Annotated in this window: 43 protein-coding genes and 1 other RNA gene (1 of these 44 running past the window's edge); 13 read left to right on the plus strand and 31 right to left on the minus strand. The window is 65.9% G+C overall.

Annotated features, from left to right (window positions below):
* From carA to rpsB, 17 genes are all read right to left on the minus strand, one after another.
* Nucleotides 1-530 carry the 5' portion of a glutamine-hydrolyzing carbamoyl-phosphate synthase small subunit gene (gene carA / locus BN2503_RS03885; RefSeq protein ID WP_054255373.1) on the minus strand. 634 nt of this gene lie to the left of the window's left edge, so the window shows 530 of its 1,164 coding nt (coding positions 1-530); its start codon is at nucleotides 528-530; the stop codon falls past the left edge of the window.
* Nucleotides 531-755: 225 nt separating this feature from the next.
* Nucleotides 756-1,532 (minus strand): TrmH family RNA methyltransferase, encoded by a 777-nt coding sequence (locus tag BN2503_RS03890; RefSeq protein WP_054255337.1) that lies wholly within the window; start codon nucleotides 1,530-1,532, stop codon nucleotides 756-758.
* 1 nt (nucleotide 1,533) lies between these two features.
* Entirely contained in the window at nucleotides 1,534-2,154 is a 621-nt protein-coding gene (gene rnhB, locus BN2503_RS03895; RefSeq protein WP_054255338.1) for a ribonuclease HII, read from the minus strand.
* Nucleotides 2,126-3,289, minus strand: coding sequence for a lipid-A-disaccharide synthase (lpxB, locus tag BN2503_RS03900; RefSeq protein WP_054255339.1), 1,164 nt, complete (start codon nucleotides 3,287-3,289; stop codon nucleotides 2,126-2,128). Before lpxB ends, rnhB begins: the two co-directional genes overlap by 29 nt.
* Nucleotides 3,290-3,294: 5 nt before the next feature.
* Nucleotides 3,295-4,083 carry an acyl-ACP--UDP-N-acetylglucosamine O-acyltransferase gene (lpxA, locus tag BN2503_RS03905; RefSeq protein ID WP_054255340.1) on the minus strand — a complete coding sequence of 263 codons (789 nt, stop codon included), beginning with the start codon at nucleotides 4,081-4,083 and terminating at the stop codon, nucleotides 3,295-3,297.
* A 25-nt stretch (nucleotides 4,084-4,108) separates the two neighbouring features.
* Nucleotides 4,109-4,549 (minus strand): 3-hydroxyacyl-ACP dehydratase FabZ, encoded by a 441-nt coding sequence (gene fabZ / locus BN2503_RS03910; protein WP_054255341.1) that lies wholly within the window; start codon nucleotides 4,547-4,549, stop codon nucleotides 4,109-4,111.
* Between the two features lie 16 nt (nucleotides 4,550-4,565).
* The gene (gene lpxD / locus BN2503_RS03915) at nucleotides 4,566-5,546 is read right to left on the minus strand and encodes a UDP-3-O-(3-hydroxymyristoyl)glucosamine N-acyltransferase (RefSeq protein ID WP_054255342.1); all 981 of its coding nucleotides are present in this window, start codon (nucleotides 5,544-5,546) and stop codon (nucleotides 4,566-4,568) included.
* Between the two features lie 22 nt (nucleotides 5,547-5,568).
* Nucleotides 5,569-6,090: an OmpH/Skp family outer membrane protein gene (locus BN2503_RS03920; RefSeq protein WP_054255343.1), complete on the minus strand. Its 522-nt coding sequence runs from the start codon at nucleotides 6,088-6,090 to the stop codon at nucleotides 5,569-5,571.
* Entirely contained in the window at nucleotides 6,090-8,387 is a 2,298-nt protein-coding gene (gene bamA / locus BN2503_RS03925; RefSeq protein ID WP_054255344.1) for an outer membrane protein assembly factor BamA, read from the minus strand. The genes BN2503_RS03920 and bamA overlap by 1 nt, the downstream gene beginning before the upstream one ends.
* Nucleotides 8,388-8,430: 43 nt before the next feature.
* Complete coding sequence (gene rseP / locus BN2503_RS03930; RefSeq protein WP_054255345.1) at nucleotides 8,431-9,798, minus strand: RIP metalloprotease RseP; 1,368 nt, start codon at nucleotides 9,796-9,798, stop codon at nucleotides 8,431-8,433.
* A 13-nt stretch (nucleotides 9,799-9,811) separates the two neighbouring features.
* On the minus strand, nucleotides 9,812-10,990 hold the full coding sequence (ispC, locus tag BN2503_RS03935) for a 1-deoxy-D-xylulose-5-phosphate reductoisomerase (RefSeq protein ID WP_054255346.1): 1,179 nt from the start codon (nucleotides 10,988-10,990) through the stop codon (nucleotides 9,812-9,814).
* Entirely contained in the window at nucleotides 10,987-11,841 is an 855-nt protein-coding gene (locus BN2503_RS03940) for a phosphatidate cytidylyltransferase (protein WP_054255347.1), read from the minus strand. The genes ispC and BN2503_RS03940 overlap by 4 nt, the downstream gene beginning before the upstream one ends.
* A gap of 22 nt (nucleotides 11,842-11,863) precedes the next feature.
* Nucleotides 11,864-12,583: a polyprenyl diphosphate synthase gene (gene uppS / locus BN2503_RS03945; RefSeq protein WP_054255348.1), complete on the minus strand. Its 720-nt coding sequence runs from the start codon at nucleotides 12,581-12,583 to the stop codon at nucleotides 11,864-11,866.
* Between the two features lie 32 nt (nucleotides 12,584-12,615).
* Nucleotides 12,616-13,176 (minus strand): ribosome recycling factor, encoded by a 561-nt coding sequence (gene frr / locus BN2503_RS03950; RefSeq protein ID WP_054255374.1) that lies wholly within the window; start codon nucleotides 13,174-13,176, stop codon nucleotides 12,616-12,618.
* A gap of 34 nt (nucleotides 13,177-13,210) precedes the next feature.
* Nucleotides 13,211-13,933 (minus strand): UMP kinase, encoded by a 723-nt coding sequence (pyrH, locus tag BN2503_RS03955; RefSeq protein WP_054255349.1) that lies wholly within the window; start codon nucleotides 13,931-13,933, stop codon nucleotides 13,211-13,213.
* Between the two features lie 71 nt (nucleotides 13,934-14,004).
* Nucleotides 14,005-14,934, minus strand: coding sequence for a translation elongation factor Ts (tsf, locus tag BN2503_RS03960; protein WP_054255350.1), 930 nt, complete (start codon nucleotides 14,932-14,934; stop codon nucleotides 14,005-14,007).
* Nucleotides 14,935-15,035: 101 nt separating this feature from the next.
* The gene (gene rpsB / locus BN2503_RS03965; RefSeq protein ID WP_054255351.1) at nucleotides 15,036-15,788 is read right to left on the minus strand and encodes a 30S ribosomal protein S2; all 753 of its coding nucleotides are present in this window, start codon (nucleotides 15,786-15,788) and stop codon (nucleotides 15,036-15,038) included.
* 375 nt (nucleotides 15,789-16,163) lie between these two features.
* On the opposite strand from rpsB, the gene BN2503_RS03970 reads away from it, so the two are divergent.
* A complete protein-coding gene (locus BN2503_RS03970; RefSeq protein ID WP_054255352.1) occupies nucleotides 16,164-17,414 on the plus strand; it encodes an FAD-dependent oxidoreductase in 1,251 nt (416 codons plus the stop codon).
* Nucleotides 17,415-17,437: 23 nt separating this feature from the next.
* Nucleotides 17,438-18,955 carry an NAD(P)H-hydrate dehydratase gene (locus BN2503_RS03975; RefSeq protein WP_054255375.1) on the plus strand — a complete coding sequence of 506 codons (1,518 nt, stop codon included), beginning with the start codon at nucleotides 17,438-17,440 and terminating at the stop codon, nucleotides 18,953-18,955.
* Between the two features lie 142 nt (nucleotides 18,956-19,097).
* Here the strand turns inward: BN2503_RS03975 and phaR are convergent, their stop codons facing one another.
* From phaR to BN2503_RS03995, 4 genes are all read right to left on the minus strand, one after another.
* Nucleotides 19,098-19,631, minus strand: a complete 534-nt coding sequence (gene phaR / locus BN2503_RS03980; RefSeq protein ID WP_054255353.1) for a polyhydroxyalkanoate synthesis repressor PhaR — start codon at nucleotides 19,629-19,631, stop codon at nucleotides 19,098-19,100.
* A gap of 131 nt (nucleotides 19,632-19,762) precedes the next feature.
* Nucleotides 19,763-20,227, minus strand: coding sequence for a SixA phosphatase family protein (locus BN2503_RS03985; RefSeq protein WP_054255354.1), 465 nt, complete (start codon nucleotides 20,225-20,227; stop codon nucleotides 19,763-19,765).
* Nucleotides 20,224-22,371: a polyphosphate kinase 1 gene (gene ppk1, locus BN2503_RS03990; RefSeq protein WP_054255376.1), complete on the minus strand. Its 2,148-nt coding sequence runs from the start codon at nucleotides 22,369-22,371 to the stop codon at nucleotides 20,224-20,226. The genes BN2503_RS03985 and ppk1 overlap by 4 nt, the downstream gene beginning before the upstream one ends.
* A gap of 101 nt (nucleotides 22,372-22,472) precedes the next feature.
* A complete protein-coding gene (locus BN2503_RS03995; protein ID WP_054255355.1) occupies nucleotides 22,473-23,294 on the minus strand; it encodes a GNAT family N-acetyltransferase in 822 nt (273 codons plus the stop codon).
* Between the two features lie 134 nt (nucleotides 23,295-23,428).
* Here BN2503_RS03995 and BN2503_RS04000 point away from each other — a divergent pair, with 134 nt between their 5' ends.
* Nucleotides 23,429-25,636, plus strand: a complete 2,208-nt coding sequence (locus BN2503_RS04000) for a sensor domain-containing protein (protein ID WP_054255356.1) — start codon at nucleotides 23,429-23,431, stop codon at nucleotides 25,634-25,636.
* Nucleotides 25,637-25,686: 50 nt separating this feature from the next.
* Here the strand turns inward: BN2503_RS04000 and BN2503_RS19915 are convergent, their stop codons facing one another.
* Nucleotides 25,687-26,058, minus strand: a complete 372-nt coding sequence (locus BN2503_RS19915; protein ID WP_139235380.1) for a hypothetical protein — start codon at nucleotides 26,056-26,058, stop codon at nucleotides 25,687-25,689.
* Here BN2503_RS19915 and BN2503_RS04005 point away from each other — a divergent pair.
* On the plus strand, nucleotides 26,036-27,070 hold the full coding sequence (locus tag BN2503_RS04005; RefSeq protein WP_054255357.1) for a porin: 1,035 nt from the start codon (nucleotides 26,036-26,038) through the stop codon (nucleotides 27,068-27,070). The genes BN2503_RS19915 and BN2503_RS04005 overlap by 23 nt on opposite strands.
* Before the next feature lie 133 nt (nucleotides 27,071-27,203).
* Here the strand turns inward: BN2503_RS04005 and BN2503_RS04010 are convergent, their stop codons facing one another.
* From BN2503_RS04010 to ppa, 3 genes are all read right to left on the minus strand, one after another.
* A complete protein-coding gene (locus BN2503_RS04010) occupies nucleotides 27,204-28,970 on the minus strand; it encodes a methyl-accepting chemotaxis protein (RefSeq protein WP_054255358.1) in 1,767 nt (588 codons plus the stop codon).
* A gap of 67 nt (nucleotides 28,971-29,037) precedes the next feature.
* On the minus strand, nucleotides 29,038-29,544 hold the full coding sequence (locus BN2503_RS04015; RefSeq protein ID WP_054255377.1) for a chemotaxis protein CheW: 507 nt from the start codon (nucleotides 29,542-29,544) through the stop codon (nucleotides 29,038-29,040).
* 239 nt (nucleotides 29,545-29,783) lie between these two features.
* Nucleotides 29,784-30,320, minus strand: coding sequence for an inorganic diphosphatase (ppa, locus tag BN2503_RS04020; RefSeq protein WP_054255359.1), 537 nt, complete (start codon nucleotides 30,318-30,320; stop codon nucleotides 29,784-29,786).
* 259 nt (nucleotides 30,321-30,579) lie between these two features.
* Here ppa and BN2503_RS04025 point away from each other — a divergent pair, with 259 nt between their 5' ends.
* The 5 genes from BN2503_RS04025 to BN2503_RS04040 all read left to right on the plus strand — a co-directional run bounded on the left by BN2503_RS04025 (nucleotide 30,580) and on the right by BN2503_RS04040 (nucleotide 37,365).
* A complete protein-coding gene (locus BN2503_RS04025; protein WP_054255360.1) occupies nucleotides 30,580-32,655 on the plus strand; it encodes a sodium-translocating pyrophosphatase in 2,076 nt (691 codons plus the stop codon).
* Nucleotides 32,656-32,788: 133 nt separating this feature from the next.
* Entirely contained in the window at nucleotides 32,789-35,104 is a 2,316-nt protein-coding gene (locus BN2503_RS04030; RefSeq protein WP_054255378.1) for a DUF1631 family protein, read from the plus strand.
* A gap of 105 nt (nucleotides 35,105-35,209) precedes the next feature.
* Nucleotides 35,210-36,463 (plus strand): GNAT family N-acetyltransferase, encoded by a 1,254-nt coding sequence (locus BN2503_RS04035; RefSeq protein ID WP_054255361.1) that lies wholly within the window; start codon nucleotides 35,210-35,212, stop codon nucleotides 36,461-36,463.
* A gap of 34 nt (nucleotides 36,464-36,497) precedes the next feature.
* An RNA gene (gene ffs, locus BN2503_RS19260) (signal recognition particle sRNA small type) lies at nucleotides 36,498-36,594 on the plus strand.
* 162 nt (nucleotides 36,595-36,756) lie between these two features.
* Nucleotides 36,757-37,365 (plus strand): hypothetical protein, encoded by a 609-nt coding sequence (locus tag BN2503_RS04040; protein WP_139235381.1) that lies wholly within the window; start codon nucleotides 36,757-36,759, stop codon nucleotides 37,363-37,365.
* Nucleotides 37,366-37,406: 41 nt separating this feature from the next.
* On the opposite strand, the gene BN2503_RS04045 is transcribed toward BN2503_RS04040, so the two are convergent.
* The 3 genes from BN2503_RS04045 to BN2503_RS04055 all read right to left on the minus strand — a co-directional run bounded on the left by BN2503_RS04045 (nucleotide 37,407) and on the right by BN2503_RS04055 (nucleotide 44,753).
* Entirely contained in the window at nucleotides 37,407-38,765 is a 1,359-nt protein-coding gene (locus tag BN2503_RS04045) for a TIGR03862 family flavoprotein (protein WP_054255363.1), read from the minus strand.
* 98 nt (nucleotides 38,766-38,863) lie between these two features.
* Entirely contained in the window at nucleotides 38,864-42,217 is a 3,354-nt protein-coding gene (locus BN2503_RS04050) for a UvrD-helicase domain-containing protein (RefSeq protein ID WP_054255364.1), read from the minus strand.
* A complete protein-coding gene (locus BN2503_RS04055) occupies nucleotides 42,210-44,753 on the minus strand; it encodes a PD-(D/E)XK nuclease family protein (protein ID WP_054255365.1) in 2,544 nt (847 codons plus the stop codon). The genes BN2503_RS04050 and BN2503_RS04055 overlap by 8 nt, the downstream gene beginning before the upstream one ends.
* A 103-nt stretch (nucleotides 44,754-44,856) precedes the next feature.
* Between BN2503_RS04055 and trxA the strand changes: the two genes are divergently transcribed.
* Nucleotides 44,857-45,189 carry a thioredoxin TrxA gene (gene trxA / locus BN2503_RS04060; protein WP_054255366.1) on the plus strand — a complete coding sequence of 111 codons (333 nt, stop codon included), beginning with the start codon at nucleotides 44,857-44,859 and terminating at the stop codon, nucleotides 45,187-45,189.
* A gap of 230 nt (nucleotides 45,190-45,419) precedes the next feature.
* Entirely contained in the window at nucleotides 45,420-46,682 is a 1,263-nt protein-coding gene (gene rho, locus BN2503_RS04065) for a transcription termination factor Rho (protein WP_054255367.1), read from the plus strand.
* Nucleotides 46,683-46,749: 67 nt separating this feature from the next.
* On the opposite strand, the gene BN2503_RS04070 is transcribed toward rho, so the two are convergent.
* From BN2503_RS04070 to BN2503_RS04080, 3 genes are all read right to left on the minus strand, one after another.
* Entirely contained in the window at nucleotides 46,750-46,962 is a 213-nt protein-coding gene (locus tag BN2503_RS04070) for a hypothetical protein (protein WP_054255368.1), read from the minus strand.
* Nucleotides 46,963-47,102: 140 nt separating this feature from the next.
* Complete coding sequence (locus BN2503_RS04075) at nucleotides 47,103-47,924, minus strand: crotonase/enoyl-CoA hydratase family protein (protein ID WP_175537933.1); 822 nt, start codon at nucleotides 47,922-47,924, stop codon at nucleotides 47,103-47,105.
* A gap of 78 nt (nucleotides 47,925-48,002) precedes the next feature.
* Nucleotides 48,003-50,489 (minus strand): NADPH-dependent 2,4-dienoyl-CoA reductase, encoded by a 2,487-nt coding sequence (locus BN2503_RS04080; protein WP_054255369.1) that lies wholly within the window; start codon nucleotides 50,487-50,489, stop codon nucleotides 48,003-48,005.
* 140 nt (nucleotides 50,490-50,629) lie between these two features.
* Between BN2503_RS04080 and BN2503_RS04085 the strand changes: the two genes are divergently transcribed.
* Nucleotides 50,630-51,175, plus strand: coding sequence for a PadR family transcriptional regulator (locus BN2503_RS04085; RefSeq protein WP_054255370.1), 546 nt, complete (start codon nucleotides 50,630-50,632; stop codon nucleotides 51,173-51,175).
* Between the two features lie 30 nt (nucleotides 51,176-51,205).
* Nucleotides 51,206-52,528, plus strand: coding sequence for an EAL and HDOD domain-containing protein (locus BN2503_RS04090; protein WP_054255371.1), 1,323 nt, complete (start codon nucleotides 51,206-51,208; stop codon nucleotides 52,526-52,528).
* The last annotated feature ends 87 nt before the right edge of the window (nucleotides 52,529-52,615 follow it).

Below are 52,615 nucleotides of genomic sequence, written 5' to 3' on the forward strand. Positions count from 1 at the left end.
GTGGAAACCACCTTGGCCAGATCCAGCCCATTCATGTCGGGCGCGGCCTTGGCGGCAGCCACAGCCGCAGCGATGCGCTCGGGTGTGACAGCCTCGCCCGCAGCCAAGCCGACGATGGCGCCATTCTGCGCGCCCTTGTCGCGCAGCAGGCGCGTCAGGCGGCGCGTGTCAATGTTGGCGATGGCCACGGTGTTCTCGCGCACCAGGTACTGCGAGAGGGTTTCGGTCTGGCGGAAGTTGCTCGCCAGCAGAGGCAGGTTCTTGATGATCAGGCCCGCGGCATGGATCTTCTCGGCCTCGACATCCTCGGGATTGACGCCGTAGTTGCCAATGTGCGGATACGTGAGCGTCACGATCTGCTGGCAGTAGCTGGGGTCGGTGAGGATTTCCTGGTAGCCGGTGATGGAAGTGTTGAACACCACTTCACCGACGGTGGTGCCGGTGGCACCGATCGAGTTACCGATAAAGACCGTGCCGTCTGCGAGCGCCAGGATGGCGGGTGGGAAAGCTCCCTGTAGAGACAAAAGCACTGGGTTCTCCGGATGGTTGCGGTCGCCCGGCGCCTGAAGGCCACTCGTGCGCGCGGCCATGCGCGCGCAGTACACAAGTGCCCGTGGCTGCTCTCAGATAGGTTGTTGCTTTGGGGTGCGATCGGGCGACGCTATTGCGAGAAAAGCCCCCGATTATACCAAGCGCCTCTTTCCCAAGCGCTGCTGCCAGGATAACCGCAGGCCCGCGCCAGGAAACGCCCCTCGTCAGCGTGCCGCACCACTCGCGTGCAGGCAAATAGCCGCGGCAGCCGCCACGTTGAGCGACTCTTCCCCCCCTGGCTGGGCAATGCGGATGCGCTGTGTCGCCTGCGCCTCCAGCGCCGGTGCCACCCCCTGGCCCTCATGGCCGAGCACCCAGGCGCACGGCCACGGCAGTGCGGCCCGGTGCAGGTAGTCACCCTGGTGCGAACTCGTAACCAACAAAGGCAACCCCAGCGCCTGCACCTGCGCCAGCCCGCCGCCCTCGACCAAGCGCAAGGCGAAATGTGCGCCCATACCGGCGCGCAGCACCTTTGGCGACCACAGCGCCGCACACCCTTTGAGGGCGAGCACCTGCACAAACCCGAACGCCGAGGCGCTGCGCAAGATTGAGCCGACGTTGCCCGCGTCCTGCAGGCGGTCCAGCACCACGGTGGCCAGGCCTGGCTGCAACGCAGGCGCGGCGGCGAGGTCCAGCACAAACCCCATGCCCTGCGGCGCGGGTGATTCCAACCCGCTGATTTCCGCCCAAAGTGCATCCGCCAGAACTATGTTTTTCATAGCTGCTTGCGCGTACTGCGATTGGGCTAGAGGCCAAAAAGACTCTGAAAAAACGGCCACCGCGGGGCGCTGGCCTCGCGCCAGCAGGGCCCGGCACAGGTGGTCGCCCTCCAACCAGACACGGCCCTGCTTGCGGTAGGCCGTGCTGTCCTGCGCCAGGCGGCGCAGATCCTTGACGAAAGCGTTGTCGCGGGAATGAACGAAAGTGGTGGTGGATGGCATGTCAGAGAAGCTGCGCGACGGGCGCGAAAGTACGCCGGTGCTCGGGGCACGCGCCATGGGCGCGCAGTGCCGCCATGTGGGCCGCCGTGCCATAGCCCTTGTGCCCAGCAAAGCCATATTGCGGGTAGCGCTCGTGCAGTTGCGCGCACCAGCGGTCACGATGCACCTTGGCCAGGATGGATGCCGCCGAGATGGCTTGCACGCGTGCATCGCCCTTGACGATGGCCTCTGCGGGCACATCCAGCACAGGCAGGCGGTTGCCATCGACCAGCACCATCACCGGCTTCAGGCGCAGCCCCTGGACTGCCCGGCGCATGGCCAGTAGTGTGGCCTGCAAAATGTTCAGGCGGTCGATTTCCTCGACACTGGCCTCGGCAATGCTGAAGCACAGCGCATGGGCGCGAATTTCGTCAAACAGGGCCTCGCGCCGCGCCGGGCTGAGCTTCTTGGAGTCGGCCAGCCCGGCGATCGGCCGCTGGTCGTCCAGGATCACCGCGGCTGCGACCACGGGCCCGGCCAACGGGCCACGCCCGGCTTCGTCCACGCCAGCGACCAGGCCAGGCGGATGCCAAGGCAGGGGCACTTGCAGCGGCTCAGGCGCCAAGGACTTTCTGGATCGCATCGGCAGCCAATCGGGGGGTATCGCGCAGCAATTCATGGTGCAGCGCCGTAAAGCGCTGCTCCAGGGCTGCCAGGGTGTCGGGTGCATCGGCACGGGCTCGCAGCCAGCGCAAGGTGGCGGCCGCCAGCGCCTCGGGCGTGGCGGCATCCTGAATCAGCTCTGGCACCACAAAGTCACCACACAGGATGTTGGGCAGCCCCACCCAGGGCTGCAGCTGCTTGCGCCGCATCAGGCGCCAGCTCCAGCCCTGCATGCGGTAGCCAATCACCATGGGGCGCTTGAACAGCGCCGCCTCCAGCGTGGCGGTGCCGCTGGCGATCAGCGTGGCATCGCAGGCGGCCAGCACGGTATGCGACTGGCCCGTGACGATCTGCAGCCGATGCGCCACGCCGCAGTCACGCGCCACCTCGGCAATGCGCTGCTGCAGCGCCGGCACAGCGGGGACTACTAATTTGATAGCTGGTAGCGCCTGCTGGATAAGCGCTGCAGCCTGAAAGAATGCCGGAGCAATGTACTGAACCTCCGCCGAACGGCTACCCGGCAGAACCGCCAACACGGTGTCGTCGGGCGCCAGGCCGAGCTGGGAGCGGGCGGCGGCGCGGTCTGGCACCAGGGGGATGACGCTGGCCAGCGGATGGCCCACGTAGCTGGCGGAAATGCCATGGCGCGCAAGCAATTCCGGCTCGAACGGGAAGATGCACAACACATGGTCGGCCGCGCGCCGTATTTTCTCCACACGGCCCGCACGCCAGGCCCAGATCGAGGGACAAACGAAATGCACGGTCTTGATGCCGGCAGCACGCAGGTCGGCCTCCAGGCCCAGGTTGAAATCGGGGGCATCGACACCGATGAACACGTCGGGCCGGTTCTTCAATAAATCTGCACGCAGCGTCTTGCGGATGCGCAGCAGCTCACGCAGGCGGCGCAATACCTCCATGCTGTAGCCGTGCACGGCCAGTCGGTCGCTGGGCCACTGGGCGTCAAAGCCACGGCGCACCATCTGTGGACCGCCAATGCCATGTGCCATCAACGCTGGCCAACGGGCCTGCATACCGTCGAGCAGCAGGCCTGCCAGCAAATCGCCAGAAGTCTCGCCCGCCACCATCGCGATGCGGGGCGCATGCCGTTCACTCATGGACTCTAGCGGGCTATGCCCTGGGCCGCTGCAGCCAGGAAGGTGTCCATCATCGCCACATCCTGCGCCGCGTCAGGCACCTGTGCAGCCAGCGCCTGGATGGCGCTGCGCGCCTGCTCCAGCGTTAACCCCTGGCGGTACAACAGCTTGTGCATCTCGCGGATGGCCGCAATGCGTTGCGCAGAGAAATCGCGGCGGCGCAGACCCACCAGGTTCACACCACGCACGGCCAGCGGGTTGCCGTCCACCACCATGAACGGAGGAACATCCTTGCCGATGTGGCTGGCAAAACCCACCATGGTATGCGCGCCAATGCGCATGCGCTGCAACACACCGGTAAGGCCGCCTACGGTGGCCCAATCGCCAACCTCGACGTGGCCCGCCAAGGTAGTGTTGTTGGCCATCGTGGTGTGATGCCCCACCACGCAGTCATGCGCGATGTGCACATAGGCCATGATCCAGTTGTCATCGCCGATGGTGGTCACGCCTTTGTCCTGCGCCGTGCCCGTATTGAAGGTACAGAACTCACGGATGGTGTTACGGTCACCAATGACGAGGCGCGTGTCCTCGCCCGCGTACTTCTTGTCCTGCGGCACCGCGCCGAGCGACGCAAACTGGAAAATACGATTGTCCCGGCCGATGGTGGTACGCCCCTCGATCACGCAATGCGCCCCCACTACAGTGCCCGCACCGATACGCACGTGCGGGCCAATGACGGCGTAAGGGCCAATGGTCACGCTCGGGTCGATCTCGGCCCCGGCATCGACAATGGCGGTCTGGTGGATGTTGCTCACGGTGCGGATGGCACTCGGCCCCAGGTCAGCCCACTTGGCGCATGGTGCACATCAGCTGCGCCTCACAAGCGACCTCATCGCCCACGCGGCCCACGCCGTTGAACTTCCAGATGCCGCCGCGCACGCGGTCGATGGTGATGTCCAGGATGAGCTGGTCGCCCGGCTCCACGGGACGCTTGAAACGCGCGCCGTCGATACCGACGAAGTAATAGATGTTGTTCTCATCGGGCACCTGGCCCATGGCGTCGAACGCCAACAGCCCTGCCGCCTGGGCCAGCGCTTCAAGAATCAGCACGCCGGGCATGACCGGGCGGCCGGGGAAATGGCCCATGAAATACGGCTCGTTGAACGTGACGTTCTTGATGGCCCGGATGCGCTGGTTGCGCTCAAGCTCAACCACCTTGTCCACCAGCAGGAAGGGGTAGCGGTGGGGCAGTTGCTTGAGGATTGCGTGAATATCCATCATCTGGTTTTCCGTTTTTCTATGTGGCTTTCAGTGCCTGTTCCAGTGCCTTGATGCGTTCGCGCAAGGCGTGCAATTGCTTGAGTGTGGCGGCGTTTTTTTCCCACTTGGCGTTTTCATCGGCGGGAAACATGCCGGTGTACAGGCCGGGCTGGCTGATCGAGCGCGTCACCGTCGTGGCGGCGGACACGTGCACATGGTCGGCCAGCGCCAGGTGGCCCAGCACGATACCGCCGCCGCCCACGGTGCAATGCGCGCCAATGCGCGCACTGCCCGCCACGCCCGCGCAGCCGGCCATGGCCGCATGGCGCCCGACATGCACGTTGTGGCCAATCTGCACCAGGTTGTCGAGCTTGACGCCGTCCTCGATGACCGTGTCGTCCAGCGCACCACGATCCACGCAGGTGTTGGCACCAAGCTCCACGTCGTCGCCGATGCGCACCGCGCCCAGCTGCTCGATCTTGACCCAGGCACCGTCCTCAGGCGCAAAACCAAAGCCGTCGGCACCGACCACCACGCCCGAATGCAGGATGCAGCGCGCACCCACCTGGCAGTCCTCGCCCACGGTGACGCGCGACTTGAGCCAGGTACCGGCTCCGATACGCGCCCCACGCTCGACCACACACAGCGGGCCGATGATGGCACTGGCATCGACCTGCGCGTCCGGATGCACCACGGCACTCGGGTGCACGCCTGGTACCGGCCCGCGGCCCTGCGCCTGGCGCCACAACTGGGTGGCACGCGCGAAGTAGGCATAAGGGTTGGCAGCAACGATGCAGGCGCCGCGCTGGCGGGCCTGCTCTCGCAACGCGGGTGCCACAATGACGCAGGCCGCCTGGGAGGCGGCCAGCTGCTGTTGGTAACGGGGGTTGCTGAGAAAGCTCAGATCGCCCGGGCCGGCGGATTCCAGGGGAGCGATGCGTGCAATACGTGTTTCGCGCGTCGCCCCCTCGAGTTCGCCACCAAGCGCATCGACGATCTGCCCTAACAGCAAACTCACACTCGATCCTGCGAACGTCGCATCACTTGGCGCCAGCGTTGAGCGCCTTGAGCACCTTGTCGGTGATGTCGTGCTTGGGATTGATGTAGACGGCTTCCTGCAGGATCACGTCGTACTTCTCCTGCTCGGCCACTTGCTTGACGACCTTGTTGGCGCGCTCCAGCACCTGGGCCAGCTCTTCATTCTTACGCGCGCTCAGGTCCTCCTGGAACTCGCGACGCTTGCGCTGAAACTCGCGGTCCTGATCGACGAGCTGGCGCTGACGCGTCTGGCGCTGACTCTCCGCCATGGTGGGCGCATCGCGTTCGAACTTTTCCGACGCAGACTTGAGGGTGTTGCCCATGTCTACGAGCTCCTTCTCACGCTTGGAGAATTCCTGCTCCAGCTTGGACTGCGCAGCCTTGGCAGCATTAGCTTCGCGGAACAGGCGGTCGGTATTGACGAAACCCGCCTTGAATTCTTCGGCATGCACGGCCAACGGAGCCGCCAGAGCCATGGAACCCAGCAACACGGCCAGGGAGAAATGACGAGAGAAGGTTTTCATTAGAAGGACGTTCCAATTTGGAATTGCAGTTTCTGGATTTTATCGCCTGCCTGCTTGCGCACAGGCTGCGCATAGGCGATACGCAGCGGCCCCAGCGGCGAAATCCAACTCAGGCCCAGGCCCGCGGAAGCGCGCATTTCACCAAAGCTGATTTTTTCATTGTCGCCAAAAACGTTGCCTGCATCGACAAAGCCGAAGACGCGTAGCGTGCGATCGTTACCCGCGCCGGGGAATGGTGCCACCAACTCGGCGTTGAGTGTGACCTTCTTCGGACCGCCCAGGGATGCGCCCGTGATGTCACGCGGGCCGAGCGTGCCCTGGTCAAAGCCACGCACTGAACCAAGGCCGCCTGAGTAGAAGTTCTTAAACACGGGGAATGGACGCCCGCCGATGCCTTTGCCCAAGCCCAACTCACCATTGAACGCCAGCGTGAATTTCTTGTTCAACGGCACATACTGCTGGTATTGGTAGTTAGCACGTACGTAGCGTGCATCCCCGGCGACAGACCACTCAGAATTCAGGCGCTGATAGCGGCCAGAGTTGGGCGCCAATGCACTGTCGCGGTCATCGCGCGACCAACCAATCGTGAGAGGTACACCATTGCTGCTGTAACCGTAGGCATCTGCATAGGCGAGGTAAGCCGCCGGAATATTGGTGCCGGCCTTGATGCGCGTGTGCTCCAACCCACCGCCAAAGAACACCGTATCCACCTCGCTAAAAGGCACGCCGAAGCGCACGCTGGTACCTGTGGTAACAATCTCGTAATTACCGCCCTGATCCTGGTAGGGCTTGTCGGTGCGGTAGTAAAGATCGAAGGTGCGCGAAATGCCGCTCTGGGTGAAGTACGGATCGGTGGTGGAGAACACCAGGGTACGGCGGTACTTGCTGGTGTTCACGTCCACGCCCAGGTAATTGCCCGAGCCGAACACGTTGTCTTGCTTGATGCTAAACGAGAGCGCGATCTTTTCGGCGCTGGAAAAGCCTGCACCAAGCTGCAGCGAACCTGTGGGCTTTTCCGCCACATTGATCACCAGATCCACTTGGTCAGGCGACCCTGGCACATCCTGCGTCTCCACGTTGACCTCGGTGAAATACCCAAGGCGGTCCACCCGGTCGCGCGATAGCTTGATCTTGTCGCCGTCGTACCAGGATGCCTCGTACTGACGGAACTCACGGCGGATCACTTCATCGCGCGTGCGGTTGTTGCCACTGACCTGGATGCGGCGCACATAGGCGCGGCGCGAGGGTTCGGCACGCAACACGATAGCCACGCGATTGGTTTCACGGTCGATCTCGGGCACTGCTTCGACACGCGCGAACGCGAAACCGAAGTTGCCGAAGTGCTCCGTGAAGGCCTTGGTCGTTTCCGTCACCTTGTCGGCGTTGTATGGCTCACCCGGCTGGATGCTGACGAGCGACTTGAACTCGTCATCACGGTCGAGGAAGTTGCCTTCGAGCTTGACACCAGAGACGACAAAACGCTCGCCCTCCGTCACGTTGATGGTGATGGCAATGTCCTGCTTGTCGGGCGAAATAGCCACCTGCGTGGAATCAATGCGGAACTCCAGGTAACCGCGCTGCAGGTAATACGAACGCAAGGTTTCCAAGTCAGCATTGAGCTTGGCGCGCGCATAGCGGTCGCTCTTGGTGTACCAGCTGAGCCAGCCACCAGTGTCCAGATCGAACAGGCCCTTGAGCGTGGATTCGCTGAAGGCCTTGTTGCCGGTGATGTGGATTTCCTTGATGCGCGCAGGCTCGCCCTCAGACACCGTGAAGGTCAGGTTAACGCGATTGCGCTCCACCGGGGTAACAGTAGTCACCACCTCGGCGCCGTACAGGCTCTTGTTGATGTACTGGCGCTTGAGCTCCTGCTCTGCACGGTCGGCCAGTGCCTTGTCGAACGGGCGCCCCTCGGCCAAGCCCACATCGCGCATCGCCTTCTGCAGTGCGTCCTTGTCGAATTCCTTGGTGCCGGCGAACTCCACGTTGGCAATCGTGGGCCGCTCTTCGACTACCACCACAAGCACGTTGCCATTGGCCTCTAAGCGCACGTCCTTGAACAAACCGAGCGCAAACAACGCACGGATGGCTGCGGAGCCTTTTTCGTCGCTGTACTCGTCGCCCACACGCAGGGGCAGCGAAGCGAAGATGGTGCCCGGCTCGACCCGCTGCAACCCCTCGACCCGGATATCCTGCACTTTGAAAGGCGCCAGGGCCCAGGCAGCCTGGGAAGCAAAAACCATGGCGGCGATGGCCGAAGCGGTGCGCACACCCCAGCGATTGATGTGTTTTGTCATGAGTGAAGCAGGTGTTGCCCGCGCGGGCCAGGCAGCAAAAAGATTAGCCAAAGAGCCGGGTGACATCATTGAACAGGGCGATAGACATCATCAGAATCAGGACCGCAACGCCCGCGCGTTGCAATCGCTCCATCCAGGCGTCGGACACAGCCCTGCCGGCCACGGCCTCCCAAAGATAATACAACAGGTGGCCGCCGTCCAAGACCGGCAGCGGCAACAGGTTGAGCACCCCCAGGCTGACGCTGATCAGCGCCAGAAAACCCAGGTAGTACGCCAGCCCCATGGCCGCCGATTTGCCGGCGTAGTCCGCAATCGTCAGGGGGCCGCTGAGGTTTTTGAGCGATGCCTCGCCAATTACCATACGCCCCATGGTACGCAGCGTGAGACTCGAAACCTCCCAGGTTCGCACCACGCCGCTCCAGAGCCCTTCAAGCAGACCGTAGCGCACGGTAACCATCTCGGGTGCGACGCCCACATAAGCACCAATGCGACCAATGGGCGCCTCGGAGGACTCCCGGTACAGCGCGGGCGTCACGTCCAGCGTCAACACCTGCCCACCGCGCTCGATACGCCAAGCCTGTGTGAGCGCTTTGCCATCGCGCACCGAAGCACGGATCAGCTCATGCAGTTGCGCGCCATCCGTCACATCCACGGCACCCACCTTCAACACCAGGTCACCAGCACGCAATCCGGCGCTCTCGGCGGCACCGCCTGCCATCACCTCGCCGAGGACCGGCCGCCGCCATGGCCCCTGAATGCCAATCTTGCGCAGCAACTGGGCATCGGCGTCCCCAGCCTCCAGCCGCGATGTCTCCAGCACAACCTCGCGCTGCACAGCGCCAGGACGCGCCTGCACGGCCAGGCGCACGTTGTCGCCTTCCAGCGCCGCACGCGCCAGCGTCCAGCGCAAATCCTCGAAGGAGCGCACGGGCTCAATGTCTTGTGCCCCAACACCAACCCCCAGAACCAGTTCCCCGCCACGCAAGCCTGCCTGCTGGGCGATGGAACCTGCGGCTGGGCTGGCAAGGTATGCCTTTGGCTCCTCGACGCCACTCCAATTGACCACGGCGTACAGCAACACCGCCAGCAGCAGGTTCGCCAACGGCCCGGCTGCAACAATCGCGGCGCGGGAACGCAACGGCTGGTTATTGAAAGCCAGATGGCGCTCGTTCTCATCCACAGGCGCCTCGCGCTCGTCGAGCATGCGCACATAGCCGCCCAGAGGAAATGCAGCAATGACGAACTCGGTGGGCGAACCCTGCCGCCGCCAGCGCAGCAAAGGCATGCCAAAGCCGATGGAAAAGCGCAGCACCTTGACACCGCAGGCAACCGCCACGCGGTAATGGCCGTACTCATGCACAGCGATCAAAATGGCCAGCGCCACGAAGAAAGCAACCACGGTCAGCAGCACGGCTCGTACCTCCTCACGCAGCCATACGTGCCACGGCGCTTTGCGCGACGCTACGGGCCTCGGCGTCTAGCGCCAGCAGGTCATGCAGGCTGGCCGTGTGCGTTGGTGTGAGGCGCTCGAGCGTCGCAAGGTTCACGCGGTGGATATGGTCGAAACGCAGGCGCCGCGAAAGAAATGCGTCCACCGCCACCTCGTTCGCCGCGTTGAGGACAGCCGTCGTCCCCTCCGCAGCACGCAAGGCTTGCCACGACAGGTGCAGCCCGGGAAAGCGCTGCGCATCAGCCTCTTCAAACGTCAGCGCGGCCAGCGTCGCAAAGTCAAGCAAAGCCGCGCCACTCTCGATGCGCTCGGGCCACGCCAGACCGCAGGCGATGGGAACGCGCATGTCTGGCGTACCCAACTGCGCCAGGATGGATGCATCCTTGAACTGCACCATGGAGTGAATGATCTGCTGCGGGTGGATCACCACCTTGATTTGCTCGGGCGCCATGTCGAACAACCAACGCGCCTCGATCACCTCCAGCGCCTTGTTCATCATGGTGGCGGAATCGACCGAGATCTTCCGCCCCATGGCGAAATTGGGGTGTGCACACGCCTGCTCGGGCGTGATTGCCGCGAGCGTGGCCGGGTCACGCTGCCGGAACGGACCACCAGACGCCGTCAGCAGAATGCTATCCACACGCTGCGCCCACGTGCCGCGATCCTCTGGCAAGCACTGAAAAATGGCGGAATGCTCACTGTCGATCGGCAGCAGCGTGCAACCGTGCGTGCGCACCGTGTGCATGAACAGCGCACCGCCCACCACCAACGCCTCCTTGTTGGCCAGGAGCAGGCGCTTGCCCGCACGCGCCGCCGCCAGGCAGGGGGCGAGGCCAGCGGCGCCCACAATGGCGCCCATGACGGCGTCGACATCCGGGTGCGACGCTATTACTTCAAGAGCATCTGGCGCTTGAAGCACCTGCGTTGGAAGGCTATTTGCCTGAATTTTTTCAGCCAGCACCCGCGCATGCTCGGCGCTTGCCATGACGGCATAGCGAGGCAGGAATTCGGCGCACTGGGCCAGCAAGGCATCGACCTGCGTGGCAGCGCTCAAAGCCAGCACCTGGAAACGGCCAGGATGGCGCCGCACCACATCCAAGGTACTGGTGCCAATCGAGCCCGTGGAGCCCAAAACCGTCAATCGTTGCGTCATCCGTATACCCAAGAGGAAAGCATCATGGCCAGCGGCAAGGTCGGCAGCAGCGCATCCACGCGGTCAAGCACGCCGCCATGTCCCGGCAACAGGCTGCTGCTGTCCTTAGCGCCGGCGCTGCGCTTGACCAGCGACTCCACCAAATCCCCCACCACGCTCATGGCTGCCATGAAAATAGCCCCCAGCAAAAGCAGCCACCACCCCTGCCGAGCCAGCCGTGTGTAGAAACTCGGCACTGCGGGCTGCAATGCTTGGTCCGCCCAAACCCATAGCAGTGCCAGCAGCAGCACCCCCGCCATTCCGCCCCATACGCCTTCCCAGCTCTTGCCAGGGCTGATCGAAGGTGCCAGCTTGTTGCGCGTAAAGCGCTGACCGAAGGCACGCCCGGCAAAGTAGGCGCCGATATCAGCCACCCATACCAGAGACAACACCGACAGCAAGAAGTTCACGCCCAACATCCGCGCCTGCACCACGGCCAGCCACGCCAGCCACAGGGCCAGCAGGCCGCCAACGACGCGCAAGGCCTTCGGAATCTGCGGCCACCCCACCACGCCAGCGCGCAACAATCCCGCGCCGCCAAGTACCCACAGCCCTCCCCCTGCGACCCAAGCCCAGGACATGGAGGACTGCAGTCCACCCGCGGCCCACGACAGACCGCACAGCCCGACACACAAAGCACCCAGGCCCAGGGCTGCGGCCTGGCCGAAGCCGTTGAGTCGCCCCCACTCCCAGGCACCAGCGGCCATCAGCGCCAGCACCACCAACGTGAATGGCCCGGGATCGGGGTAGAACAAGGTCGGCAACAGGATGGCCAGCAAGACCAGGGCGGTGATGACGCGCTGTAAGAGCATGGAGTGTGAACGGCCCCCCGCACTAGGCGGAACGCGCCGCCTGGATTTGTTCGGAGGTCTTGCCAAAGCGGCGCTCGCGCGCGCCGTAGGCGCTAATCGCTTCATCAAGCGCCGCTTCGTCGAAATCGGGCCATAGGCGGTCGCTGAAGTACAGCTCGGAATAGGCTGCCTGCCAGAGCAGGAAATTGCTGATGCGCATCTCGCCCCCCGTGCGTATCAGCAGGTCCGGATCCGCGACATGCGCCATGCCCATGGCGGCATGAAGGCTGGCTTCGGTGATCGGCTCGCCACGCTGGGCCAAAGCCGCCGCAGCCTGGGCGATGTCCCAGCGGCCACCATAGTTGAAGCAGACATTGAGCACCAGTGCCGTGTTGTGCGCGGTGGCATCCTCAGACTGCGCCAGACCGGCACGCACTTTGTCGGACAAGCCGGCGCGCTCGCCAACGAAATGCAGGCGCACGCCCTCTTTCGCCAGCTGTGGAACCTCGCGCGCCAACGCCATGGCCATTAATTCCATGAGGCCGGAGACTTCATCCTGCGGACGGTTCCAGTTTTCGGAGGAAAACGCAAATACGGTGAGCACGCGCACACCGCGCTCGCGGCACGCACGCACGCAGCGGCGCAACGATTCGACCCCCTGCTTGTGGCCCACGAGGCGCGGCAACAAGCGGCGCGAAGCCCAGCGGCCGTTGCCATCCATGACGATGGCAATGTGGTGCGGCACCACGGTAGAGTCAGCCATGACCGAGACAGCCCGCGGTGTTGTGCAGGCCGTCAAATTGCCATGATCTCTTGTTCCTTGGCCGCCACCAGCGCGTCAATCTCGGCGATACGCTTGTCGGTGGATTTCTGCACGTCGGCTTCGGCACGCTTCTGGTCGTCCTCGGAGGCGAGCTTGTCCTTGACCAGCTTTTTCACGGCATCGTTGGCGTCGCGGCGCAGGTTGCGCACGGCCACCTTGGCCCCTTCCGCCTCGTTGCGCGCGAGCTTGGTCATTTCCTTGCGGCGCTCTTCGCTCATCGGCGGCATGGGCACGCGGATCAGGTCGCCCAGCGAGGCCGGGTTCAAACCCAAATCGCTCTCACGGATGGCCTTTTCGATCTTCGCGCCCATGTTCTTTTCCCAGGGCTGCACACTGATCGTACGCGCATCCAGCAGCGATACGTTGGCTACCTGGGACAACGGCACCATCGAGCCGTAGTACTCGACATGGATGGTGTCGAGCAGCGCAGGATTGGCACGGCCGGTGCGAATCTTAGCCAGGTTGTTCTTGAACGCCAGGATGGACTGGTCCATCTTGGCTTCGGTATTCTTCTTGATATCGGCAATGGTCATGTTCTGTTCCTTCGTGAGCGCAAAGGCCAAGCGATCAAGCGTACACCAGCGTGCCTTCGTCCTCGCCCATCACCACGCGTTGCAGTGCGCCATGCTTGACGATGGAAAACACACGGATCGGCAACTTCTGGTCGCGGCACAACGCGAACGCCGTGGCGTCCATGATGCCCAGGTTGCGCGTGATGGCCTCGTCGAACGAGAGCTTGGAATAGCGCGTGGCCGAAGGATCCTTGTTGGGGTCGGCCGTGTAAACGCCATCCACCTTGGTGGCCTTCAGCACCACCTCGGCGCCGATCTCGGCACCACGCAATGCCGCAGCCGTGTCCGTGGTGAAGAAGGGATTACCGGTCCCCGCAGCGAACACAACCACCTTGCCCTCTTCGAGGTACTGCAGGGCCTTGGGACGCACGTAAGGCTCCACCACCTGGTCAATGGCGATGGCGGACATCACGCGCGCCGTCAGCCCCTGCTTGTCCATGGCATCGGCCAGGGCCAGGGCGTTCATCACCGTAGCCAGCATGCCCATGTAGTCGGCCGTGGCCCGGTCCATGCCGACGGCGCCACCTGCGACGCCGCGGAAAATATTCCCCCCACCGATCACCACCGCCACCTGTACGCCCAGGCGGGTCACACCGACCACCTCCTCGACCATACGTTCAATGGTGGCGCGGTTGATGCCAAAAGCATCGTCACCCATCAGGGCCTCGCCAGACAACTTGAGCAGAATGCGCTTGTGGGCTGGCGTGGCGTTGGACATGGGCGGACTCTCCAGAGGCAAAAACGGTGGCAAACGGATATGAGGTATTTCAGGCAGGAAGTAACTGCGGATTAAGCAGCCGCAGCCTTGGCGGCAGCCACTTGCGCAGCCACTTCGGCAGCGAAGTCGTCGGCCTTTTTCTCAATGCCTTCGCCCACCACGTACAGGGTGAAACCCTTCACGGTCGTGTTGGCGGCCTTGAGCATCTGCGCCACGGTTTGCTTGCCATCGGCAGCCTTCACGAACACCTGGTCGGCGAGCGAGACTTCCTTGAGGTACTTTTGCACGGCGCCGTCGATGCGCTTGGCCGTGATTTCGGCGCTTTGCGCGGGCTTGCCGGCAGCCACCAGTTCCTTGTTGGCTTCATCCGCCTTGCCTTCGGCCACCGAGCGCTCCTTGGCGATCAGTTCCGCAGGCACGTCAGCGCTGGTCAGAGCGACAGGCTTCATGGCAGCCACGTGCATGGCCACGTCCTTGGCGGCAGTGGCGTCACCGTCGAACTCCACGACCACGCCGATGCGCGAGCCGTGCAGGTAGGAAGCCAGGTTAGAGCCGTCGAAGCGCTTGAAGCGACGGAACGACATGTTTTCGCCGATCTTGCCGATCAGGCCCTTGCGCACGTCTTCCAGCGTGGGACCAAAGCTGTCCTGCTCATAGGGCAGTGCACCCAGGGCTTCCACCGTGGCGGGGTTGTGCAACGCCACCAGCTTGGCTGCGGCGTTGGCCATGGCGATAAAGCTGTCGTTCTTGGAAACGAAGTCGGTTTCGCTGTTGACTTCGACCAGGGCACCCGTGGTGCCGTCGATGTAGCTGGCGACCACGCCTTCAGCCGTCACGCGGGCGGCGGCTTTGCCAGCCTTGGTACCCAGCTTGACGCGCAGCAGCTCTTCAGCCTTGGCCATGTCGCCATCAGCCTCGGTCAGGGCTTTCTTGCACTCCATCATCGGGGCGTCGGTCTTGGCACGCAGCTCGGCGACCATGCTTGCGGTAATTGCAGCCATTGAAATCTCTCCGTATCAGTTCATTTCGTCACAACAGGATAAAAAAAGGGGGCTCACCATGGGCCCCGCTTTTTCTTGCGCCCGGTCGCGCAGCCGGGGAATCAGGCAGCGGATTCTTCCACTTCCACGAATTCGTCAGCGCCTTCGCCGGCCACAGCCTTGGCCACGTCGGCCACGGCGTTGGCACGGCCTTCAAGGATCGCATCAGCGATGCCACGGGCGTACAGCGCCACGGCCTTGGCCGAGTCGTCGTTACCAGGGATCACGTAGTCAATGCCCTCGGGGTTGTGGTTCGAGTCCACCACGCCGATCAGCGGGATGCCCAGCTTCTTGGCTTCGGACACAGCGATCTTGTGGTAGCCCACGTCGATCACGAAGATGGCGTCGGGCAGCGCGTTCATGTCCTGGATGCCGCCGATGTCTTTTTCGAGCTTCTCAAGTTCGCGCACGAACATCAGCTGCTCTTTCTTGCTCATGGAATCCAGACCAGCTTCTTGCTGGGCCTTCATGTCCTTCAGACGCTTGATCGAGGTCTTGACGGTCTTGAAGTTGGTCAGCATACCGCCGAGCCAGCGCTGGTCGACGTAAGGCACGCCTGCGCGCTGCGCCTGCTCAGCCACCAGCTCACGGGCTTGGCGCTTGGTGCCGACCATCAGAATGGTGCCGCGGTTGGCGGAAAGTTGCTTGGCAAACTTTTGCGCCTCCTGGAACATCGGCAGCGACTTTTCCAGGTTGATGATGTGAATCTTGTTGCGATGGCCGAAGATGAACGGGGCCATCTTGGGGTTCCAGAAGCGGGTTTGGTGGCCGAAGTGGACACCGGCTTCCAGCATTTCACGCATAGTGACGGTCATGGGAGTTGCTCCAAAGGTTGGGTCTGAAATCCAGCCCGCCATTTGCCGCCCCTCAAAAGAGGCCAACAACACCTTGGAAGGGCTGGTTTGCGATTAACTTTGCCGACAAGCCAAATGGCCCACCACCCCACCCCGAGCAACTCAAGACAAGACAGCTTCAGCAAAGCCTGAGGATTCTAGCATGGCCGGCCACTTTCAGCGGCAGCAACGGGCCACGGATTACTTTTGCCTTCACGGCTGCCCCAAAGCCGCGCCCCACGCGGGCACAATCCCCTTGTCATGCTGCACTGCACGATCCGCAGCTTAGAGAACTATCAAAACAATAGCTTCTAGCGCTTATCCCAAAAGCCCTGAAGGCCAAAAACACCCAAAATCATGAAGATCGCCATCGTGGGCGCCGGTATCGTTGGCGTCACCACTGCGTACGAACTCGCCCGCGACGGGCACGCTGTGACCGTCTTTGAGCGCCGTGCCAGCGCTGCTGAGGAGTCCAGCTTCGCCAACGCAGGGCTACTCGCCCCCGGGCTGCTGCGCCCCTGGGCCGCGCCCGGCGCCCTGGGCCCAGCACGCGCGCCACTGCTTGGCCGCCAGGCCCTGGTGCGCATTGCCAGCGGCGCCACGCGCGCCGATCTGGCCTGGCTCTGGCGCTGGCGCCGCAACGCCCTGCAGACCAGCAAAGGCGTGCTGCCGCCCGCCCTGGCTGCGCTGGAACAGCTGGCGCGCTACAGCCACCGCCGCTTGCACCAGACCCTGGAAACCCTGCAGCTCGACCCGGAAACCCGTCGCGGCGGCCTGGTGCTGCTGCGCAGCGAAGCCGAGCACGCCGCCCTGGCCCCAGTGCTGCAGCTGCTGCGTGACGCCGGCGTGGCGCTGCACGAACTTGATGCCGAAGCCGCACGCACCATCGAGCCCGGGCTGTGCCCGCAAACGCCCCTGGCCTGCGCCCTGCACCTGCCCGGTGGCGAACTGGGCAACTGCCGCCTGTTCGCACTGATGCTGCGCCAAGCCGCGCAAGCGCTGGGCGTGGAGTTCATGTTCGGCACCACGGTACGCCAGCTGCACACGGCCCCTGCCGGCGTGGAGCTGGCGGGCGACACCCGGCCGCAGCGGTTCGACGCCATCGTGCTGTGCGCCGGCGGCGCGTCCGCCGAGCTCCTGCGCCCCCTGGGTCTGCGGCTCCCGCTGGCGCAACTGCACGGCTACACGATGAGCACACCCCTGCGCGACGAGCTGCACGCGCCGCTGGCCAGCGTGGTCGATGCCAGCCAGCGCATCAGCATCACGCGGCTTGGCCAGCGCATACGCGTCGCTGGCGGGGCGGAGCTGGGGCACTGCGCCACGCACCACCAGCCCACGCTGGAGCGTATGTACCAGGTACTGACCGGCTGGTTCCCCGGCGGCGCCCAGCTTTCGGCTGGCGCACAGGTCTGGCGCGGCAGCCGCGCCATGCTGCCAGACGGCCTGCCGGTGCTGGGCCTGAGCGGCCAGCCCGGCCTGTGGCTCAACATCGGACACGGCGACAGTGGCTGGGCCCTGGCAAGCGGCTGCGCGCGCGTGCTGTCCGATCTCATGGCCCAGCGCACACCCGAGGTCGATCACGGCGCGTTGACCATGGGCCGCTGGTGACGCAACCGGCGCAAAATGCTGCCATGCATCCGGTTACGACGCGCCAGCGCCTTCCCTTGTTCGACCTGGCGGCCACACGCCGCATTGAGGCCACCGCCACGGCCGCCCTGCCGGCGCACACACTCATGCAGCGCGCGGGTGCAGCCATAGCACGCTTGGCCCGTGCACTCGCACCGCATGCACGGCACATCTGGATTGCCTGCGGCCCTGGCAACAACGGCGGGGATGGCCTGGAGGCCGCACTGCACCTGCACCAGGGCCTGCACCGCCATGGCGTGGCCGTGACCGTCACATGGCTCGGCCAACCCGGCCGCGCCCCCGCCGACGCGCAGCACTCATGGGAACGCGCGTGCGACGCAGGCGTCTCTTTTTCCAATACGCCCCCCACCCATCTGGACGCGCGCGACCTGTGCATCGACGCCTTGCTGGGAATCGGTCTGGCCCCAGAGGACACGCCGCGCCCGGCGGACGCCCGCCTGCACGCCTGCCTCGACGCGCTGCACGCCAGCCCCGCCACGGTGCTGTGCGTGGATCTGCCCTCCGGCCTGCAAACGGACACCGGCCAGTACGCTGGCACGTTGGCCCCGGCTGGACTGCCCGCCGCACCGCGCCACACCCTGAGCCTACTGACGCTCAAGCCCGCACTGTTCACTGGCGCGGGGCGGGATGCAGCAGGCACCGTATGGCACGACGACCTGGGCGTTGCGCCGGGCGATGAACCGCCCAGCGCCTGGCTCTGCGGCCAGCCCGCAGCCACTGCGCGCGCACATGCCAGCCACAAGGGCAGCTATGGCGATGTCGCCGTGGTCGGCGGCGAGGGGCTGGAACAGCGTGGCATGGGCATGCGTGGCGCGGCGCTGCTCGCCGGCAGCGCCGCGCTCCACGCCGGTGCGGGCCGGGTGCTGGTGGCCCTGCTTGATGCGGGGGCGCAGACTGTGGATGCCGCACAGCCCGAGCTGATGCTGCGCCGCTTCAACGCCCTCGACCTGCCCCGCCTTACCCTGGTGTGCGGCTGCGGTGGCGGCCTGGCGGTCGCACCGCTGCTGCCCCGCATACTGGCTGAAGCCCCGCGCCTGGTACTGGACGCCGACGCGCTCAACGCCATTGCCGCCGACCCGACCTTGCAGCAGCAACTGGCACACCGGGCCGCACGGGCGCAGCCCACGGTACTGACGCCACACCCCCTGGAAGCGGCACGCCTGCTCGGCATCTCCACCGCCCAGGTGCAGGCGCGGCGCCTGCAAGCGGCCCAGCAGCTGGCCGAGCGCTTCGGCTGCGTGACCGTACTCAAGGGATCGGGCAGCGTGGTCGCCGCACCGAGCCGCGCGCCGGCCATCAACCCCACGGGCAATGCACGCCTGGCCACGGCAGGTACTGGGGATGTGCTGGCGGGGCTGCTCGGTGCACGGCTGGCCGCAGGTGGTGATACCTTCGAGGCGGCCTGCGCCGCCTGCTGGCAGCACGGCCACGCCGCCGACGCCTGGCCTGCGCTGCAGGCCCTCACGGCCTCGCGGCTGGCACGCGCACTGTCCACGGGCTGATCTGGCGCCGGCCCAAGGGGCTCGCACTACCGCTTTGTGCGCGCTGCGCCCACTGCGCGCCCGTGCGGGATGCACTGGCGGCCAGACTTGCCCCCCTCCTGCATCCGCTGCGCGCGCCGCTAACGCCCGCGCGGCCACGCCCTCAGCGCTTGATACCGAAGGCGCCGAGCATCTGCTCTGTCTGCTTTTGCAACTGCTCCTGCATCTGCGTGAGCATGGCGCGCGACTGCTCGGCGTAGCCGCCGATGAGGCCCTGGCCGCCGAGGAACTGCTTCCACATCTCGGGCGTCATGCCCTGCGTCTGCTCGGCCAGGCGCGCCTGCACGTCCGTGAAGGTCTGGATATTCTTTTCCAGGTAACTGCCCATGAAGCCCTGCATGGCATGGCCATAGAAGCGGATGATGTTGGCCAGCACAGCCTCGGAGAACATGGGCGCACCGCCCGCTTCTTCCTCCAGGATGATCTGCAGCAGGATGCTGCGCGTCAGGTCGTCGCCCGTCTTGGCGTCGCGCACCACAATGGGCTGGCTGGCCATCACCAGTTGTTTGACTTCGGCCAGGGTGATGTAGGTGGAGGTGTCGGTGTCGTACAGGCGCCGGTTGGGATACTTCTTGATGACGCGCTGGGCAGGCTTGGCAGCCGCTTTTTTCTCTGGCACAGCAAACTCCTCGGGCATTTATTGCAGTGCAATAGATTCTAGGGACTGGCGGCCCGTAGCCCGGCCGCATTAACCCTGAGACGGCACCACCAAAAACCATAGCTGCTCGCGCTTGCCTGGCAAGGGCTGGCTGGCAAAAACACCCAAAACTACAAAAAATCGGGCGCCATGACCGCCATCAGCACAGTCTGGCTGACCTCCAGCCGCTGGCGCTGGCGCAACCACCACACGGACCCTTTGCGGATAGAGCATTCTCCTGCGCCCATCCCCAGCAGGTGCGCCGCCGTCAGCCCCAACAGCGGCTGGTGCCCCACCACCAGCACGGCACCACGCGCCCTGGGCCACTGGACCAGCTCCAGCAGTTCAGCGGGCGTCCCCTCGGGCAACAGCTCGGCACGCAGCTTGTATTTGCGCCCCAGCGCCTTGGCCGTCTGCTCGGCGCGCCGCGCAGGGCTGGAGAGCACGCGCAGGCCCTCGGGCAATTGCCGGTCAAGCCAGGCCGCCATACGCGCGGCCTGCTTCTCGCCGCGCGGGGTCAGCGCGCGCTCCAAGTCGTCCAGGCCGTCTTCGCCCTCATGGGCTTCAGCGTGGCGCCACAGGATCAGATCCATCATTGTGTCTTCCGTTTCTTGCGTGCCGCCGTGGCCTGCTGTTGGCCATAACGCGCCATGAGAGCCGCTTGCGCCCCCGCACCGGTGGTCGGGCGTGGCGCGCGCTCGTAGCGGCCATCGGACCGCTGGGTCCAGGCATCGCGGTCGTCGTACAGGTAGGCCACCAAGCATTCATCGATGATGCGCTGGCGCAAGCCGGGCTCGGTCACGGGCCAGGCCAACTCCACACGGCGCATCATGTTGCGGTTCATCCAGTCGGCGCTGGAGAGGTACAGCTCCTCCTGGTCGCCCGCGGCGAAATAGAACACCCGCGTGTGCTCCAGAAAGCGCCCGATGATGGAGCGCACCCGGATGTTGTCGGTCACACCGGGCAACTGCGCGGGCAGCATGCAGGCGCCGCGCACGATCAGGTCGATGCGCGCCCCCTGCTGGCCCGCCTTTACCAGGGCACGCATCAGCGCTTCGTCGGTGAGCGCATTCATTTTGGCGACGATGCGTCCGCCCTGCCCAGCCTGCGCCGCCAGCCCCACGCGCTCGATTTTTTCGATCATGCGCTTGTGCAGGTGGAACGGCGCCAACATGAGCTGGCGCAGCCGCGGCGGCCGGTTCTGGCTCGCCAGATGGTTGAACACACCGTCCATGTCGGCCGTGATGTCGGCATTGGCCGTGAGCATGCTCAGGTCGGTGTACAGGCGCGCCGTGCGCGGGTTGTAGTTGCCGGTGGAGAGATGGCCATAGCGGCGCAGCTGGCGGCCCTCGCGGCGCGTGACCAGCAGCATCTTGGCGTGCGTTTTCAGCCCCACCACGCCATAAACCACCTGCGCGCCGATCGATTCCAGCGCCTCGGCCCAATTGATGTTCGCTTCTTCGTCAAAGCGCGCCTTCAATTCGACCACCGCCATGACTTCCTTGCCGCGGCGCACCGCCTCGCGCAGCAGCTCCATCAGCTCCGAGTCGGAGCCTGTGCGGTAGATGGTCTGCTTGATGACCAGCACGTCGGGGTCGTGTACGGCCTCGCGCAGAAAGGCGAGCACGGCGTCGAAACGCTCGAAAGGCTGATGGATCAGCACGTCGCGCTCGCGCAGCTGCGCCAGGATGGGCACACCTTCCTGCAGCCCCACCGGCCACGCCCCGCGCCAGGGCGGGAAGAGCAGCGCCGGATCGTTCACCAGATCCACCAGCTGCGACAACCGCACCGGATTCACTGGCCCTTGCACGCGAAACAGCGCGCCCTCGGGCAGCCCAAACTGGGACTGCAAAAAATCAGCCAGAAAGCGCGAGCAGCTTGACGACACCTCCAGCCGCACGGCCTGGCCAAAGTGGCGCTGCTGCAGCCCCTGGCGCAGCGCCGTGCGCAGGTTGCGCACGTCTTCCTCATCCACCGCCAGGTCGGAGTGGCGCGTCACGCGGAACTGCGAGAACTCGGTGACCTCGCGCCCCGGAAACAAATCGGCCAGATGCGCGCGGATCACGCTGGAGAGCATCACGAACAGCGCCCCCTTGGGTGCCACACGCCCCGGCATGCGGATGACGCGCGGCAGCACGCGCGGCACACGCACGATGGCAATTTCGTTGTTGCGCCCAAACGCATCCGAACCCTTGAGACGGACGATGAAATTGAGCGACTTGTTGGCCACCAGCGGGAACGGATGGGCCGGATCCAGCCCGACCGGGATCAACAGCGGCCGCACCTCGCGCTGAAAGTACTCCTGTACCCAGCGGCGCTGCTCGGGCATGCGCTCGCCGTGCGAGACGATGCGAATGCCCTGCGCCGCAAGCGCCGGCACGAGCGCATCGTTGTACAGCGCGTACTGGCGCGCCACCAGATCCTGCGCCTTGGCCATGAGCGCCGCGAACGAGGCCACGGTGTAGGCCCCCTTGGTCTCGCCACTCTGCGCCGCCGTGATGTGCGGCGCGGCGCGCACCTCGAAGAATTCATCCAGGTTGGACGAGACAATGCACAGGTAGCGCAGGCGCTCAAGCAGCGGCACATCGCTGCGGCAAGCCCAGTCGAATACACGCTCGTTGAAAGCCAGGATGCTGTGGTCGCGGTCGAGAAGAGGCTGGGCAGAGGCCGGCAGTGCGGTTTCCGCAGCGGGCGCTGCACCGTCGGCAGGCGTGGTCGATGGAGGGGGAATGGACGGCATGAATGCGGCTTCGGGGAGCGACAGCACCAGTATCACCGCCATCAGTGACAGATTGATGACATGCAAATGACCGTCATAAAACGGTCACTCAACAAAGACACTCAACCAAGAAAATGGCGGCGGTAACGTGCGGGCAAGTCCGCCATGCGCATGAACATGGGCAGGTCCGCCGTGTTGAAATCCGGGTCCCAGGCAGGCGCACCCAGCACACGCGCGCCCAGGCGCAGGTAGCCCTTGATAAGCGCTGGCGGCTCCACGGGCAGGTTGCCGTTGAGCTGCTGCACCGGCAGCGGCAGGCGCGGGCGCACGTGGTGCTCGATAGGGGCCAAATGGGTGTGGCGCAGTTGCTCCCAGATGCTGGCTGCCACGTCGCCGCTGACCACGCCGTTGTGCAGCATCGGGATGCTGGCGCAGCCGATCATGGCGTCAAGCCCGTTGCGCACCATGAAATCCGCCAAAGCCCCCCACAGCGCCAGGATCACGCCGCCATGGCGGTGCTCCGCATGCACGCAACTGCGCCCCAGCTCCACCATGCGGGGACGCAGCGCACGCAGCCGCGTCAGGTCGAACTCCAGGTCGCTGTAGGTACTCCCTACCCGGCGCGCCTGGGCAGGCGTGAGCACGCGGTAGGTACCGATCACCTCACCGCTGGCCAGGTCGCGCACCAGCAGATGCTCGCAATAGTCATCGAACAAGTCCACGTCATGGCCCGCAATGGCGGTATTCAGGCGCGCCCCCATCTCCTGCGCGAAGATGGAAAACCGCAACCGCTGAGCCTGCCGTACCTCATCGAGGTGCCGCGCCCAAGTCACTTCCAGGCCGGGACACGCCACAGGCCGCGCACCCAGAGCCATGCCTGGGCGGTGAAGTGACCCCCTGGGCAAGGGCGACAGCGGCAGCGTGGGATTAGGCAGTTCGTTCATCGGGACTTCTCCTTCGGCCCTGTGGCCGTGCCGCCAGTGTGGTGCGGCGCCATGACAACACCGTGACGGCACCAACAGACCGATCGAATACAATTTGGCACATCTCTTGCAATTACCACGCTTTCTCCCCGTTCATGTACCACCCGGTTGAGGTCTCGGAAATTTCCGGACCGGTCGTTGGCACTTCCCTGCAACGTACCTTGCGCGAACAGCAAACCCTGCTGGACAGCGCCGGGGTCGGCATCGTCTTCATCCGCAACCGGATCGTGGTGCATTGCAACCAGCGTTACGCTGAAATCTATGGCTATGCCAGCCCACAAGAACTGCTGGGGCATAGCAGCGAGACCCTGCACCCCAATCGCGACGCTTTCCGTGCGCTGGGGCGTGAGGCCTACACCACCCTCTGCGAGGGCCAAACCTTCCGCTGCGAGCGCCAGATGCGCCGGCGCGACGGCACCCTGTTCTGGGCCAGCCTCACGGGCCGCCTGATCAACCCCCAGGACACCCGCGAAGGGTCCATTTGGACCGTCGACGACATCGACGAACACAAGCAGACGCAGGACCTGTTGCGCACCATCCAGCTGGAAAAGCAGGTGCTCTTCGACCAGGCCATGGTCGGCATCGTGTTCCTGCGCGAGCGCCACCTCACCCGCTGCAACCGCCACTTCGAGCAGATGCTGGGCTACGAGCCTGGCGAGCTGATCGGCAGCCCGTCGCGGCGCTGGTACCGCAGCGATGCCGAGTGGGAAGACGCTGGCAAGCGCTGCTACGCCCCCTTCGCCCAGGGGCAGTCCTTCGCCGGCGAAGTCACGCTGTGCCGCAAGGATGGCACGCCGGTGGTCTGCGACGTCCGAGCCAAGGCCATGGGCGCACAGGGCTCGGTGTGGATCGCCATGGACATCACCGAGCGCAGGCGCGCGCAAGAGGCATTGGCCAAGGCCCACGAGGAACTGGAGCGCCAGGTGCGCGAACGCACGCGCGAGCTGCACGAGACCGTGGTCGACCTGCACCGCGAGATCGTGGACCGCAAGGAAGACCAGGACCGCATCCACTGGCTGGCCCACTACGACGCCCTGACCGGCCTGCCCAACCGCACGCTGCTGGCCGAGCGCAGCCAGCAGGCCATACGCGAAGCGGCCAGCGCCGGCACGCCGCTGGCGGTGATGTTCATCGACCTCGATCACTTCAAGCACGTCAACGACTCGCTGGGCCACCGCGTGGGAGATGCGCTGCTGATCCAGATCGGCAACCGCCTGCGCGCCGTGGTGCGCGAGTACGACACCGTGTCGCGCCTGGGCGGCGACGAATTCGTGCTGCTGCTGCCCGGCGCCAACGCGCAAGGTGCCGCACGCGTGGCGGGCAAGCTGCTCGAAGCCTTCCGCCAGCCTTATCAGATCGGCCACCACGAGCTGACCATGGCGCCGTCGATGGGCATCGCCCTGTACCCCAGCGACGGACAGGACTTCGACGCCCTCACCCAATCCGCCGACGTGGCCATGTACCGCGCCAAACGCGACGGCCGTGCCACGTTCCGCTTTTTCACGCCCGAAATGCAGGCGCAGTCGCTGCGCGCGCTGCAGCTGGAAAACGCCCTGCGCCGCGCCATGGAGCGCCAACAGCTGGAACTGCACTACCAGCCGCAGATCAACATCGCCACCGGGCAGGTGCGCTGCGTCGAGGCGCTGCTGCGCTGGACCCATCCCGAGCTGGGGCGCATCTCCCCGGCCGAATTCATTCCCGTGGCCGAGAACAGCGGCCAGATCCTGCAGATCGGCGAATGGGTGCTGCGCACCGCGCTGGCGCAGCTGCAAGCTTGGCGCGCGCAAGGGCTGGACCGCATCAAGGTCGCGGTGAACCTCTCGGCCATCCAGTTCCACCAGCCGCAGCTGCCCGAGATGGTCAGCCGCCTGCTGGCCCAGGCTGGACTCCCGCCCGACGCGCTGGAGCTGGAGCTGACCGAAGGCGTGGCCGTGGCCGACCCGCGCGCCGCCATGACGACCATGCAGCAACTGCGCGCGCGCGGCGTACACCTGTCGATGGACGACTTCGGCACCGGCTATTCGTCACTGAGCCAGCTCAAGCATTTCCAGCTCTACAAGCTGAAGATCGACCAGTCTTTCGTGCGCGATCTGGAGCACGACAGCAACGACCGCGCCATCGTCAGCGCCATCATCCGCATGGCCCAGGCCCTGGGCCTGCAGACCACCGCCGAGGGCGTGGAAACCGCCGCGCAGCTGCAGTTCCTGCGCGAGCAGGGCTGTGACGAGGCACAGGGCTACCACTTCAGTCCACCGCAAGCCGCAGGACAGATTGAATCGTTTTTGCTGCAACGTTGCGTATAAAGGCAAAAGCGCCTCTAACGCTTTTGCAGCAAGCGCTAGCAGCTCCTTTTTCAATAGCACCCAGCACCAAGCACCCGGCCACCGAGGTGAAACCGCGATTCAAGCGCCACGGGCCCAGCGCCGTCCGGAACGGCTACGTGCAAGGAGCAGGGTGCTGCGCCTCCCACCGCGCCCTGGCGCGACACGCATGGTGCTGCGTGGAACTCTGCCGACCCTTCATTTAGTAACTTTGTTTCAAACACAAGCCTGCCAAGCCACCACTTCGGTGCCCCTGCCCCACCTTGGGGCATAACGCACCAAGGTGTCATTTTGATGGCAAGAAAGCAACAATTGCTTTCAGTAAGCGCATCTACTGCAATAATTTCGTCGTAATTTTTTTTCTTGAACGGGAGTTTTTTCATGAAGAAGTCGTTGATTGCCATGGGCGCCGCCCTGGCCTGTTTGGGCACCGCCCACGCCGAAAGCTCGGTGCAGCTCATGGGTCTGATGGATGCCTACGCCGGCTCCGTGCGCATGGCGGGCGACGCCGACCGCACCAGCGTGGTCGGCTCGGGCGGCCTGACCACTTCGTGGTTCGGCTTCAAGGGCACCGAAGACCTGGGCGGCGGCCTGAAGGCCGGCTTCCTGCTGACCTCGTTCCTGCGCGTCGATACCGGCAGCCCCGGCCGCTTCAACCCCGACCCCTTCTTCTCGCGCGACGCCAGCGTGAGCCTGTCCGGCGGCTTCGGCTCCGTGGCCCTGGGCCGCGGCATGGCCCCCAACTTCCTGCCCACCATCCTGCTGAACCCGTTTGGCGATTCGTTCACCGTGTCGCCCCTGGTGCTGCATGCCAACATGTCCACCGTCGGCTGGCCCGCGGGCAACCTGACGACCCCGGCCGATACCGGCTGGAGCAACCAGATCACCTACACCACACCCAGCTTCGGCGGCCTCAAAGCCAACCTGCACTACCAGTTCGGCGAGCAAGCCGGCAACTCGGGCAAGAGCAACATCGGCCTGAACGTCATGTACTTCGGCGGCCCGCTGACCCTGATGGGCTTCTACGAGCGTGCAGACATCAGCAACCCCGTGCCTCCCAACAGCCTGATGAACCGCAAGTCCGACTGGATGCTGGGCGGTGCATACGACTTCGGCATGGCCAAGGCCTACCTGACCTACGGCCAAGCCAAGGTTGACGCCACCGACTTCACCGGCAAGACCTTCTCGCTCGGCGCCGAAGTGCCGGTGCTGAACAAGGCCGGTGCCATCAAGGCTGCCGTGGCCCGCACCAAGGCCACCACCGGCCCCGGCGAAGCCACGCGCACCACTGCTAGCCTGGGCTATGACCACTTCCTGTCCAAGCGCACCGACGTGTACGCCGTGGGCATGTACGACAAGGTCACGGACCTGTCGTCGGGCACGAGCTTCGTGGTGGGCATCCGCCACCGCTTCTGATCCGCAGTACCGCGGTAAAAAAAGCGCGGGGCCCCTCGGGGTCTCGCGCTTTTTTGTTTTGGCTGCTCTTTTTTCAAGAGCATCCAGCGCTTGCTGGACGCCCTCCAAAGCCGTTTTTCAACCAAGAACAGGGTTAAAAACTCTCCCAATCGCCCTCATTCGCCGTGCTGGCAGGCTTGGGTTTGGCGGCAGGAGCCGCCAGCGGTGCGGCTGGCTTGGGTGCCGGCACCGCTGGCGACTTGACCGCCGCCGCGGGCTTGGTGGAGAGGCCCACCTTTTTCGCGGGTGCTGCGGCACGGGCCACGGGCGCGGCCACGCGCTGCGGCACGGGTGCATGCGCTGCCGCCGCATGCTGCTGCGCCAGGCGGAACACCGCCACAGCACCCACCAAGTCCTGCGCCTGCTGGTTCAGGCTGGCCGCCGCCGCTGCACTTTGCTCCACCAGGGCCGCATTCTGCTGCGTGGCATGGTCCATTTGGGTCACGGCTTCGCCCACCTGGGCCACGCCGCTGGCCTGCTCGCTGCTGGCGGCGCTGATTTCGCCCATGATGTCGGTAACGCGGCGGATCGCTGTCACCACCTCCTCCATGGTCGAGCCCGCCTGGTCCACAAGCTGCGAGCCCTGCTCCACGCGCTCCACGCTGGCGGTGATCAAGGATTTGATCTCCTTGGCCGCATCGGCACTGCGCTGTGCCAAGGAACGCACCTCTCCCGCCACCACAGCGAAGCCCCGGCCCTGCTCGCCCGCGCGTGCCGCCTCGACGGCGGCATTCAGTGCCAGGATATTGGTCTGGAAAGCGATGCCGTCAATCACGCCAATGATGTCGGCAATGCGGCGCGAGCTGTCGTTGATGCCGCGCATGGTGTCCACCACCTGCGCCACCACCTCGCCACCGTGGGTGGCGACGGTCGAGGCATTCAAAGCCAGTTGGTTGGCCTGGCGTGCGTTGTCGGCATTCTGGCGCACGGTAGAGCCCAGCTGCTCCATCGAAGCGGCAGTCTCCTCCAGGGCGCTGGCCTGGCTCTCCGTGCGTCCCGACAGGTCACTGTTGCCCTGGGCGATCTCGGCGCTGGCGGTGGCGACGCCCTCGGCGTTGCTGCGCACCTCCGAGACCACTGCCGCCAACTTGTCGCGCATTTCTATCAGGCCCTGCAGCAACTGGCCAATTTCATCGCGCGAACGGACACTGAGGGAAACAGCCAGGTTGCCGTTGGCGATTTCGCGCGTGGCACGCACGGCTTCGTCGACCGGCACGGTGATCAGCCGCGTGATCCACCACCCCAGTGCCACGGCCACGGCCACGGCCAGCGCCAGCCCAGCGCCAACCATGGCCCGCGCCGCATCGTAGGACGCTTGCGACGCCTTGTAGGCCTTGTCCGCGCCATCGGTATTGATTTTGGCAAGCCGGCCGATGGTCTCGGCCATGGCGATAAAGGCTTTTTGCGAATCCCCGTACAGCAGCTTTGCGGTGTCGGCCTGCGCCCCGCCCTCCTTGGCCAGCGCCAAAAGCTGCGCTTGCACCTTCAGGTAGGCCTCGCGCGACTGCTTGAACTCCTCGTAGGTCTTGACCTCCTGTGGCGTGACCATCGGCGCATACACCTTCTCCTGGTCCGCGAGGATCTTGTCAACCGCCAGCACATCCTGCGCCAGCCGCGCCTTTTCCTCGGGGGACTCGGACAAGGCCAAACCAACTTCGCTAGCTCGCAGGCGGTTGGCGGTGGCCCGCATCTCCCCCAATATGTGCACGCTGGGCAGCCAGTTGGTTGCGATATCGTGCGTGTCCTCATGGACATCGCTGAGCTGTACCAGTGCCAGCACACCCACCAGCAGGCTCAGCAGAACCATGGCAATGAAAGCCAGGCCCAGTTTCATACCGATGCGCAGATTGGAGAATCCCATTTTGGCGCCTCACATTTCCTACAAGGCCTAACGAATACAAAAAGTGGCCTGGCTTCGGCTCAAAAACTCACGCCGTGGCCACTGCTTTGACGAGGCCCATTTCGCTGCTGCTCAGCAGCGACTCGATATCCACCACGATCAGCATGCGCTCGCCCACCGAGGCGATGCCACGCACGAACGCCGAGTCCACCTGGCTCTGGAACTGGGGGGCAGGCTTGATGGAGTCGGCCGTCAGCGCCACCACATCGGCCACGGCATCAACCACCGCACCCAGCACCGTGCCCGCCACGTTCAGGATGATGACCACAGTGAAGTCTGTGTAATCGGCCGTGGCGCAATGCAGCTTGAGGCGCAAATCAACGATGGGCACGATCACGCCGCGCAGGTCAATCACGCCCTTGATGAAATCCGGCGCATGCGCCATGCGCGTGGGCTGCTCGTAGGAACGGATTTCCTGCACACGCAGGATGTCGATGCCGTACTCCTCCGTGCCGAGTCGGAACGTAAGGTACTCCGAGGCGCTGCCGGCGGCGGCCCCCGTGCGTTGCGTGGAAGACGGGGAGGATGTAGCCATGTCGATGTCCTTCAGGATGCACAAAAACTGCGATGGGCCGCACAGCAAGGAATGCGCTGCACGATTTGCAACATTTTGGCCGATTTTCCAGCGCCTGCAGCCCTGTTACGAACCCGTAGCGCACCGGCAACCCCTACCAGCCAAAAAGAAAGAGCATGCGTGCCACGGGGCACACATGCTCTTTCTTTCATAGCTTCTAGCGCTTGATGGATAAGCGCTGGAAGCCATTTTTCATGCCATCAGGCCTGTGCCTTCAGGTAGTTTTCAGCGCCGTCGAGTATTTCCTTGTGGGCGGCATCGATGCCTTCCCAGCCCAACACCTTGACCCACTTGCCCTCTTCCAGATCCTTGTAGTGCTCAAAGAAGTGACTGATGGCCTTCAGGCGCATGGGGTTCACGTCCTCCACGGTCTTCCAGGGCTCGTACATCTTCAGAATCTTGGTGGTGGGCACAGCCAGCACCTTGCCGTCAATGCCGGCCTCGTCTTCCATCTTCAGAATGCCCAGCGCGCGGCAGGGCACCACCACGCCGGGGTGCAGCGGGTACGGGGTGATCACCAGTACGTCCACGGGGTCGCCGTCACCCGAGAGGGTCTGGGGCACGTAGCCGTAGTTGCAGGGGTAGTACATGGCCGTGGTCAGGAAACGGTCCACGAAGACGGCGCCCGACTCCTTGTCCACCTCGTACTTGACGGGATCGGACTCGGCCGGGATCTCGATCACCACATTGAAGTTTTCAGGAAGGTTCTTGCCGGGCTTGACGTTGTTGAGCGACATGGGTTTGGGGGTCTGAGTAAGGATGTGGAGCGCATCGCGCCAAAGCTGCCACGCTGCGGCCTTGGTGCGAAACGGCCACGGATTTTAGGCGCTCGCGCCTTGCACCTTGCTTGCAGTCGCCAGTTTGGCGTTAAATGGCTGCGTTGGCCAATCGTCTCGCCCCATGCCTCCCATCCGGCGGAGCACGAGGAAGCAACGCAGCGGAAGCAATTTCCACCGGCGTTGCTTCCACCCGTGTACCCCTTTTTGGAGACCGAGTATGGCGGCATCGACGGCATTGACTTCCCCTCTGATACTGGCCCTGGTTTGCGGATTGCTCGCGGTGGCCTACGGCCTGTGGGCGCGCGGCTGGATCTTGGCCAAGGACGCAGGAAACCCGCGCATGCAGGAGATCGCCGCCGCCATCCAGGCGGGTGCTGCGGCCTACCTGGCGCGCCAGTACAAGACCATCGCCCTCGTCGGCGTGGTGCTGGCGCTTTTGATTGGGGCCTTCCTCGACGCCACCACGGCCATCGGCTTCGTGGTGGGCGCCGTCCTCTCCGGTGCCTGCGGCTTCATCGGCATGAACGTCTCGGTGCGGGCCAACGTGCGCACGGCCCAGGCCGCCACCCAGGGCATGGGACCAGCGCTGGATGTGGCGTTTCGCGGCGGCGCCATCACCGGCATGCTGGTGGTGGGGCTGGGGCTGCTGGGCGTCACCGGCTTCGCCTGGTTCCTGCTGGGCCGTGCCGGGTCGGATGCCTCGCTGGCCGGCACGCTCAATCCGCTGATCGGCTTCGCTTTCGGCTCTTCGCTCATTTCCATCTTCGCGCGCCTGGGCGGCGGCATCTTCACCAAGGGCGCAGACGTAGGCGCTGACCTGGTGGGCAAGGTGGAGGCCGGTATTCCAGAAGATGACCCACGCAACCCCGCCGTCATCGCTGACAACGTGGGCGACAACGTGGGCGACTGCGCCGGCATGGCCGCCGACCTGTTCGAGACCTACGCCGTCACGCTCATCGCCACCATGGTGCTGGGCGCGCTGCTGGTGGGCACGGCCCCTGCGGCGGCCGTGGCCTACCCGCTGGTGCTGGGTGCCGTGTCCATCGTGGCATCCATCATTGGCTGCTTCTTCGTCAAGGCCAGCCCGGGCATGAAGAACGTGATGCCCGCGCTGTACAAGGGCCTGGCCATCGCCGGCGCGCTGTCGCTCGTCGCCTTCTGGTTCGTCACCGCCTGGGTAGTGCCCGACAACGCGCTGGGCGCTACGGGCGCGCAGGCGCGCCTGTTTGGTGCCTGTGCCACGGGCCTGGTGCTGACGGCCGCGCTGGTGTGGATCACCGAGTTTTACACCGGCACGCAGTATGCGCCGGTGCGTCACATCGCCCAGGCCTCCACCACGGGGCATGGCACCAACATCATCGCGGGGCTGGGCGTGTCGATGCGCTCCACGGCCTGGCCGGTGCTGTTCGTGTGCATCGCCATCGTGGTGTCGTACGCGCTGGCCGGGCTCTACGGCGTGGCGGTGGCGGCCATGTCGATGCTCTCCATGGCGGGCATCGTCGTCGCCCTGGATGCCTACGGCCCAATCACCGACAACGCCGGCGGCATCGCCGAGATGAGCGAACTGCCCCCCAGCGTGCGCGACATCACCGACCCGCTGGACGCCGTAGGCAACACGACCAAGGCCGTGACCAAGGGCTACGCCATCGGCTCGGCCGGCCTGGCGGCGCTGGTGCTGTTCGCCGACTACACCCACAAGCTGGAAAGCTACGGCATGGCCGTGCGTTTCGACCTGTCCGACCCCATGGTCATCGTCGGGCTGTTCATTGGTGGGCTGATCCCCTACCTGTTCGGCGCCATGGCCATGGAGGCCGTGGGCCGCGCCGCAGGCAGTGTGGTGGTGGAGGTGCGCCGCCAGTTCCAGAGCATCCAGGGCATCATGGAAGGCACGGCCAAGCCTGAGTACGGCAAAGCCGTGGACATGCTGACCAGTGCCGCCATCAAGGAAATGATCGTGCCCAGCCTGCTGCCCGTGGCGGTGCCCATCGTGGTGGGCCTGCTGCTCGGGCCGAAGGCCCTCGGAGGCCTGCTCATGGGCACCATCGTCACCGGCCTGTTCGTGGCCATTTCCATGTGCACCGGCGGCGGCGCCTGGGACAACGCCAAAAAGTACATCGAAGACGGCCACCACGGCGGCAAGGGCAGCGAGGCACACAAGGCCGCCGTCACCGGCGACACGGTGGGCGACCCTTATAAGGATACGGCCGGCCCCGCAGTGAACCCCCTCATCAAGATCATCAACATCGTGGCGCTGCTCATCGTGCCACTGGTGGTCAAATTCCATGCGGGTTGAAGTGGTTTGAGCACAGCGCCTGGGAAGGGGCGGGCAGCAGGGGTGTTACCCTGCGCCCTTCCCAGCCGCGAGTGCGCATCTGATGGCAGCAGGCGGCATACGATGGCGCACGCCGGCATTTATCCAGACGATGATGGACGCGAAACACGTCACCCCCTCTCCCCCTGCCGACCTCGGCACCGCGCTGCACCAGCGCCTCATCCATGACGTGCTGACCGACTCCAGGCATTTCATGGAGCACATCGCAGAGGCCGCGCGCCAGTCTCTGCGGGCGCGTGAAGACATGGCGCGCACGGCCGGTGAGCACCAGGCCATGCTCGAAGCCCGCCAGCGCCTGTCGCAACTGGCCCCCGTGATGTGCGAGCGCTACCCCACCGCGCTGCGCAACGCGCTCGACCAGGCAATCGCCCAAAAGCAGAAATCCACGCGCGCGCTGTCCAGCATCCATTTCGACGACCTCGAACTGATGGACGAAACCCAGATCAGCGAGAGCGTCGAGCGTGCCCGTGCGCAGCAAATGCTGGCTGCCGCGGTAGATGGGCCGCAGGCTGATTTCGACGCCCTCATGAGCGCGGCCCAGGGCCTGACCACCGTCCGCCCCGAGCACAACCCGCTGCGCCCGGAGGTCTTCTTGCAGGCGCTGCAAAGTGTGGTGGCGCAAATGCAGACCACCAACCAGGTGCGGCACGACTGGATGGGCCACCTGGCCCAGGCCCTGGGCAGCGAACTGCGCAAGCTCTACCTGGCGCTCATCGAAAGGCTGCGGCAAGGCGACGTCCGCCCCGTGGGCTTCGCCATGCGCCAGTCCAACGGAAAGTACGTCTATCTCGCACCCTCTGAAGGCAACATCGCGCCAGGCTTCGGCCCCGAGAAAGAGGAAGACGCACCACAGGCCGCGCAGGCCGACGCGCGGCTCACGCTCGACCGCCTGCGCCGCCTACTGCTGGGCGAACTCACCGAGGCACCTGCGCCAGCCCCGGCCGCGCAGGAGGACTTCGCCGAGCGCTTCTCGCGCGAGTTCGAGGGCCCCGGCGCCTTCCCCGCGCTGGAGCCGCCCAGCACCGACTTCGCCGCCACCGTGCCCGCCGCCTTCGAGGCACTGCAGGAGATGAACCAAGTCGACCACATGATGCAACGCCTGGGCGAGCAGCGCGCCCAGCCCGGCGGCGCAGCCGGCTACGCCGCCCTGCGCCAGCACCCGGGCGGGCTGGGGCAGGCCTTGAGCATGGAAGTGGTGGCGCTGATGGTGGACAACATCGCGCGCGACGAGCGGCTGCTCTGGCCCGTGCAGCAATTCATCCGAACGCTCGAACCGGCCCTGCTGCAACTGGCCCTGGCCGACCCGCGCTTCTTCAGCCACAAAGACCACCCCGCCCGCCGCCTGCTGCAGGAAATCACCAACCGCAGCCTGGCCTTTCCCCACACCAAAGCGTCCGGATTCGACAGCTTCATGCAGTCGCTGCTCCAGATCGCCGGCAGCCTGGCGACCGCCGACATCGACGGCCAGGCGCCCTTCGAGCGAATTCTGGAGGAATTGAAGGCTGCCTGGGCCGAAAGCGAGCAGGCGCGCGAACGCGAACGGCAGCGCGCCATCGAAGCCCTGCAGCACGCCGAGCAGCGCCACCTGCTGGCCGCGCAGATGTCGCGCGAGATCTGGCTGCTGCCGCAGATGGACAAGGTTCCCGGTGAAATTTCGCGCTTTCTGCTCGGCCCCTGGGTCAAGGTCATGGCCCAGGCACGCCTGACGGACCCGACGGGCAATGCCGACCCGGGCCGCTACCGCGAGACCGTAGACGCCCTGCTCTGGAGCGCGCAGCCCGAGCTGACCCGCGCGAACACCAGCCAGCTCGCGCGCTTGGTGCCCAAGCTGCTGTCCAAGCTGCGCGAAGGCCTGGCATCCATCGACTACCCGCCCGCGCAGACGCACGCCTTCTTCGACCTGCTCATGCAGTTGCACCAGGAAGCGTTCCGCCCCGCGCCGGCCGCAGCGCCCCGCCCGCCACAGCCGACCCTGCCGCCCGCCGCCACTGGCACGGCGCCCTCCCGGCCGGCGCTGCCGCCGGACGACGAGCCCTGGATCGCGCCCTCGGAAGCCAAGGAGTCCGGCTTCATGGACGTAGCGCCAGACCCACAAGCGCCCCCCGCCACCAACGACACCAACGACACCGACGGCGCGCCCAAGGCACCGCCCCTGGATATCGGCACCTGGGTAAACCTGCGGGTGAACGGCCAGTGGGAACGCATGCAGTTGTCCTGGATCGGCCCGCACAACACGCTCTTCCTCTTTACCGGCGCCAGCGGCCGTACCCAGTCGATGCCGCTGCGGCTGCTCAACCGCCTCATCGAACAAGGCACCATGCACGTGCTCACACAGCAAACCGTGGTGGACAGCGCCCTCGATGCGGTGGCGCAAGCCGCCATGCGCAACAGCCTGGACAGCACGCGGTAAGCGCACGGGCTGCAAACTCCTATTTCCATAGCAGCTAGCGCTTGGTGGATAAGCGCTAGCGCCATGTGAAGCGGTGACAACGTAACGCCTCCGGCTCTGAGGGGCATGCCCGCGCCCCTCTTGGCGGCGGACGGGTTTGTGGCACGATGGGTCCATCGGCATCCCCTCGAAACGCCCTTGCCTGCCCACGAACTGCGCATTGCGGACAGCCCAGCCGCCCTCTCTCCCGCCGCCTGGGACGCTTTGCTCGCCACCCAGCCGCTGCCTACGCCATTCATGCGCTATGCCTATCTGGCCGCGCTGCACGACAGCGGCAGCGCCACGCCGCGCACGGGCTGGGCACCGCGTTTTTTCACGCTGTGGCAGGGCAACGAGATGGTGGCCGCCTGCCCGCTGTACCTCAAGAGCCATTCGTATGGCGAATACGTGTTCGACTGGGCCTGGGCCAGAGCCTACGAGGAACACGGCCTGCCCTACTACCCCAAGGCGGTGGTGGCCGTACCGTTCACACCCGTGCCGGGGGCCCGCCTGCTGGCGCGCGACGCCAATGCGCGCGCCCTGCTGGTACAGGCCATGCGCCAATGGTGCGCATCGGAAGGCATCTCCTCCCTGCACGTGCTGTTCGCCAGCGACGACGACCTGCAGGCCTGCACGGCCCAGGGGCTGATGCAGCGCCACACGGTGCAGTTCCACTGGCAGAACAACGGCTACACCGACTTCGACGGCTTCCTTGCCAGCCTGGCGCAGGACAAACGCCGCAAGATTCGCCAGGAACGCCGCAAGGTGCGCGAGGCAGGCGTTACGTTCCGCCGGGTGCGCGGCACGGACATCACGCCGGCCGACTGGGACTTCTTCTACCGCTGCTACGAACGCACCTACCTCGAACACGGTAACCCGCCCTACCTCACGCGCGACTTCTTCACCCGCATGGCTGCGCACATGCCGAACAGCTGGCTGCTGTTCATCGCCGAGCGCGACGGCCGCCCGATTGCTAGCAGTCTGATAGCTGTCGGCGCTTCTCCTTCAAGCGCTGGAGACCAAAAAGACCCTGAAAACCTGGTGGCCTACGGCCGCTACTGGGGCGCGCTGGAGCGCGTGGACTGCCTGCATTTCGAGGCCTGCTACTACCAGCCGCTGCAGTGGTGCATCGGCCACGGCGTGCAGCGTTTCGAGGGCGGCGCGCAGGGCGAGCACAAGATGGCACGCGCCCTGCTGCCTGTGTCCACGGCAAGTGCACATTGGCTGGCCCACCCGGCCTTTGCCGACGCGGTGCAACGCTTCCTGTCGCGCGAGGGCGAAGGCATGACGCAATATCTCGAGGCGCTACAGGCGCGCAACCCGTTCAAGCCAGCAGGCTGACCGCCTGTGCTCTTTTCGCCTACAATCCTTGGCTGACGGGCCTCCTCGCATGGGGAAGCGGCCAACCGGGTCAGGTGGGGAACCAAGCAGCCCTAACCGTGGATACAGTGCCGGGGGTAAGGCTCGTCAACTCCCCCTCCTCCTTCTGCCTATGCACGCACGCCCACGCTATGGTGCGGAGCGTCTTTCTGTGCACGCCGCTACAGCTCCAGCCCACCGTCGTTGTTAAGCGCATGGCGGCCACACAGCAGGCCTTGCCGCACTAAGATGGTGTTGGTATGGACCGGGACACCATGTCAACATACGCTACGCCCAGGGTCTGGCCCTGGTGCATCGGCAACCGCCTGTGCGGGCTGCTGGCCTGCATGGCGTTGCATGTCCTGGCGTCCGACACGGCCCCCCCCGCCGAACCGCCCCTGCTGCCCAGCACCCGCGACCGGCTGGAGATGTCGAGCGACCGCAACCCCCTGCCGCGCAACACAGCCCTGCGCGTGGACGTGACGCGCTGGCTCGGCAGCGGCACCGGCGGCAGCCTGGGCCTGTCGCTCGGCATGGCGACGCAGACCAGCACCTCGGTGCCGGCGCTGGCCATGACCGAGCCCATCTGGGAACCCACGCTGGGCGTGCACTGGCGCGCGCCACTGGGCGGCAACATGTTCCTGGACCTGTCGACCTGGACGCGCGCGCCCTACCGCAGTCAGACACCCGATGCCATGGACATGATCTGGCTCAACCGCCAGCCCAACTACGGCACGCGCGTGGAGGTGCAATGGGCCTCGCCGCGCTTCGGCGGGCTGTTGCCCGAGTTCGGTGCCATCGGCGTCAAACTCGAAGGCGATTCGCAGCTGCTGCTGCGCACACGCTCCGGCGGGCCCATGCTGTACTACCGCACGAAGTTTTAAGTGTTTTCAGGCCCCAGCCCTTGTGCAGCAAGCGCTGACAGCTATTTTTTCTGCAGCGCCAGCCAGCGTGCCGCACCCTCGCCAGCCGCACGCCCCGTGGCGCAACTGGCCGTGAGCAGGTAGCCACCCGTGGGCGCCTCCCAGTCGAGCATCTCACCCGCGCAGAACACGCCGGGCAGGGCCTGCAACATCAGGTGACCATCCAGGGCCTCGAAGGCCACGCCGCCCGCGGTGCTGATGGCCTCCTCGACCGGCCGCGGCGCCACCACGGTAATCGGCAGTGCCTTGATGGCCTGCGCCAGCAGCGCCGCATCCTGCATGCCATCCTTGCCGAGCTGCTCGTAGAGGACCGCGGCCTTGATACCGTCCAGCCCCAGGCGCCCCTTGAGGTGGCTGGAGAGGCTGCGCGCACCCCGCGGGTGGCGCACCTCGGCCAGCACGCGCTCGGGCGTGTGGCTGGGCAGCAGATCGAGGAAAAAAGTGGCATGGCCGTGCGCCGCGATTTCGTCGCGCAACAGGCTGGAGACGGCGTAGACCAGGCTGCCCTCCACGCCCGTGGCCGTGGCGACGAACTCGCCGCGCCGCGCAAAAGCCCGGCCATCGCTGGCGGTAAACGACAGCGCCACCGACTTGAACGGCTGGCCCGCATAGCGTTCGGCGAAGAACGGCGTCCAGCCTACGGCGGGTGCAGGGCCGCGCCCGATCAGTTCGCGGAAGAAATCACGCCGTGTCTCGCCCACGGGCGCATCGACGCGCGGCACGTCAAAGCCGCAGTTGGCCGGCTGCAAGGGCGCGATGTCCACCCCCTTGCCCGCCAGCAGCGGCACCCAGGCCGCGTCCGAGCCCAGGCGCGGCCAGCTTGCGCCGCCCAGGGCCAGCACCGTGGCGCGCGCGGCCACCTGCCGCTCGCCCTGGGGTACGGCAAAGCGCAGGGCGCCATCCTGTGCCCAGCCCAGCCAGCGGTGGCGCATGTGGAACTGCACGCCCAGACCGCGCAGCCGGTGCAGCCACGCGCGCAGCAGCGGGGCGGCCTTCATGTCGGCAGGGAACACGCGGCCCGAAGTGCCTACGAAAGTGTCCACACCCAGCCCCTGCGCCCAGGCGCGCAGATGCTCGGCGCCAAAGCGCTCCAGCAGCGGCGCGATCTGCGCGCTGCGCGCGCCAAAGCGCGCGGCGAATGGCGCGAATGGCTCGGAGTGCGTGAGGTTCAGCCCGCCCTTGCCCGCGAGCAGGAACTTGCGCCCCGCCGAGGGCATGGCGTCGAACACGTGCACGGCCACGCCCGCCTGGGCCAGCACCTCGGCCGCCATGAGGCCGGCCGGGCCGGCGCCGATGACGGCGGCGTCGCAGATAAGAGGAAGAGAGGGAGAAATGAGAGGTTCTGTCAATGCATCGGGCATGGGCCGATCATCCCACCATCAAGCGGCGGCGCGGCCTTTGTCGCCTTTGTCCCGCTACGCCGTCATGTGGCACATGCTGGCGCCCTGCCACGCTCTGCTCAAAACAACGTGCCCTGCACCGGCGCAGCCAGGGGCTGCACGGCCGGTGCCGGGGCATCGTCCCCTTCGGGCACCCGCACCAGCCGCCCTTCTCCGCTCAGAAACGCCGCGCCCACCACCTCGCCCGGCACCTGGGCCTGTACGGCCGCGCGGTAGCGCTGCAGCTGGGCGATGAGCTGGGGCTGGCGCTCAGGCTGGGCGGCGCTCTTGTAATCGAGCACCCACCAGCGCGCGCCCTCGCGCGGCGCGTGCAGGCGCACCAAGCGGTCCAGGCGCAGGCTTTGCCCCTGGTACATCAGCGGCGCCTCATTCACGGCCAGGGCCACGGCGGCCTCGTCCCAGGCCCAGGCGCCCTCGCCCTGCACGATGCGCCGCGCCATGGCGGCGGCGGCCTCGGCCGCTTCGGGCGGCAGGCTGAATTCGCGTGCCAGCTGGGCGGTGCGCTGCGCGCCCCAGCCCTGGGTGCGGGCCTGGTCCAGCGGCAGGCCGGCCACGCCCACGCGCTCCAGCAGGGCGTGCATGGCACGGCCCTGGCGCGCGGGCAGGTCATCGGTCTCTTCCACGGGGGCGGGCTGCGCAGCGGCGGCACGCTGAAAGGGCAGCTCCAGCAGGGTGAAGGGCGCTTCCTGCGCCGCACCGGCGCCGGGCTGCGCGGCCAGGGGGTCGGCATCGTGCTGCATGAGCGGTGCCAGGCGCGCCCACCAGCTGTCCGGGTTGGCGCCACTGGCCTGCACGCACGACAGCGCCAGGCACTGCTTGGCCCGGGTGACGGCAACGTAGAGGGTGTTCAGTTCCTCGCGCTGGCGCTCGGTCATTTCTGCGGCCAGGGTGTCCTGGGCGCTGGCGGGCGGGCAGGATTCGCTGGCCAGGAAGATGAAGCGCCGCGGCAGCGCCTGCTCGCCCGGCCAGTCCACCAGCACGGCCATGGTTTCGGCCTTTTTGCCGCGCGCGTCGGTGTCGAGCAGCAGCACGCTGTGCGCCTCCAGGCCTTTGGCGCCATGCACGGTGAGCAGGCGCACGGCCTGGGCGTCGGCGCGGCCGGGGGCGGCCATGCCGCCCTTCTTCATGGCGCGCACGAAAGCGTAGGGGGTGAGGTAGCGCCCGCCGTCCTGCTGCAGCGCGCAGGCCAGCAGCGCACGCAGGTTGGCCAGCACGCTGGCGCGCTGAGGCGCGGGGGCGCAGGCAGCAAAGCGCGCCAGCACGTCGCCGTGCTGGTAGATGGCCTGCAGCGCATCGTGCGGGGGCAGGTGCGCCACCCATTCGCGGTACTGCGCCAAATCGGCCGCCAGCGCTTTGCAGTCAAGCGCTAGCAGCTCCTGTTGTTGTAGCAAGTCGAACCAGCTCAGGGCGGCGTGCTCGGGCTGGCGGCGCAGCACCGCCAGGCGGGTGAGCAGCGCGTCGGGCACGCCGAACAGCGGCGACTTGAGGGCGCGCGCCAGCGCCAGGTCGTGCGCGGGCGAGACCAGTACGTCGAGCAGGGCCACCACGTCCTGCACCTCGGGCGCTTCGCTGAGGTCGGCCTTTTCCGGCTGCACGCAGGGAATGTGCAGCGCGCGCAGCGCCTCCTGCATGCTGGCCAGGCGGTCGCGCTTGCGCGCCAGCACCATGATTTCGTGCGCCGGCACGCCCATGGCGATGCGCGCGGCCACCCATTGCGCGGCCTGGGCGCACTCGCGCATGCGCAGGGTTTCTTCGGCCTCGTGGCGCGGGGTGGTGAGGCTGTCGCGCCAGGCTGGCGGGGCGGCGTCGGCGTCGTCGCTGGCGTCATCGGTCTTGGCGATGGGCGGCAGGCGCAGCAGCTCGCCTGCATGGCCCGATTCCGTGGTGTGGTTGCGAAAGCCGCTGTATTGCTGCTGGCCTTGCGCCGCCTGCATAGCGGCGTTCACGGTGGCGATGATGCCGCGCGCATTGCGCCGCGTGTGGTCGCAGGCCAGCAGGTCCCCCCCCAGGCCGTCGCGCACGAAGGCCTGGGCGGCTTTGAACACCTGCGGCTCGGCGCGGCGGAAGCGGTAGATGCTCTGCTTGGGGTCGCCCACGATGAACACGCTGGGTGGGCGCTGGCCGCTGGCGCCGCCGCCGGCGCCGGCGTAGGCGGCGAGCCAGGCGTGCAGCGCCTGCCACTGCAGCGGGTTGGTGTCTTGGAATTCATCAACCAGCAGGTGGCGCACACGCGCGTCCAGACGCTCCTGCACCCAGCCGCTCAGGGTGGGGTCAGACAACATGACCAGCGCCGTGCGCTCGACGTCGTTCATGTCCACCCAGCCACGTGTGCGCTTGAGCTGAGCGAACGCGGCGATCAGGCAGCGCGCCAGGCGCGCCAGGCGCTGCTGGTGCTGCCAGGCTTCGTGCTGGGCGCGCGCCGCACACAGTGGCAGCAGCTCGGCCTCGGCCTCCTGCGCGGCGGGGAACTTCTCCAGGTTCTTCGTCAGCCGGTCTTCCTTGGCAACGAAGAAGGCCTTGCGCAGGCGGTCCAGGCGCTCGTCCAGGCGCGTATCGAGGCCATCGGCGAAGGCATCGACCACGGCGTCGGCGGCCTTCTGTGGCGTCTTGGCGCTCTCGGCGCCCAGTTGCTTGGCCCAGGCCAGCCAGCGCGCGCGTGCTGCCTCACCCGCCAGCGCCTCGGTGGGCGCGGCCAGGCCGGCCAGGCGCGGAAACTGTTCGCCAAACGGTGGCACCGAGGCATCGACGATGCCCGCGGCGTCGGCCAGCTCGAACTCCACGCGCTTGGCCAGCGCTGCCTCCAGCGCCTTGTGCGTCTGCGCGCGGCCATGGCGCGCCACAGTGGCCTCATAGTCGGCGCGCAGCCCGGCGTCTTGCAGCACCGCCGCGAGGAAGGGCCGCCAGACCTCGCGCACGGCCTCTGCGTCGTCCTCCAGCAGTTCGTAGTGCGCGGGCAGGCCGCGTTCCTGCAGCAGGGCCAGCGGGGCCGTGCCCAGCAGCGCCGCGAACCAGCTGTGAAAGGTGCGGATCTGCATCGGCCGGCCGCTGGCGAGCAGGGTTTGGTACAAATTTCGGAGCGGCTCGCGCAGCTCCCGTGCGGCCTGGGGGGCAATTCCGCGTGCCATCAGCTCTTGTTCAAGCTGTGCGGGCGTGGCGTGGGCGAATTGCTCCAGCCACTCCTGCAGGCGCTGACGCATCTCGCCCGCCGCCTTCTTGGTGAAGGTGATGGCGAGGATTTCATGCGGCGCGCAGCCCTCCAGCAGCGCGCGCAGCATGCGCGAAACCAGCACCCAGGTCTTGCCCGCGCCCGCGCAGGCCTCGACGGCGACGCTGCGCTGCGGGTCGCAGGCAATGGCGTAGAAGGCCTCGCGCGAGACGGGCTGGCCGTTGTGTTCGTAGGCGGCGTCATGCATTCCAGAAATCCTTGCGGCACAGGCCGCGCACGGCACACCACTCGCACACACTGCCCTCGCCCAGCGCAGGCAGCGGCGCGCCCTCGGCGATGCGTGCCATATCGCCCAAGATGCCCTCGATGAGTTGGTCGCGCAGCGCCACCACGTCGGGCTGTTCGTGCAGCTGCGTCTCGCCGCGCTCGCCCACGTTGACGTAGGCAGCGCGCAGGTGGTCGTCGGGCATCAATGCGGCGTAGAAGGCGAGCTGCGTGTCTTCGCCGCCAGCCTGGATGCGCTGGCGCGTGACGCTGTCGCTTTCGGTCTTGTAATCGATGACCAGGGGGGCGCCTCCCGCCATGTCCACGCGGTCGAGCGTGCCCACCAGCTCCAGCGCGCCGAGCGGCTGGCGGGTACGCACCTCGGCTTCACGGAAGGTGGCGCCTTCGGCTTCATGGCGGGCCAGCCAGTCCAGGTAGCCGCTACGCAGCGCCGGCCAGCCGCTGGCGTAGGGCAGAAAGTCGGCCTCGTGCAGCCGCAGGTCGCGCGTGGCGCGGGTGGCGGCTTCGTCCATCAGCGTGACGCGATCGGCCTCGGGTGCATCGCGCAGCGCTTCGTGGAAGTGCTGCAGCACAGCGTGCAGCCAGGTGCCGAAGTCGCGCTTGTCCAGCGTGGCGTCGAGCTCATCCGACTCCTGCAGCCCGAGCAGGCGCAGCGCGTAAAAGCGGTAGGGGCAGTGGCGCAGGTCGGCATAGGCCGAAGCGGAGAGCCGCGCCAGCGGCAGCGCCGCGCCATCGGGGCCCGGGCGCGCCACGGGCGTCGGCGCCACGTGGCGCGGAACCCGCGGGTCGACGCAGTCTTGCGCCCCCTTTTCGGACTGCCCGGGCTGCTGCAGGGCCAGCACCAGTGGGCTGGCCAACAAGGGCTCACCGCCCTCGCTGGCGCGCCAAAGGATGTCCACCCGGGGCTGGCCCAGGGCATGGGCCCAGGCGGCACGCTGGGCCGCTTCCAGCGCAGCGCGTGTGGGCAGGCCCAGGGCCTGGCGCTGCGCGGGCGTCCACTGGCCGGGCGGTTCGGGCGCGGCCTGCAGGCGTTTCTCGTCGCAGCCCGGCAGCACCAGGGCGGCGAAGGGACGGCCCAGCAACTGCGACAAGGGCAGCACAACCACTTCGGCCGGCACACCCGGCGCCCCTTCCGGCTTGAAGCGCGCGGCCTCCAGGACTTCATCGACCCAGCGGGTGAACGACTGCAGCGAGAACACCGGGCCAGGGACCTCGTCGAGTACGCTGCGGGCGTCCGCCGCATCGCCCAGGCGCAGCTCCAGGAGCACGCGCGCGCCAGCGGCGTCCGCCGCCAGCGGCTGCCACTGGCCACTGGCCTGCAGCAGCGCTTGCAGGGCCTGCATCCAGTCGGCCAGGGAGCGATCGGCACGCAGCGGGCGGCGCAGGGCCTCGATCTGTGCCAGTACGGCCGCCACTTCGGGCGGTGCCGCAGGCGCGCCGCTGGCCACGGCATCGCGCCACGCGGCAAGGGTGTGGCGGCGCAGCCATTTCTCCAGCGCACGCTGGGCGAGCTCGGGCACGGCAGGCATTTGCTTGACCCAGTCGAGCACGGCGTCGGTGCTGGCGCTCCAGGCACAGGCGCGCAGCGGCGCCAGCACCTGCGCAGCCGCCCGGGTGGTGGAAAGCGTCCAGCCGTTCTCGTCGCGCACGGGCTGGTGCGTACCTGCCAGCAGGGCACCAATGCGGCGTACCAGGGCGCGGTCGGTGCTGGCCAGCGCGACAGGCACACGGCCCGCCTGCACGTGGGCCAGCACGCAGGCGGCGGCACGCTGCGCCTCATCCTCGGCGTCCTGCGCGGGGTGCAGCGCCAGCTCCCCGGGGGGCTGCGCAGCGTGCAAAGGCCAGGCCAGGGCACATGCGCCCCAAATGGCGCGCAAAGCGCCTGCCAGCGGGTCAGGCTGAAAGCCCTCCAGCACCACGAGCGCATCGACAGCAGCGCGCACGCCAGGCTCGAACAGTACGTCGCACGCATGGCGCGAGGCGGCGACCCACTCCAGCGCGATGCGCGCCACCACGGCCTCGTAGCGCAAGGTGCTGCCCTCCCCGGCCAGGCCCAGCAGCGCCCGCTGCGTTTCGGCCCAGGCCGCGCGCTCCGCCGGGGAAATGGCGGCTGCCACGGGAGCCAGCTGGGTGGCAGCCTCCAGCAGGGGCGCGGCCAGCATGTCCTGCTCAGCGCCCAGGCCAGCCTGCGCCAGCAGGCTGCGCGCCGTGAGGCTGTCGCGCGCCACGTCCATGGCCAAGTCAAGCCCCTGGGGAACGAAGCCGCCGAGCTGCTGCGCCCAGTTGCGCGTGGTCTCGAAACGCGGTGCAAACCCATCGGGCACGCGCTGCGCCCACTGGCGCTGCGCTTCGGCCATGAGCTGTGCGTAGGGTACAAGCACCACGGTGCGCGCCGGGTGCGCGCCGGTGGCCTGAATGTGGGCCTGCACGGCATCCAGCGCATGCGTCCACAGGGGATCGCAAGCCGCGTTGGCATCATTTTTCGCTATGACTGTCATAGCGTCTGGCGTTGCAGGCACAACGCTGGGCGGGGGATTGGTTTCTGTCACAATGCCCTGAATTTACCTTTGTCTATCCACCTCTTCGCAAGGAAATTCCCCCATGGCCAGCGATTTGATCAAACATGTCTCCGACACCAGCTTCCAAGCCGACGTGCTGCAATCTGGCACCCCGGTGCTGGTGGACTACTGGGCTGAATGGTGCGGCCCATGCAAGATGATTGCCCCCATCCTGGACGAAGTGGCGGGCGCCTACCAGGGCAAGCTCACCATCGCCAAGATGAACGTGGACGAAAACCGCGAGATTCCCGCCAAGTTCGGCATTCGCGGCATTCCCACGCTGATGTTGTTCAAAGATGGCCAGCTTGCCGCGACCAAAGTGGGCGCCATGAGCAAAGCCCAACTGACCGCTTTCATCGACCAGCAACTGGCCTGATGGCGTCTTGCGCACCGGCCCACAGGCCGGTGCGGCCGCGCAGAGTCCCTCGCGCTTGGCAGCGCATCCGATTTTCCTGTCATAATCCTCACTGATCGTCCTGCCGCACCGCATCCAGCGGCTGATTCCAGATCACAGGCTTGCCCCGTCCGCCACCTACCGTGGCCCCGCACGGCACGCAGCCCCACTCCCTCGCACCAAGACATTTCCACTCCGTCCAGGAGTCATTCATGCACCTTAACGAACTCAAGGCACTGCACGTGTCTGAAGTCCTCAAGCAGGCGGAAGCGCTTGAGATTGAAAACGGCGGCCGCATGCGCAAGCAGGAGCTGATGTTCGCCATCATCAAGAAGCGCGCCAAGGCAGGTGAGCAGATCTTTGCCGACGGCGTGCTCGAAATCCTGCCCGACGGCTTCGGTTTCCTGCGCAGCCCTGACACCAGCTTCACGGCCAGCACGGACGATATCTACATCAGCCCGAGCCAGGTGCGCCGCTTCAACCTGCACACCGGCGACATGATCGAAGGCGAGGTGCGCACGCCCAAGGATGGCGAGCGCTACTTCGCGCTGACCAAGCTCGACTCGGTCAACGGCGGCCCGCCCGAGCAGAACAAGCACAAGGTGATGTTCGAGAACCTCACGCCGCTGTTCCCCAAGGAGCAGATGAAGCTTGAGCGGGACATGAAGGGCGAGGAGAACATCACCGGCCGCATCATCGACATCATCTCGCCCATCGGCCGCGGCCAGCGCGCGCTGATCGTTGCCCCGCCAAAGAGCGGCAAGACGGTGATGATGCAGCACATCGCCCACGCCATCACGGCCAACAACCCCGACGTGCACCTGATGGTGCTGCTGGTGGACGAGCGCCCGGAAGAAGTGACCGAGATGCAGCGCACCGTGAAGGGCGAGATCATTGCCTCGACCTTCGACGAGCCCGCCGCGCGCCACGTGCACGTGGCCGAGATGGTGATCGAGCGCGCCAAGCGCCTGGTCGAGCTGAAGAAGGACGTGGTGATTCTGCTGGACTCCATCACCCGCCTGGCCCGCGCCTACAACAACGTCGTGCCCAGCTCCGGCAAGGTGCTCTCGGGGGGCGTGGACTCCAACGCACTGCAGCGCCCCAAGCGCTTCTTTGGCGCGGCACGCAAGGTGGAGGAAGGCGGCTCGCTGACCATCATCGCGACGGCGCTGGTCGATACCGGCAGCCGCATGGACGAGGTGATCTTCGAAGAGTTCAAGGGCACGGGCAACTGTGAAATCCACCTGAGCCGCCGCCTTTACGAAAAGCGCGTGTTCCCCGCCATCGAGATGAACAAGAGCGGCACGCGCCGCGAAGAGCTGCTGCTGCCGCCAGAGATTCTGCAGAAGACCCGTATCCTGCGCCAGTTTATGTACAACATGGACGAGATCGAGTCCATGGAACTGATGATCAAGAAAATGAAGGAAACGAAGAACAACGTCGAGTTCTTCGAAGCCATGCGCCGCGGCGGCTGATCAGCCCCGTTCGCAAAAACGAAAACGCCCCGTCTTTGACGGGGCGTTTTCGTTGGTGGTGCCAGTCTCAGCCCAATGCCTGCAGAGCCGCCTGTATTTTCTGCAGCGCCTCATCGGTAATCAGACCGCCGGAAAACTTGGCCACCGTGGACAGTGGCATGCCAGAGGCCATGCCAATCTGCGGATGCGCGGAAATACCCGGCAGATACTGCTCGAGGATGGCCTTGGTGGACTCGTTGCCGAGCAGTTCACGCACGGTGGATTCAAGGGAATAAGCCATAAAAGTTTGCTTTCTTGCTTGCAAAAATAGTGACGGGTGCAGGCCATGGATCGAGGAAATGGCCTGCGCTGACTCTAGGGCAAGGCTGGCGCAACAAGTAGAGGGCACACCCCATAGGTATGCGCCCAGTCTGTGCCCGCTCAGTCCTTGAACTGTGGTACCTGGCGCGCCATGCTGGCGGTCATGGCCGCCACCAAGTCCTTGCTTTGCAGCATGGCGGCGTTCCATGTGGCGATGTAATTCAGGCTGTCGGCCACGCTGTGGTCGCGTGCGTAGTTGAGCATTTCCTTGGTGCCGCGGATGGACAGCGGCGACTTGGCTGCGATGCTGGCGGCGATGGCCTGCACGCCTTCGTACAGCGCCTCGCGCGTGGCGAACACGCGGTTGAGCAGGCCGATCTCGCGCGCCTCCTGCGCGCCAAAGACGCGGCCGGTGTACGCCAGCTCGCGCGTAATGCCTTGTCCGATGAGCTTGGGCAGGCGCTGCAGCGTGCCCACGTCGGCCACCATACCGATGTCGATCTCCTTGATGGTGAAGCTCGCGTCCTCGCTGGCGTAGCGCATGTCGGCGCAGGTGATGAGGTCGATGCCGCCGCCAATGCAGCCGCCATGGATGGCAGCAAGCACGGGCTTGCGGCAGCGCTCCAGGCTGGTCAGCGTGTCCTGCAGGTCGAGAATGACGCGGCGCAGCTTCTCGCGCTGGCGGCCCTCGCAGTCGTCGGCCACCTGCGCGCCCAGGCCCATCATCATCTGCAGATCGATGCCTGCGGTGAAGTATTTGCCCTCGGCCTGCAACACGGCCACGCGCGCCTCGGGGGTTTCGTCCACCCACTGGAAGGCCTGGCGGATTTCCTGCCACATGGTGGCATTCATGGCGTTGGCCTTTTCAGGGCGGTTCAGGCGCACGGTGGCGATGTGGTCTTGCAAGGCAAGGCCCAGGGTTTCAAAGGTCGGGATCGTCATTCACAACTCCGGTTTCAAGTGTTTTTGGCCTCCAGCGCTTACGGAGCAAGCGCTGGCAGCTCTCTTATCAATAGCAAATCAGGCCTTGGCGCCCTTCATGGCTGCCAGATACGGCGCCAGGCGCTTGCCCATTTCCTCGCCCAGGGCCTGCAGGCCGCTCAGGGGGCGCACCATGACCTCGAAGTCGACGATCTTGCCCTCCACATCGAAACGAATCTGGTCGATGCCCTTGAGCTCCTTGCCGCCCACCTTGGCACTGAACTCGAGCACCACGCTCAAGCCGTCCTCGCTGGCGTAGCTGCGGTGGTAGGTGAAGTCTTCAAACACCTTGACCACCGTGCCCAGAATGAGCTGCACCGCCTGCGCGCTGGGGTACGGCGTGTGCGCCATGGGCGAGCGGAACACCGCCTGGGGGTGCAGGATGGACGGCAGCAGCGCCATGCTGCCCTCGGCCACCATGGCGTGCCAGGTTTTCAGGCTCTCCTGCACCGCAGCGGGTATCTGGTGCGTGGCCGGGGCGCTGGCGGGTGCGGCGGGCTGGAAGTCGATGCGCAGCGCCAGTTCGGTGCCCTGCTTGATGGCGCGCTTGGCGTCCAGCTCGGCGGCCTTGTCGGCACCGCCAATCAGGTGCACGCGCACGCCCTGCGCCTGCAGCGCAGCCTGCAATTCGCGGTTGGGGTCTTGCCCCGCGCAGACGATGACGTTGTCCACGGGCAGGGTCATGTCCTTGCCGTCCACGCTGATGTGCAGGCCCGCGTCGTCCACCTTGCGGTAGGTCACGCCGGGGATCATCTCCACGCCCCGGTTCTTCAGCCCGGTGCGGTGAATCCAGCCCGTGGTCTTGCCCAGGCCATCGCCCACCTTGCTAGCCTTGCGCTGCAGCAGGTAGATCTTGCGCGGCACCTGGCCGATGCGCGCCGGCTGCAGGCCGCCGCGCGCGCTGCCGGTGGTGTCCACCCCCCATTCGGCAAAGAACTTGGCCTTGTCCAGGCTGGGGCTCACGCCCTCGTGCAGCAGGTATTCCGATACGTCGAAACCAATACCGCCCGCGCCAATCACGGCCACGCGCTGGCCCACGGGCTTCTTGTCGCGCAGCACATCCAGGTAGCCCAGCACCTTGGGGTGGGTGATGCCGTCAATCTCGGGCAGGCGCGGACGGATGCCGGTCGCCAGCACCACGTGCTGGAAGCCCGCTTGCACCAGCTCCTGCGCATCCACGCGCTTGCCCAGCTTCACCGTCACGCCCGTCTGCTGCAGGCGCTGGCAAAAGTAGCGCAGGGTTTCATAGAACTCCTCTTTGCCCGGCACCTGCTTGGCCACGTTGAACTGGCCACCGATCTCGCTGGCCACGTCGAACAGTGTGACGTCAATGCCGCGCTGCGCGGCCTCGGTGGCGAAGGCCAAGCCGGCCGGGCCGGCACCGACCACGGCCACGCGCTCTTTCTTCACCAGCGGCACCGGCACCAGGATGGTTTCGTGGCACGCACGCGGGTTGACCAGGCAGGAAGTGATCTTGCCGCCAAAGGTGTGGTCCAGACAGGCCTGGTTGCAGCCGATGCAGGTGTTGATGTCCTGTGCGCGGCCCGCGGCAGCCTTGTTGACGAACTCCGGGTCTGCCAGGAAGGGGCGCGCCATGCTCACCATGTCGGCCTGGCCACTGGCCAGCACTTCTTCGGCCACCTCCGGGGTGTTGATGCGGTTGGTGGCCACCAGCGGAATACCCACCTTGCCCTTGAGCTGCTGCGTGACCCAGGCAAATGCGGCACGCGGCACCTTGGTGGCAATGGTGGGAATGCGCGCCTCGTGCCAGCCAATGCCGGTGTTCAAGATGGTCACGCCCGCCTGCTCCAGCGCCTGCGCGAGCTGCACCACTTCGGCCTGCGTGGAGCCGCCTTCGACCAGATCGAGCATGGACAGACGGAAGATGATGATGAAGTTGGCGCCCACCCGGGCGCGCGTGCGGCGCACGATCTCCAGCGGGAAGCGGATGCGGTTTTCGTAGCTGCCGCCCCATGCGTCGTCACGCTGGTTGGTCTGTGCGGCAATGAATTCGTTGATGAGGTAGCCCTCCGAGCCCATGATTTCCACGCCGTCGTAGCCCGCGCTCTGCGCAAGTGCGGCGGCATTGGCGTAGTCCTCGATCGTCTGCTCCACCTCCGCACCCGTCAGTGCATGGGGGCGGAATGGGCTGATGGGGGCCTTCAGGCTACTCGGCGCCACCAGCTCGGGGTGGTAGGCGTAACGGCCAAAGTGCAGGATCTGCATGCAAATCTTGCCACCCGCGTCATGTACCGCCTGGGTCACTACCTTGTGCTTGTCGGCCTCGGCCTGTGTGGTCATGGCCGCGCCACCGGGCATTGGACGGGCGCGTTCGTTGGGCGCAATGCCGCCGGTCACGATCAGCCCCACGCCGCCACGCGCGCGCTCGGCATAGAAGGCGGCCATGCGCTCGAAGCCCTGGGGGGCTTCTTCCAGCCCCACGTGCATGGAGCCCATGAGCACGCGGTTCTTGAGCGTGGTGAAGCCCAGATCCAGGGGCGCGAGCAGGTGGGGATAAGTGGTCATGGGGTGTCCTTGTCGTCGTGGGTCGTGGGCAGGAGAGGCTGGCTGGCACACTATGCAACCAGTTGCACAAAAGTGTACGATCGTTCGTTTAACTATGCAACGGGTTGCATAGCTGGATTTCCCGGATAGACTGCGCCCCCATGTCTTTGCCGCACGCCGTTCTAACCTCCTTGCTGGAAAAATCCACCTCGGGCTATGACCTGGCACGGCGCTTCGACAAATCCATCGGCTATTTCTGGCACGCCACGCACCAGCAGATTTACCGTGAGCTGGCACGCATGGAAGGTGCCGGCTGGATCGAAGGCTTCGTGCCGCCCGACGCTGGCAAGACCCGCAAGAAACACTACCGCGTGCTGCCCGCCGGACGTGCCGAACTGGTGCGCTGGGCCGCCGAGCCCACGCCCCCCATGGACCTGCGCGACAGCTTCACCGTCAAGCTGCGCGCCGACGCCATCCTGGACGAAGTGGATCTGTGCGAGGAACTGGCGCGCCACAACGCGCTGCACGCCGCGCGCCTGGCCCAGTACCGCGCCATCGAAGCGCGCGATTTCCCCGCCACCCCACCGCTGACGCGCGCGCAGGCCATCCAGCACATGATCCTGAAAAAAGGCATCCTCTACGAAGAAGGCGAGATTGCCTGGGGCCAGGAGATGCTGGCGCTGCTGCGCCGCCCGGCCCAGACATAGAATCGCGGCACCGTCCACCCGGGTGCCTGCATGTCCTCCCTCCTCGATTTTTTTCGCCGTCTCCTGGGCCGCAGCCGGCCCAGCCCGGCACCTGCGCAGACGCAGCAGGGCAAGGCCAGCGCGCAATTCCAGGTCCTGAACCAGCTCGCCCCCCTCAAAGCCGAGCCCAGCGCACCGGCCCCTGCCCCGACGCCCACCAACCGCAGTGCCTCCTTCATTTGCCGCGAGCCGGTACTCAACCGCCAGGAACAGATCGCGGGCTACTTCTTCCATTTGCACGGCCATCTGCAAAGCCGTCTGCAAGGCAAAAACGAGCCGCTGCACAAGGCCTACGACGATGCCCTGCTGCGCAACCTGATTGACCTGCACGTACACCGGCTGCTGGGCCACCGCAAGGCCTTCATCCACCTGAGCCCCGCCTCACTCAACAACCCGCTGCTGGAGCGGCTCCCGGTAAAGAACAGCGTGCTCATGCTGTCCCCCAACCTGAATGCGCTGGACCTGGACCAGCTCCAGCCCCAGCTGGCCACACTGCGCCAAGCCGGCATGGCCCATGGCTGGGTGCTGGATAAAAACCTGCTGGCATTGCACCCCGCGCTGCGTGAGCTGGCCATGCAGGCCGACTATGTGCAGCTCGACACCGCCAAGTTTGACGGCCTGGAGATTGAAGCCCTGTGTGAGACCCTGGGCAACAGCCCCGCCCAAAACCGGGCGCCGCTGCAGTGGATCGCGCAGGAGCTGCACAGCTTTGACGAGTTCAACCTGTGTTTCAAGGGCGGCTTTGACTTCTTCATGGGCGATTTCGTCACCAGCCGCGAGAACTGGCATCCGCCCAAGAGCGAAATCAACCGTCTGCTGACCATCAAGCTGCTCAACCTGCTGCGCAGCGACGAAGACCTGAGCGTCATCGCCCAGCAGATCACCGCCGATCCGGTGCTGGCCTTCAAACTGCTGCGCTACCTCAATTCCCCGGCCTTCGGCCTGTCCCAGCCCGTACTGACCATCGACAAGGCGGTGATGGTGCTGGGGCGCGAGCGCTGCTACCGCTGGGTCTCGCTGCTGCTTTTCGACATTCAGCAAAGCGGCTACCGCGAGCGGGTGCTGATCGAACATGCGCTTACGCGCGCCTTTTATCTGGAGAGCCTGGCGGGCCAGGGCCTATTGCAAGGCCCGAAGGAGGAGCTTTTCATCCTGGGCCTGTTCTCCATGCTCGACCTGCTGATCGGCCACCCACTGGAAACCATCCTGCAGGAAACCCACCTGCCCGCGCCCGTGCACCGTGCGCTGCTAGCCCGGATATTTCACGTATGTAGCCAACGGCCTGCGCAGCGGGGCATCGCGGCGCGGATTTGAGCGAGCAAGGCCACGATGTTGGCCGCAGCCATGGGTGTGATGGTTGGCATGCGCAATGCGGTCGCACTGACCCCCACCCCGGCTTGG

The sequence above is a fragment of the Paenacidovorax caeni genome, from assembly GCF_001298675.1.
GTDB classification, from domain to species: Bacteria; Pseudomonadota; Gammaproteobacteria; order Burkholderiales; family Burkholderiaceae_C; genus Paenacidovorax; species Paenacidovorax caeni.

What these genes read in the sequence shown, in the direction of transcription:
- BN2503_RS04090 (WP_054255371.1), top strand. Translation starts at nt 51,206, where the DNA reads ATGTCCTCCCTCCTCGATTTTTTTCGCCGTCTCCTGGGCCGCAGCCGG.
- BN2503_RS04005 (WP_054255357.1), top strand. Translation starts at nt 26,036, where the DNA reads ATGAAGAAGTCGTTGATTGCCATGGGCGCCGCCCTGGCCTGTTTGGGC.
- BN2503_RS04055 (WP_054255365.1), bottom strand. Translation starts at nt 44,753, where the DNA reads ATGACAGTCATAGCGAAAAATGATGCCAACGCGGCTTGCGATCCCCTG.
- ppk1 (WP_054255376.1), bottom strand. Translation starts at nt 22,371, where the DNA reads ATGCCGTCCATTCCCCCTCCATCGACCACGCCTGCCGACGGTGCAGCG.
- BN2503_RS03985 (WP_054255354.1), bottom strand. Translation starts at nt 20,227, where the DNA reads ATGATGGATCTGATCCTGTGGCGCCACGCTGAAGCCCATGAGGGCGAA.
- BN2503_RS04000 (WP_054255356.1), top strand. Translation starts at nt 23,429, where the DNA reads ATGTACCACCCGGTTGAGGTCTCGGAAATTTCCGGACCGGTCGTTGGC.
- BN2503_RS04030 (WP_054255378.1), top strand. Translation starts at nt 32,789, where the DNA reads ATGGACGCGAAACACGTCACCCCCTCTCCCCCTGCCGACCTCGGCACC.
- tsf (WP_054255350.1), bottom strand. Translation starts at nt 14,934, where the DNA reads ATGGCTGCAATTACCGCAAGCATGGTCGCCGAGCTGCGTGCCAAGACC.
- BN2503_RS03890 (WP_054255337.1), bottom strand. Translation starts at nt 1,532, where the DNA reads ATGCCATCCACCACCACTTTCGTTCATTCCCGCGACAACGCTTTCGTC.
- BN2503_RS19915 (WP_139235380.1), bottom strand. Translation starts at nt 26,058, where the DNA reads ATGGCAATCAACGACTTCTTCATGAAAAAACTCCCGTTCAAGAAAAAA.
- BN2503_RS03975 (WP_054255375.1), top strand. Translation starts at nt 17,438, where the DNA reads ATGCATCCGGTTACGACGCGCCAGCGCCTTCCCTTGTTCGACCTGGCG.
- BN2503_RS04075 (WP_175537933.1), bottom strand. Translation starts at nt 47,924, where the DNA reads ATGACGATCCCGACCTTTGAAACCCTGGGCCTTGCCTTGCAAGACCAC.
- uppS (WP_054255348.1), bottom strand. Translation starts at nt 12,583, where the DNA reads ATGGCTGACTCTACCGTGGTGCCGCACCACATTGCCATCGTCATGGAT.
- rho (WP_054255367.1), top strand. Translation starts at nt 45,420, where the DNA reads ATGCACCTTAACGAACTCAAGGCACTGCACGTGTCTGAAGTCCTCAAG.
- bamA (WP_054255344.1), bottom strand. Translation starts at nt 8,387, where the DNA reads ATGACAAAACACATCAATCGCTGGGGTGTGCGCACCGCTTCGGCCATC.
- BN2503_RS04070 (WP_054255368.1), bottom strand. Translation starts at nt 46,962, where the DNA reads ATGGCTTATTCCCTTGAATCCACCGTGCGTGAACTGCTCGGCAACGAG.
- BN2503_RS04010 (WP_054255358.1), bottom strand. Translation starts at nt 28,970, where the DNA reads ATGGGATTCTCCAATCTGCGCATCGGTATGAAACTGGGCCTGGCTTTC.
- frr (WP_054255374.1), bottom strand. Translation starts at nt 13,176, where the DNA reads ATGACCATTGCCGATATCAAGAAGAATACCGAAGCCAAGATGGACCAG.
- lpxB (WP_054255339.1), bottom strand. Translation starts at nt 3,289, where the DNA reads ATGAGTGAACGGCATGCGCCCCGCATCGCGATGGTGGCGGGCGAGACT.
- BN2503_RS04025 (WP_054255360.1), top strand. Translation starts at nt 30,580, where the DNA reads ATGGCGGCATCGACGGCATTGACTTCCCCTCTGATACTGGCCCTGGTT.
- rpsB (WP_054255351.1), bottom strand. Translation starts at nt 15,788, where the DNA reads ATGACCGTCACTATGCGTGAAATGCTGGAAGCCGGTGTCCACTTCGGC.
- ispC (WP_054255346.1), bottom strand. Translation starts at nt 10,990, where the DNA reads ATGACGCAACGATTGACGGTTTTGGGCTCCACGGGCTCGATTGGCACC.
- BN2503_RS03920 (WP_054255343.1), bottom strand. Translation starts at nt 6,090, where the DNA reads ATGAAAACCTTCTCTCGTCATTTCTCCCTGGCCGTGTTGCTGGGTTCC.
- phaR (WP_054255353.1), bottom strand. Translation starts at nt 19,631, where the DNA reads ATGCCCGAGGAGTTTGCTGTGCCAGAGAAAAAAGCGGCTGCCAAGCCT.
- ppa (WP_054255359.1), bottom strand. Translation starts at nt 30,320, where the DNA reads ATGTCGCTCAACAACGTCAAGCCCGGCAAGAACCTTCCTGAAAACTTC.
- BN2503_RS04085 (WP_054255370.1), top strand. Translation starts at nt 50,630, where the DNA reads ATGTCTTTGCCGCACGCCGTTCTAACCTCCTTGCTGGAAAAATCCACC.
- BN2503_RS03940 (WP_054255347.1), bottom strand. Translation starts at nt 11,841, where the DNA reads ATGCTCTTACAGCGCGTCATCACCGCCCTGGTCTTGCTGGCCATCCTG.
- BN2503_RS04080 (WP_054255369.1), bottom strand. Translation starts at nt 50,489, where the DNA reads ATGACCACTTATCCCCACCTGCTCGCGCCCCTGGATCTGGGCTTCACC.
- BN2503_RS03995 (WP_054255355.1), bottom strand. Translation starts at nt 23,294, where the DNA reads ATGAACGAACTGCCTAATCCCACGCTGCCGCTGTCGCCCTTGCCCAGG.
- fabZ (WP_054255341.1), bottom strand. Translation starts at nt 4,549, where the DNA reads ATGATGGATATTCACGCAATCCTCAAGCAACTGCCCCACCGCTACCCC.
- BN2503_RS04035 (WP_054255361.1), top strand. Translation starts at nt 35,210, where the DNA reads ATGCCCGCGCCCCTCTTGGCGGCGGACGGGTTTGTGGCACGATGGGTC.
- trxA (WP_054255366.1), top strand. Translation starts at nt 44,857, where the DNA reads ATGGCCAGCGATTTGATCAAACATGTCTCCGACACCAGCTTCCAAGCC.
- BN2503_RS04050 (WP_054255364.1), bottom strand. Translation starts at nt 42,217, where the DNA reads ATGCATGACGCCGCCTACGAACACAACGGCCAGCCCGTCTCGCGCGAG.
- BN2503_RS04045 (WP_054255363.1), bottom strand. Translation starts at nt 38,765, where the DNA reads ATGCCCGATGCATTGACAGAACCTCTCATTTCTCCCTCTCTTCCTCTT.
- BN2503_RS04040 (WP_139235381.1), top strand. Translation starts at nt 36,757, where the DNA reads ATGTCAACATACGCTACGCCCAGGGTCTGGCCCTGGTGCATCGGCAAC.
- rnhB (WP_054255338.1), bottom strand. Translation starts at nt 2,154, where the DNA reads ATGCGATCCAGAAAGTCCTTGGCGCCTGAGCCGCTGCAAGTGCCCCTG.
- pyrH (WP_054255349.1), bottom strand. Translation starts at nt 13,933, where the DNA reads ATGTCCAACGCCACGCCAGCCCACAAGCGCATTCTGCTCAAGTTGTCT.
- BN2503_RS04015 (WP_054255377.1), bottom strand. Translation starts at nt 29,544, where the DNA reads ATGGCTACATCCTCCCCGTCTTCCACGCAACGCACGGGGGCCGCCGCC.
- BN2503_RS03970 (WP_054255352.1), top strand. Translation starts at nt 16,164, where the DNA reads ATGAAGATCGCCATCGTGGGCGCCGGTATCGTTGGCGTCACCACTGCG.